Annotated in this window: 54 protein-coding genes and 2 pseudogenes (1 of these 56 only partly in view); 29 read left to right on the top strand and 27 right to left on the bottom strand. The window is 67.3% G+C overall.

Annotation, left to right across the window (positions count from 1 at the left end; all coding sequences use genetic code 11):
- The 3 genes in view from BLR51_RS06840 to BLR51_RS06830 are tightly spaced (at most 31 nt apart) and all read left to right on the top strand, a layout consistent with a single transcriptional unit that may run on beyond the window.
- On the top strand, window positions 1–1,194 hold the 3' portion of the coding sequence (locus tag BLR51_RS06840; RefSeq protein WP_089845309.1) for a dipeptide/oligopeptide/nickel ABC transporter permease/ATP-binding protein. The gene continues 795 nt to the left of window position 1, outside the view; the window shows 1,194 of its 1,989 coding nt (coding positions 796–1,989); its start codon lies beyond the left edge, outside the window; it ends in the stop codon at window positions 1,192–1,194.
- Window positions 1,184–2,323, top strand: a complete 1,140-nt coding sequence (locus tag BLR51_RS06835) for an oligopeptide/dipeptide ABC transporter ATP-binding protein (RefSeq protein ID WP_089845307.1) — start codon at window positions 1,184–1,186, stop codon at window positions 2,321–2,323. Before BLR51_RS06840 ends, BLR51_RS06835 begins: the two co-directional genes overlap by 11 nt.
- 31 nt (window positions 2,324–2,354) lie before the next feature.
- Window positions 2,355–3,734, top strand: coding sequence for an LLM class flavin-dependent oxidoreductase (locus BLR51_RS06830; protein WP_089845305.1), 1,380 nt, complete (start codon window positions 2,355–2,357; stop codon window positions 3,732–3,734).
- A gap of 106 nt (window positions 3,735–3,840) precedes the next feature.
- Here BLR51_RS06830 and BLR51_RS06825 read toward each other — a convergent pair whose 3' ends face one another.
- The 8 genes from BLR51_RS06825 to BLR51_RS06790 all read right to left on the bottom strand — a co-directional run bounded on the left by BLR51_RS06825 (window position 3,841) and on the right by BLR51_RS06790 (window position 13,228).
- Window positions 3,841–5,211, bottom strand: a complete 1,371-nt coding sequence (locus tag BLR51_RS06825) for an LLM class flavin-dependent oxidoreductase (RefSeq protein ID WP_089845652.1) — start codon at window positions 5,209–5,211, stop codon at window positions 3,841–3,843.
- Window positions 5,212–5,285: 74 nt separating this feature from the next.
- Window positions 5,286–7,025 carry an ABC transporter substrate-binding protein gene (locus tag BLR51_RS06820; RefSeq protein ID WP_165616768.1) on the bottom strand — a complete coding sequence of 580 codons (1,740 nt, stop codon included), beginning with the start codon at window positions 7,023–7,025 and terminating at the stop codon, window positions 5,286–5,288.
- A 50-nt stretch (window positions 7,026–7,075) separates the two neighbouring features.
- Window positions 7,076–8,098: an ABC transporter ATP-binding protein gene (locus BLR51_RS06815; protein WP_089845301.1), complete on the bottom strand. Its 1,023-nt coding sequence runs from the start codon at window positions 8,096–8,098 to the stop codon at window positions 7,076–7,078.
- The gene (locus BLR51_RS06810; protein WP_165616757.1) at window positions 8,095–9,132 is read right to left on the bottom strand and encodes an ABC transporter ATP-binding protein; all 1,038 of its coding nucleotides are present in this window, start codon (window positions 9,130–9,132) and stop codon (window positions 8,095–8,097) included. Before BLR51_RS06810 ends, BLR51_RS06815 begins: the two co-directional genes overlap by 4 nt.
- Complete coding sequence (locus BLR51_RS06805) at window positions 9,107–10,042, bottom strand: ABC transporter permease (protein ID WP_089845297.1); 936 nt, start codon at window positions 10,040–10,042, stop codon at window positions 9,107–9,109. The genes BLR51_RS06810 and BLR51_RS06805 overlap by 26 nt, the downstream gene beginning before the upstream one ends.
- A gap of 3 nt (window positions 10,043–10,045) precedes the next feature.
- Window positions 10,046–11,014, bottom strand: coding sequence for an ABC transporter permease (locus BLR51_RS06800; protein ID WP_089845295.1), 969 nt, complete (start codon window positions 11,012–11,014; stop codon window positions 10,046–10,048).
- Window positions 11,015–11,224: 210 nt separating this feature from the next.
- A complete protein-coding gene (locus BLR51_RS06795) occupies window positions 11,225–12,163 on the bottom strand; it encodes a LysR substrate-binding domain-containing protein (RefSeq protein ID WP_165616756.1) in 939 nt (312 codons plus the stop codon).
- A gap of 408 nt (window positions 12,164–12,571) precedes the next feature.
- A complete protein-coding gene (locus BLR51_RS06790) occupies window positions 12,572–13,228 on the bottom strand; it encodes a TetR/AcrR family transcriptional regulator (RefSeq protein WP_089845291.1) in 657 nt (218 codons plus the stop codon).
- Between the two features lie 142 nt (window positions 13,229–13,370).
- On the opposite strand from BLR51_RS06790, the gene BLR51_RS06785 reads away from it, so the two are divergent.
- From BLR51_RS06785 to BLR51_RS06775, 3 genes are read left to right on the top strand one after another with little or no spacing between them, the layout of a single operon-like run.
- The gene (locus tag BLR51_RS06785; protein ID WP_089845289.1) at window positions 13,371–13,835 is read left to right on the top strand and encodes a (2Fe-2S)-binding protein; all 465 of its coding nucleotides are present in this window, start codon (window positions 13,371–13,373) and stop codon (window positions 13,833–13,835) included.
- Window positions 13,836–13,843: 8 nt separating this feature from the next.
- Window positions 13,844–16,162 (top strand): xanthine dehydrogenase family protein molybdopterin-binding subunit, encoded by a 2,319-nt coding sequence (locus BLR51_RS06780; RefSeq protein ID WP_089845287.1) that lies wholly within the window; start codon window positions 13,844–13,846, stop codon window positions 16,160–16,162.
- Window positions 16,163–16,198: 36 nt separating this feature from the next.
- Complete coding sequence (locus BLR51_RS06775; protein ID WP_207543580.1) at window positions 16,199–16,891, top strand: class I SAM-dependent methyltransferase; 693 nt, start codon at window positions 16,199–16,201, stop codon at window positions 16,889–16,891.
- Between the two features lie 73 nt (window positions 16,892–16,964).
- Here the strand turns inward: BLR51_RS06775 and BLR51_RS28000 are convergent, their stop codons facing one another.
- Window positions 16,965–18,065: an aldo/keto reductase gene (locus BLR51_RS28000; RefSeq protein WP_207543579.1), complete on the bottom strand. Its 1,101-nt coding sequence runs from the start codon at window positions 18,063–18,065 to the stop codon at window positions 16,965–16,967.
- A gap of 211 nt (window positions 18,066–18,276) precedes the next feature.
- Here BLR51_RS28000 and BLR51_RS06765 point away from each other — a divergent pair, with 211 nt between their 5' ends.
- Window positions 18,277–19,215, top strand: a complete 939-nt coding sequence (locus BLR51_RS06765; RefSeq protein WP_089845285.1) for an IS110 family RNA-guided transposase — start codon at window positions 18,277–18,279, stop codon at window positions 19,213–19,215.
- A 464-nt stretch (window positions 19,216–19,679) separates the two neighbouring features.
- Here the strand turns inward: BLR51_RS06765 and BLR51_RS06760 are convergent, their stop codons facing one another.
- Window positions 19,680–20,666, bottom strand: a complete 987-nt coding sequence (locus BLR51_RS06760; protein WP_207543578.1) for an MBL fold metallo-hydrolase — start codon at window positions 20,664–20,666, stop codon at window positions 19,680–19,682.
- 130 nt (window positions 20,667–20,796) lie between these two features.
- Here BLR51_RS06760 and BLR51_RS06755 point away from each other — a divergent pair, with 130 nt between their 5' ends.
- Complete coding sequence (locus BLR51_RS06755) at window positions 20,797–21,690, top strand: LysR family transcriptional regulator (protein ID WP_089845281.1); 894 nt, start codon at window positions 20,797–20,799, stop codon at window positions 21,688–21,690.
- Here the strand turns inward: BLR51_RS06755 and BLR51_RS06750 are convergent.
- Together BLR51_RS06750 and BLR51_RS06745 are read right to left on the bottom strand one after the other, a co-directional pair.
- Window positions 21,618–22,268 carry a helix-turn-helix transcriptional regulator gene (locus tag BLR51_RS06750; protein ID WP_089845279.1) on the bottom strand — a complete coding sequence of 217 codons (651 nt, stop codon included), beginning with the start codon at window positions 22,266–22,268 and terminating at the stop codon, window positions 21,618–21,620. The genes BLR51_RS06755 and BLR51_RS06750 overlap by 73 nt on opposite strands.
- 15 nt (window positions 22,269–22,283) lie before the next feature.
- Window positions 22,284–22,562, bottom strand: coding sequence for a cupin domain-containing protein (locus BLR51_RS06745; protein ID WP_089845278.1), 279 nt, complete (start codon window positions 22,560–22,562; stop codon window positions 22,284–22,286).
- Window positions 22,563–22,574: 12 nt separating this feature from the next.
- On the opposite strand from BLR51_RS06745, the gene BLR51_RS06740 reads away from it, so the two are divergent.
- The 3 genes and pseudogenes from BLR51_RS06740 to BLR51_RS06730 all read left to right on the top strand — a co-directional run bounded on the left by BLR51_RS06740 (window position 22,575) and on the right by BLR51_RS06730 (window position 24,200).
- Window positions 22,575–23,111, top strand: coding sequence for an FCD domain-containing protein (locus BLR51_RS06740; protein WP_089845276.1), 537 nt, complete (start codon window positions 22,575–22,577; stop codon window positions 23,109–23,111).
- Window positions 23,112–23,230: 119 nt separating this feature from the next.
- Window positions 23,231–23,452: pseudogene (locus BLR51_RS06735) on the top strand (four-carbon acid sugar kinase family protein); the annotation flags it as partial.
- A 136-nt stretch (window positions 23,453–23,588) separates the two neighbouring features.
- Window positions 23,589–24,200, top strand: a complete 612-nt coding sequence (locus tag BLR51_RS06730; protein WP_207543591.1) for a TRAP transporter large permease subunit — start codon at window positions 23,589–23,591, stop codon at window positions 24,198–24,200.
- Between the two features lie 59 nt (window positions 24,201–24,259).
- On the opposite strand, the gene BLR51_RS06725 is transcribed toward BLR51_RS06730, so the two are convergent.
- The 4 genes from BLR51_RS06725 to BLR51_RS06710 are packed head-to-tail and all read right to left on the bottom strand — an operon-like array spanning window position 24,260 to window position 27,729.
- Window positions 24,260–25,444, bottom strand: a complete 1,185-nt coding sequence (locus tag BLR51_RS06725; protein ID WP_089845274.1) for a pyridoxal-phosphate dependent enzyme — start codon at window positions 25,442–25,444, stop codon at window positions 24,260–24,262.
- A 12-nt stretch (window positions 25,445–25,456) separates the two neighbouring features.
- Window positions 25,457–26,215 (bottom strand): creatininase family protein, encoded by a 759-nt coding sequence (locus tag BLR51_RS06720; RefSeq protein ID WP_089845648.1) that lies wholly within the window; start codon window positions 26,213–26,215, stop codon window positions 25,457–25,459.
- Window positions 26,212–27,348, bottom strand: a complete 1,137-nt coding sequence (locus BLR51_RS06715) for an amidohydrolase/deacetylase family metallohydrolase (RefSeq protein WP_089845272.1) — start codon at window positions 27,346–27,348, stop codon at window positions 26,212–26,214. The genes BLR51_RS06720 and BLR51_RS06715 overlap by 4 nt, the downstream gene beginning before the upstream one ends.
- 9 nt (window positions 27,349–27,357) lie before the next feature.
- Window positions 27,358–27,729 (bottom strand): RidA family protein, encoded by a 372-nt coding sequence (locus tag BLR51_RS06710; RefSeq protein WP_089845270.1) that lies wholly within the window; start codon window positions 27,727–27,729, stop codon window positions 27,358–27,360.
- A gap of 172 nt (window positions 27,730–27,901) precedes the next feature.
- On the opposite strand from BLR51_RS06710, the gene BLR51_RS06705 reads away from it, so the two are divergent.
- From BLR51_RS06705 to BLR51_RS27685, 10 genes are all read left to right on the top strand, one after another.
- Window positions 27,902–28,780 carry a MurR/RpiR family transcriptional regulator gene (locus tag BLR51_RS06705; protein ID WP_089845268.1) on the top strand — a complete coding sequence of 293 codons (879 nt, stop codon included), beginning with the start codon at window positions 27,902–27,904 and terminating at the stop codon, window positions 28,778–28,780.
- A 1-nt stretch (window position 28,781) separates the two neighbouring features.
- Window positions 28,782–29,843: a D-TA family PLP-dependent enzyme gene (locus BLR51_RS06700; protein WP_089845266.1), complete on the top strand. Its 1,062-nt coding sequence runs from the start codon at window positions 28,782–28,784 to the stop codon at window positions 29,841–29,843.
- Complete coding sequence (locus BLR51_RS06695; protein WP_230795550.1) at window positions 29,840–30,361, top strand: TRAP transporter small permease; 522 nt, start codon at window positions 29,840–29,842, stop codon at window positions 30,359–30,361. The genes BLR51_RS06700 and BLR51_RS06695 overlap by 4 nt, the downstream gene beginning before the upstream one ends.
- Window positions 30,362–30,363: 2 nt before the next feature.
- The gene (locus tag BLR51_RS06690) at window positions 30,364–31,644 is read left to right on the top strand and encodes a TRAP transporter large permease (RefSeq protein WP_089845265.1); all 1,281 of its coding nucleotides are present in this window, start codon (window positions 30,364–30,366) and stop codon (window positions 31,642–31,644) included.
- A 50-nt stretch (window positions 31,645–31,694) separates the two neighbouring features.
- Window positions 31,695–32,744, top strand: coding sequence for a TRAP transporter substrate-binding protein (locus BLR51_RS06685; protein ID WP_089845263.1), 1,050 nt, complete (start codon window positions 31,695–31,697; stop codon window positions 32,742–32,744).
- Between the two features lie 283 nt (window positions 32,745–33,027).
- Entirely contained in the window at window positions 33,028–33,783 is a 756-nt protein-coding gene (locus BLR51_RS06680; protein ID WP_165616755.1) for a DeoR/GlpR family DNA-binding transcription regulator, read from the top strand.
- Complete coding sequence (locus BLR51_RS06675) at window positions 33,776–34,963, top strand: MFS transporter (protein ID WP_242656666.1); 1,188 nt, start codon at window positions 33,776–33,778, stop codon at window positions 34,961–34,963. The genes BLR51_RS06680 and BLR51_RS06675 overlap by 8 nt, the downstream gene beginning before the upstream one ends.
- A 109-nt stretch (window positions 34,964–35,072) precedes the next feature.
- On the top strand, window positions 35,073–35,267 hold the full coding sequence (locus tag BLR51_RS27995; RefSeq protein ID WP_089845258.1) for a hypothetical protein: 195 nt from the start codon (window positions 35,073–35,075) through the stop codon (window positions 35,265–35,267).
- A 16-nt stretch (window positions 35,268–35,283) separates the two neighbouring features.
- Window positions 35,284–35,532, top strand: a complete 249-nt coding sequence (locus tag BLR51_RS27990; protein ID WP_089845256.1) for an SDR family oxidoreductase — start codon at window positions 35,284–35,286, stop codon at window positions 35,530–35,532.
- Window positions 35,533–35,637: 105 nt separating this feature from the next.
- On the top strand, window positions 35,638–35,808 hold the full coding sequence (locus tag BLR51_RS27685) for a tautomerase family protein (protein WP_165616754.1): 171 nt from the start codon (window positions 35,638–35,640) through the stop codon (window positions 35,806–35,808).
- Between the two features lie 6 nt (window positions 35,809–35,814).
- Here BLR51_RS27685 and BLR51_RS06660 read toward each other — a convergent pair whose 3' ends face one another.
- Window positions 35,815–36,426, bottom strand: a complete 612-nt coding sequence (locus BLR51_RS06660; protein ID WP_089845254.1) for a LysE/ArgO family amino acid transporter — start codon at window positions 36,424–36,426, stop codon at window positions 35,815–35,817.
- An 89-nt stretch (window positions 36,427–36,515) separates the two neighbouring features.
- Here BLR51_RS06660 and BLR51_RS06655 point away from each other — a divergent pair, with 89 nt between their 5' ends.
- Window positions 36,516–37,409 carry a LysR family transcriptional regulator ArgP gene (locus BLR51_RS06655; protein ID WP_089845253.1) on the top strand — a complete coding sequence of 298 codons (894 nt, stop codon included), beginning with the start codon at window positions 36,516–36,518 and terminating at the stop codon, window positions 37,407–37,409.
- A gap of 188 nt (window positions 37,410–37,597) precedes the next feature.
- Here the strand turns inward: BLR51_RS06655 and BLR51_RS06650 are convergent, their stop codons facing one another.
- The 3 genes from BLR51_RS06650 to BLR51_RS06640 all read right to left on the bottom strand — a co-directional run bounded on the left by BLR51_RS06650 (window position 37,598) and on the right by BLR51_RS06640 (window position 42,478).
- Window positions 37,598–38,113, bottom strand: a complete 516-nt coding sequence (locus BLR51_RS06650) for a ferritin-like domain-containing protein (RefSeq protein ID WP_089845250.1) — start codon at window positions 38,111–38,113, stop codon at window positions 37,598–37,600.
- Window positions 38,114–38,186: 73 nt separating this feature from the next.
- Window positions 38,187–41,303: an efflux RND transporter permease subunit gene (locus BLR51_RS06645; RefSeq protein WP_089845248.1), complete on the bottom strand. Its 3,117-nt coding sequence runs from the start codon at window positions 41,301–41,303 to the stop codon at window positions 38,187–38,189.
- Complete coding sequence (locus BLR51_RS06640) at window positions 41,300–42,478, bottom strand: efflux RND transporter periplasmic adaptor subunit (RefSeq protein ID WP_089845246.1); 1,179 nt, start codon at window positions 42,476–42,478, stop codon at window positions 41,300–41,302. Before BLR51_RS06640 ends, BLR51_RS06645 begins: the two co-directional genes overlap by 4 nt.
- Window positions 42,479–42,605: 127 nt before the next feature.
- Here BLR51_RS06640 and BLR51_RS06635 point away from each other — a divergent pair, with 127 nt between their 5' ends.
- Window positions 42,606–43,280, top strand: a complete 675-nt coding sequence (locus BLR51_RS06635; protein ID WP_089845244.1) for a TetR/AcrR family transcriptional regulator — start codon at window positions 42,606–42,608, stop codon at window positions 43,278–43,280.
- Here BLR51_RS06635 and BLR51_RS06630 read toward each other — a convergent pair.
- From BLR51_RS06630 to BLR51_RS06620, 3 genes are all read right to left on the bottom strand, one after another.
- On the bottom strand, window positions 43,277–44,890 hold the full coding sequence (locus tag BLR51_RS06630) for a saccharopine dehydrogenase family protein (protein WP_089845242.1): 1,614 nt from the start codon (window positions 44,888–44,890) through the stop codon (window positions 43,277–43,279). The genes BLR51_RS06635 and BLR51_RS06630 overlap by 4 nt on opposite strands.
- On the bottom strand, window positions 44,887–45,339 hold the full coding sequence (locus BLR51_RS06625; RefSeq protein ID WP_089845240.1) for a thiol-disulfide oxidoreductase DCC family protein: 453 nt from the start codon (window positions 45,337–45,339) through the stop codon (window positions 44,887–44,889). The genes BLR51_RS06630 and BLR51_RS06625 overlap by 4 nt, the downstream gene beginning before the upstream one ends.
- Window positions 45,340–45,426: 87 nt before the next feature.
- Complete coding sequence (locus BLR51_RS06620; RefSeq protein ID WP_089845238.1) at window positions 45,427–46,446, bottom strand: nucleotidyltransferase family protein; 1,020 nt, start codon at window positions 46,444–46,446, stop codon at window positions 45,427–45,429.
- A gap of 210 nt (window positions 46,447–46,656) precedes the next feature.
- Between BLR51_RS06620 and BLR51_RS06615 the strand changes: the two genes are divergently transcribed.
- The 4 genes from BLR51_RS06615 (at window position 46,657) to BLR51_RS06600 (ending at window position 49,874) form a co-directional block, all read left to right on the top strand.
- The gene (locus BLR51_RS06615) at window positions 46,657–47,184 is read left to right on the top strand and encodes a TetR/AcrR family transcriptional regulator (RefSeq protein WP_089845237.1); all 528 of its coding nucleotides are present in this window, start codon (window positions 46,657–46,659) and stop codon (window positions 47,182–47,184) included.
- Window positions 47,181–48,314 (top strand): MFS transporter, encoded by a 1,134-nt coding sequence (locus BLR51_RS06610; RefSeq protein WP_089845235.1) that lies wholly within the window; start codon window positions 47,181–47,183, stop codon window positions 48,312–48,314. Before BLR51_RS06615 ends, BLR51_RS06610 begins: the two co-directional genes overlap by 4 nt.
- Before the next feature lie 104 nt (window positions 48,315–48,418).
- The gene (locus tag BLR51_RS06605) at window positions 48,419–49,009 is read left to right on the top strand and encodes a TetR/AcrR family transcriptional regulator (protein WP_089845232.1); all 591 of its coding nucleotides are present in this window, start codon (window positions 48,419–48,421) and stop codon (window positions 49,007–49,009) included.
- A gap of 172 nt (window positions 49,010–49,181) precedes the next feature.
- The gene (locus tag BLR51_RS06600; RefSeq protein ID WP_089845230.1) at window positions 49,182–49,874 is read left to right on the top strand and encodes a type 1 glutamine amidotransferase domain-containing protein; all 693 of its coding nucleotides are present in this window, start codon (window positions 49,182–49,184) and stop codon (window positions 49,872–49,874) included.
- 334 nt (window positions 49,875–50,208) lie between these two features.
- Here BLR51_RS06600 and BLR51_RS06595 read toward each other — a convergent pair whose 3' ends face one another.
- From BLR51_RS06595 to BLR51_RS06580, 4 genes are all read right to left on the bottom strand, one after another.
- Window positions 50,209–50,553, bottom strand: coding sequence for a type 2 periplasmic-binding domain-containing protein (locus BLR51_RS06595; protein ID WP_089845228.1), 345 nt, complete (start codon window positions 50,551–50,553; stop codon window positions 50,209–50,211).
- Between the two features lie 143 nt (window positions 50,554–50,696).
- A complete protein-coding gene (locus BLR51_RS06590) occupies window positions 50,697–51,674 on the bottom strand; it encodes a replication initiator protein A (protein WP_089845225.1) in 978 nt (325 codons plus the stop codon).
- Between the two features lie 479 nt (window positions 51,675–52,153).
- Window positions 52,154–52,573, bottom strand: a complete 420-nt coding sequence (locus BLR51_RS06585; RefSeq protein ID WP_089845224.1) for a hypothetical protein — start codon at window positions 52,571–52,573, stop codon at window positions 52,154–52,156.
- A complete protein-coding gene (locus BLR51_RS06580; RefSeq protein ID WP_089845221.1) occupies window positions 52,570–52,836 on the bottom strand; it encodes a hypothetical protein in 267 nt (88 codons plus the stop codon). Before BLR51_RS06580 ends, BLR51_RS06585 begins: the two co-directional genes overlap by 4 nt.
- A 153-nt stretch (window positions 52,837–52,989) precedes the next feature.
- Between BLR51_RS06580 and mobQ the strand changes: the two are divergent.
- Both mobQ and BLR51_RS06570 read left to right on the top strand, forming a co-directional pair.
- A pseudogene (gene mobQ / locus BLR51_RS06575) lies at window positions 52,990–54,053 on the top strand (MobQ family relaxase).
- Between the two features lie 284 nt (window positions 54,054–54,337).
- Window positions 54,338–54,612 (top strand): transposase (locus BLR51_RS06570; RefSeq protein WP_131821796.1); only part of this gene is annotated, 275 nt, incomplete at its 3' end.

The raw sequence follows: 54,612 nt of genomic DNA, 5'->3' as shown, positions 1-54,612 counted from the left end.
TTTCCGGGGCTGTTCCTTGCGCTGTCGGCACTTGGGTTCAACCTGCTGGGCGAGGAACTGCGCAACATCTACGATCCCACCAGCGCGCGGCGGCGGCGGGGGCAGGGGCTGCTGGCCCGGCTGCTGAACGGCGGGCGGGCGCTGCCGGTGCCGCGCGAAACCGCCGCACAGGCGCGGGCCCGGGCCGAAACCGTGGGCGATGCCGCCGCCATCGGGCGCGATCTGGAAATTTCCTATCTCACCGACAAGGGTCCGCTTCCGGCGGTGCGCGGCGTGGATTTTGCGCTGCGGCGCGGGCGCACGCTGGCCGTGGTGGGCGAAAGCGGGTCGGGCAAAAGCACGCTGCTGCGCGCCGTCGCCACGCTGCTGCCCCGCGGTCAGGCCCTGGTGTCGGGCGGCTCGCTGCGGATCGGAACCGAAGAGGTCTCGGCGCTCAGCGGGGCGCAGGTGCAGGCGCTGCGGCGGCAGCATATCGGCGTGGTCTTTCAGGATGCGGCAAGCGCGCTCAACCCGGTGATGACCGTGGGCGCGCAGCTGGCGGAGGCGATCACCTCGGGCCGCCGGATGAGCCCGGCAGAGGTGCGCGACCGCTCCATCGCGCTGCTGAAGGCGGTGCAGATCGCCGATCCCGAAAGCCGTCTGGACGCATGGCCGCACCAGTTCTCCGGCGGGATGAAACAGCGCATCGTCATCGCCATCGCGCTGGCGCAGGAGCCGGAACTGCTGCTTGCGGACGAGCCGACCTCGGCGCTGGACGTGACCATCCAGCAGCAGATCCTGACCCTGCTGCGCCAGATGCAGAAAGAGCGGGACATGGCGATGATGCTGGTGACCCACGATCTGGGCCTTGTGGCGCGGTATGCCGATGACGTGGCGGTGATCTATGCCGGGCGCATCGTCGAGACGGGACCGGTGGAGGAGGTGTTCCGCAGGCCCCGCCACCCCTATACCCGCGCGCTGGCCGCCTCCACGCCCAAGCTGCGCCATGGCGGCGGCACCCGGATGCTGCCCGCCATCGACGGCGAGCCGCCGATGCTGGGCCAGCTGCCGCCGGGCTGCGCCTTTGCGCCGCGCTGCGCGCGGTCCGGGGGCCGGGCGGTCTGCACCACCCGCGCGCCCGAACTGACCCGCTGCGGCAAGGCCGACGTGGCCTGCCATTTTCCCGACGAGACGGAGAGCCTTCATGCCGCGTGACCTGCGCCACCTTCGCCCTGCCCAGCCCGCGCAGGAAAGCCCGGCGCAGCAGGCCCCCGCGACCGTGCCTGCCGCCCGCCATCTGGAGGTGCAGGATCTCTGCGTGTCCTTCCCGGTCGGGCGCTCCTTCTTCCGGACCGGGGTGCAGCGCCATGTGCGCGCGGTCCAGAATGTCAGCTTCAGCGTCCCGCGCGGCAGCTGTTACGCCATTGTCGGCGAAAGCGGGTCGGGCAAAAGCACGCTCGCCCGCGCGCTGGTCGGGCTGGTGCGGATGACCTCTGGCGAGGTCATCGTGGACGGCACCCGCCTGTCGGGGCTGACCGCCCGCGACCGTCGGCGGCTGCGGCGCAGGGTGCAGCTGGTGCTGCAGGATCCGCGCGCCTCCATCGATCCGCGCATGCGGGTGCGCGAGGTGCTGCGCGAGGCGCTGGTGGTGCATGACATCACCCGCGACCGCGCCGAACAGCGCGCCCGGATCGAACGGGTCATCCGTCAGGTGGGGCTGAGCCCCGCGCATCTGGACCGCTACGCCAACGAACTGTCGGGGGGCCAGCGTCAGCGCGTGGCCATCGCCCGCGCGATCATCCTCGAACCGGAGATCCTTGTGCTCGACGAGCCGGTAAGCGCGCTTGACGTGTCGATTCAGGCGCAGATCGTCAACCTGCTGGTGGAATTGCAGGACCGGCTGGGGCTGACCTATGTCATCATCACCCATGATCTGGCGCTGGTCAGCCATTTCGCCGATGACACCGGCGTCATGTATCTGGGCCGCTTTGTCGAACAGGGCCCTGCGCGCGATGTCTGCATGAGCCCGCGCCATCCCTATTCCGAAAGCCTGCTGTCCGTGGTGGCCAGCGACGATCCCGAATTCGAGCGCGGCCGCGAGGTGGCGCTGCTGGAGGGCAGCATCCCCAGCCCGCTCGCGCTGCCCTCGGGCTGCGTCTTTCACACCCGCTGTCCGCAGGCGCGGCGCGTGGCGCCCGGCCTGCCCGCCGCCGCGCGGGTGGCGCAGGGGGACCACGAGCTTCCGCGCCGCTGCGTCGAGGATCTGCCTCTGGCCAGCCATGACGGGGGGCGGGGCTGTGCCTGCCATTTCCCGCTGGGGGCCGCCCCCGCTTCCGACCATTGACCACCCGGCGCCGCCGGAAAAGGAGACGACCATGACCAACCCCCCCCGCCGCATGAAGATCGGCATCAACATGGTGCAGAACGGCGCCCATAATTCGGGCTGGCGCCATCCCGATGCCGATGCCGGGATCGCGAATGACTTCAAAGGCTATGCCCGGATCATCAAGGCCGCCGAGGAGCAGAAGATCGACTTCATGTTCCTGGCCGACGGCGCCGCCGTGCGCATCCCGCACAAGGATGCCGAAGAACTGAGCCGCCACGGCCATATCGACCGGTTCGAGCCGCTGACCCTGCTGGCCGCCGTGGCGGCGGTCACCGACCGGATCGGCCTGATCTGCACCGCCTCGACCACCTATAACGAACCCTATGCGCTGGCCCGCAAGTTCGCCTCTCTGGATCACATCTCTGACGGGCGCGCGGGCTGGAACGTGGTCACCGGCTGGTCCGAGGAAGAGGCGCTGAATTTCAGCCGCGATGCGCTGATGGACCATTCCGAACGCTATGAGCGCGCCAATGAATTCTTCGACGTGGTCACCGGGCTCTGGGATAGCTGGGATGACGACGCCTTCGTGCGCGACAAGGCAGAGGGGCGCTATTTCCGGCCCGAGGGCATGCATCTGCTGAACCACAAGGGGCCGCATTATCAGGTGCGCGGGCCGCTGAACCTTGCACGCTCGCCGCAGGGGCATCCGGTGATCGCGCAGGCAGGCGGTTCGGGGCCGGGGCGCGATCTTGGCGCGCGGATCGCCGACATCATCTATACCGGGCAGAAGGACAAGGGCATCGCGCAGGAGTTCTATGCCGACATGAAGGCGCGCGTGGCCGCCGCCGGGCGTGACCCGGACAAGGTGATGATCATGCCGGGCATCATGCCGATCATCGGCACCACCGAAGCCGAGGCGCAGGCCAAGCTTGACGAGATGAAATCGCTGGTCCATCCGGCGGTGGGGCTGCAGCTGATTTCCAAGATGTTCGGTGATCTCAGCGACCGCGACCCCGAAGAGCTGATGCCGCTGCCGCTGCCGGAATCGAACGGCGTCAAAAGCGCCATCGTGCAGTGGGAACGGCGGCTGGAACGCACCCCGATGACCATCCGGCAGGTCTATGAGGAGATCTCGATCTCGTCCGGGCATAATGTCTGCTGCGGCACCCCGGCGCAGATCGCAGATCTGATGCAGGACTGGTTCGAGGATGGCGCCTGCGACGGCTGGAACCTGATGGCCCCCTACATGCCGGGCGGCGCCGAGGATTTCCTGACGCTGCTGATGCCGGAACTGCGGCGCCGGGGTCTGGCGCAGACCGACTATGCCGGGGACACGCTGCGGTCGCGGCTGGGGCTGGAACTGCGCCCGAACCTGCGCAGTGGCGACGCGCAGTCGGCCTCGGACGAGGCCATCGCCGTGTCGCACTGAGGCCAGAGCATGATGCCGGAGGGCGCTCCCTCTTTCCGGCATCCCTTGGGGCGGACCCGCAGGTCCGCCCTTTTTGCATGCCCCGGTCCGGGGGCCGCACCGGATCTCAGGCGATAGAGGCCTCGCGCACCCGGTCGGCGCCGGTATAGCGGTTGCGATGCGGCGGCAGGCCAAGGTTCTCGCGCAGGGTGCGCCCTTCGTATTCGGTGCGGAACAGCCCCCGGCGCTGCAGTTCGGGCACCAGCAGGTCGGACACATCGGCAGCCCCGCCGGGCAGGTGGGGCACGGTCAGGTTGAAGCCGTCGCAGGCCTCCTTGTGGAACCAGTCCTCCATGATGTCGGCGATGTCGGCGGCGGTGCCGATGTAGTTGCTGGACGCCTGCCCCGCCTGTTCAAGGTAAAGCTCGCGGATGGTCTTGCCATCCTGACGGGACCGCGCGATGAGCCGGTCGGCCCAGCCACTGATCCCTTCCCGGTCGCCTGCGGGTTTGAAATCCGCCGGGATCGGTTCGTCCAGCGGCAGGCCGGACAGATCGCCGAACGTGTCGGCAAGGAAGGACAGCCCCACCACCGGATCGATCAGATCCTGCAGCATCTCGAACTTCTCCTGCGCCTCTTCGCGCGTCCTGCCGATATAGGTGCGGAAACCCGGCATCACCCGCAGCGCATCGGGGGGGCGACCGAACTTCGCCAGCCGCTCGCGCATGTCGGCGTAATAGGTCAGCGCGTCCTCGATGGTGTTGGACGCGGTATAGATCACCTCGGCCAGCTTGGCGCCGATGTCGCGCCCGGCGGGGGAATTGCCCGCCTGCACCACGATGGGCCGCCCCTGCTCCGAAGGCCGGGCGTTCAGCGGACCGCGCACCTTGAAATGTTTGCCCTCGAAATTCAGCCGGTGCATCCGGCTTTCGTCGAAGAAGATCCCCGACTCCTTGTCAAGCACGAAGGCCCCGTCTTCCCAGCTGTCCCAGAGCCCGGTCACCGCCTCGGCGCATTCGGCGGCGCGCTCGTAGCGCTCGCCATAGTCGCGCACCTGTTCAAGGCCGAAATTCTTGGCCTCCTCGTTCGACCATGAGGCCACGATGTTCCACCCGGCGCGGCCATGGCTCATCAGGTCCAGCCCCGCAAAGCGGCGGGCAAGGTTATAGGGTTCGTTATAGGCGGTGGATGCCGTGGTCACGAGCCCCAGATGCGTGGTCACCGCCGAGATCGAGGCCAGCAGCACCGTGGGTTCGATGTCGGTGATGTACTGCCCCAGCCGCGCCAGCGAGCCCTTAGGCGTGTCTTTGGCCCGCACGCCCGCGCCATCGGCGAAAAAGATCATGTCGATCTTGCCGCGTTCGGCATGGCGGGCGACGGTGTGGTAATGCTCGATCTCGCTGGCGCCATTGACCGGCACATCGGGGTGACGCCACGCGGCGGGGTGGTATCCAAGCCCGCGCATCGACAGGCCGAGCCGCATCATCTTTTTGGTCATGGTTCTGCTTTCCATAGGTTCGGACGGTTCTGGAAGGGGGGCCGGACGCGGGCCACGCCGCGTCCGGCGGGCCGTCAGTAGACGTAACCGGCCTTGGTCATGAATTCGCGCGCGATTTCGAGATCGTACTCGATGGGCTTGAGCAGATCCGCCGCGTATTCCGGTGCGGTGAAGGGCATCGGCACCGTGCCGGGCGCGCCAAAGCCGCTGGCGATTTCCTGCACGATCTGTTCGCGCGGCATCGCATGGCTGAAGGCCTGCCGGACATAGGCCGCAGCCTCTGCCGCACGGGACGGATCCTCGCGGCCAAGGGGCGTGTCGACACCGGTGCCAAAAATCGGGTGCCTCAGGTTGTAGCAGACATGCTGCCACTTGTAGCTGTCATAGGTCTGCACCTTGCCCCATGACGGGTCGATCGTGTCGACAAGCGATCCGATGTCATACATGGGATCATGCGCGTCGATCTCTCCCGCGCGCAGTGCCGACAGCACCGCATCCGACCCTTGGATGTTCACCAGATAATAGGTGGTGACATTGCCCGGCGTCTCTTTCCAGTAATCGGGGTTCTTCGTGTAGACGAAGGTGTTGCGCATCTGGTCCTGACCCTCGCTGATCCACGGGCCGGTGCCCACGCCGCCCTTCGCGGAATAGGTCGATCCGTCCGACAGCGTGACATCATAGGTGCCGTTCCATGTGTTGAACGGATGGGCGCGCAGATCTTCGGGGGCGATGCCTTCCAGCACGTGTTTCGGCATCACCTGCATCGCGTTCATCACCCAGTGTTCGAACTGCACCGTAAATTTGGGCAGATCCACGGTGACCTCGTATTTGCCGGTGGCGCTGAACGCCTCGGGCGAGGCGAAGATCTCCTTGAACGGCGCGTTGAAGGGCGAGGCATAGGCCTCGTTCAGGATCATCGCCCATGTGAACACCACATCCTCGGCGGTGAATTCCTCGCCGCTGTGCCAGCGCACGCCTTCACGCAGCGTGATGACCCAGTGCCGCCCGTCCTCGGACACGGTGTGGCCGGTGGCCAGCGCCGGCTGGATCTCTTTGCTGTCCCAGTCCTTGTATTCATAAAGCCGGTTGAACACCGGGCCAAAGACATTGGCGTCGGAATAACCGCCCGTATACATCGGCGTCAGGTTCTGCGGCGGCTGCCACGAGGCGAAGGCCGCGCTGGCCTCGTCGCCCGCATCCGCGATGGTCCAGTTTTCGGGATCGGGGAAGAACACCGGATTGAAGGTGGTGCCCGAAAACCCCGAAAGCTTGGGATTGGTGGCGATCACGTCCTCGGGGTAGAACAGGATGGTCATCGGCTGGATGTCATACCAGCGCTTCTGGAAGCGGGTGATCGCCTCCATGCGGGGGGCTTCCTCGCGGGCGGCGGCGTAATCGGCAAGCGAGGCGTCGATTTCCGGATCATCGACATAGTAGAAATTCTGCCCGTTCGGCGGAAAGGCCGTGGACGAGAACAGGTTGTTCGGCACCGGCGTGATCGAATTGTAGTAATAGCGCTCCAGATAGGCATCCCAGCCGCCGTCGGCATGGGGCTTGCCCTCGCCATTGGTGCGGCGCGGGGTGATCACCGACCACGGCACATAGCTGGACTGCACGTCGATGCCCAGTTTGGAGATTTGCTGCGCCGCCAGCGTGCCCCAGATCATCCGGGCGGGCTGGTTGTTGGGGATCATCATGTACATGCGGAAGAACGGCGCCTGAGCGTGGGCCATGGTTCCGGCGCCGCCCGCCAGCGCGGTTGCCGCAGCACCGGTGGTCTTGAGGAAATTCCGTCGTGTCTGGTTCACTTGCATGGTCTTTTCCCTGTTGTCGGTTTTGTGGGGGTCATCTTTGCCGCGCCTCATCAGGGCGCGGGGGGCTCCAGCGGGTGGTGGCAGGCCAGCGCGCTGCCCTGCGGGCCGGGTTCCATCGGGGGTTCATGCGCCTTGCAGACCGCGCTGGCGCGGGGACAGCGGGTGTGAAAGCGGCAGGCGGCAGGCATGTTCATCGCGCTGGGGATCTCTCCCAGCAGGGTGTTGCGCGCCGAAGGGCGGTCGGGATCGGGCACCGGGATCGCGCTGAGCAGGGCGCGGCTGTAGGGGTGGCGCGGCGCCTCGAACAGACGGTCCACATCGGCGATCTCGACGATCTTGCCCAGATACATCACTGCGACACGGGTGCTGAGGAACCGCACCGAGCTGAGATCATGCGAAATGAACAGGTAGGTCAGCCCCAGTTCCGCCTGCAGCCGCGCCAGCAGGTTCAGGATCTGTGCCCGCACCGACACGTCGAGCGACGACACCGGCTCGTCGAGGATCAGCAGTTCGGGATCCACCGCCAGCGCCCGCGCGATGCCGACGCGCTGCCGCTGGCCGCCCGAAAACTCGTGCGGGTAGCGGTCGGCGTGATGCGGCTCCAGCCCCACAAGGTCGAGCAGTTCGATCACCCTGTCCCGCCACGCGGGCCGGGGCAGCAGGTCATGCACCCGCAGCGGTTCCGACAGGGTCTGCGCGATGGTCCAGCGCGGGTTCAGCGACAGGTAGGGATCCTGAAACACGTATTGCACGCGCCGCCGCATCGCCAGTTCGGCCTTGCGGTCCGGTCCGCGCAGCGTCTGCAGCAGATCCTGCCCGCCCAGCCGGACCTCGCCGCCGCTGGCGTCGATCAGGTGCAGGATCGCCCGGGCCGTGGTCGACTTGCCGCAGCCGCTTTCGCCGACCAGCCCCAGCGTCTGGCCCCGCGCCACGCTGAACGAGATGTCATCCACGGCGCGGATCTCGCCGATGCGGTGGCGGCGGAACATGCCGCGCCGACTGACCGGATAAAGTTTCTGCAGGCCGCGCACCTCCAGCAGGTCGCGGGCGGGGAAGGGCAGGGGGCCGGTCATGCGGCGTTCTCCTCGACCCGGGAGCCACGGCGCAGGCAGCTGACCGCGTGGCCGGGTCCACTGGCGGTCATGCGCGGCAGCAGGGCGCGGCAGTCCTCGCCCGCCTCGGCGCAGCGCGGGTGGAACTGGCAGCCGTCCGGCCGCTGCGCCGGATTGGGGGGGCGTCCGCCGATGGCGGGCAGATCGCGCGCGCCCGGCTCGTAGCGCATGTCGATGCGCGGCGTGCTGTCCAGCAGCGCGCGGGTATAGGGATGCTGCGGATCGCGGAACACCGCGCGCGCCTCGCCACTTTCGCAGATGCGCCCGGCATACATGACAGAGATCCGGTCGGCCATCCGCGCCACCACACCCATGTCATGGGTCACCAGCAGGATGGAGGTGCGGAAGGTCTCCTTGATCTCGTCGAGCAGATCGAGGATCTGCGCCTGAATCGTCACGTCAAGATTGGTGGTCGGCTCGTCGGCAAGGATCAGCGCCGGATCGCAGAGCAGGGCGCGGGCGATGCAGACGCGCTGTTTCATCCCGCCGGACAGCTCGTGCGGGAACTGGTCCAGCCGCCCATGCGCATCGGTGATCCCCACCTGCCGCAGCAGATCGGCGACACGCTCGCGGGTCTCGCGCCGGTTGGCCCGGGTGTGCCATGCATAGATCTCGCCAAGCTGCTTGCCCACGGTCAGGATCGGGTTCAGCGAATGCGCCGGGTTCTGGAACACCATGGCCATCCGCCGCCCGCGCACCTTGCCAAGCGCCGCCGGACCCATCGCGGTCAGATCCTGCCCCTCGAACAGCACCTGCCCGCCGGTGATCTCCGCCCCGCCCGGTGCCAGAGCCATCAGCGCCAGCGAGGTGACGGATTTCCCCGACCCGCTTTCGCCCACAAGGCACAGCGTCTCCTGCCGTCCCACGCGCAGATCGACACCCATCACCACGGGCACGGCGCTGGTGCCGCGCCCGAAGCTGACCGACAGGCCGCGCACGTCCAGCAGCGGTTCGGATTGCGGCGCGGGTTTATTTGACACGGGGGTTGAAAGCATCGGACAGCCCATCTGCAAGAAGGTTGAAGCCCAGAACGGTGATGAAGATCGCCGTGCTTGGCGCGATGGAGGCCCAGGGCGACACCTTGAGCTGCGCATAGTTGAAATAAAGCAGCTGGCCCCAGCTGATCGCCTCGGGGTCGCCGAAGCCCAGAAAGCTGACCATCGCCTCTGACAGGATGGCCGAGCCGATGCCGAGCGCGATCACCACCACCAGCGACGGCATGGCATTGGGCAGGATGTGGCGCAGCAGGATGTCCGACCGGGTGGCGCCGATGCAGCGCGCGGCCTCGACGAATTCCATGCTTTTCAGCCGCATGAATTCCGCCCGGGCGATCCGCGCGATGGGGGGCCAGCCGAACAGCCCCAGCAGCAGCACGATGGTGGTCAGGTTGAGATAGGGGATGTCCTCCAGCGGCGTGCCCACGACGATCACGCCGAAGAGCCGCACCACCGCAAGGATCACCACGAAGACCGGCAGCACCAGAAAGAATTCGGTGAGGCGCATCATCACCTCGTCGGCCCAGCCCCCGACATAGCCGCTGATGCCGCCGATCAGCAGCCCCAGCACCGAGGCGACAAGCATGGTGCCCAGCCCGACCGCCAGCGCCGTGGGGGCGCCATAGACGATCCGGGTCAGCACGTCATACCCCATCCGGTCCGTGCCGAAGGGATGGGCAAGGCTTGGACCGCTGCGCGAGCCGAAATTCATCATCGCCGACTGGTCATTGGCGGCATAGGGCGCGATCAGCGGCGACAGGATCGCCACCAGCACGACGAAGCTGACCAGTCCCAGCCCCAGCATGCCGGTCCGGTTGCGGCGGAAGCGCGCCCAGCCCTGCGCCCACATGCCGCGCGGTTTGTCTGTCCGCGCCGTGCCGGCGGCGGAGATATGGTCGATGGAGGCCATGGATCAGTCCAATCTGATGCGGGGGTCGATGAGGACGTAGGCGATGTCGGTCAGCAGCGTGACGACGACCAGCATCACCGCGATGGCCATGGTGACGCCAAGGATCACCGGATAGTCGAGCTGCTGGATCGCGTTGATATAAAGGTAGCCGACACCGGGCCATGTGAAGACAGTCTCGGTCACCGGCGCCGTGCCCAGCATCAGGCCAAAGAGCAGCGACAGATAGGTCAGCACCGGGATCAGCGCGTTGCGCAGCGCATGGCCGTAGATGATGCGCCGTTCCGGCAGGCCGCTGGCCCGGGCGGCGGTGACAAAATCGTGGCGCAGGATGTCCACGAGGTTGGACCGCATCAGCAGCGTCAGCGCGGCGGTGTTGAAGAAGGTCAGCATCGCCACCGGCAGCACCATGTGCCAGAGCGCGTCCAGCAGATGGCTGCCCCAGAGCGGGGAGCGCATGGAATAGGCGCCGTAAGACGGGAAGATGCCCAGCCAGTAGGAAAAGATCAGGATCAGCAGGATGCCGACGAAGAAGCCCGGCAGCGACTGGCCCAGCATGGCGCTGGCCATCACGCCGAAATCGACGCGGCTGTATTGACGCATCGCCGCCGTCACCGCCATGGCCGTGGCCAGCGCGAGCGCGATCAGGATGCCGGGCACCTGTATCTTGAGGGTTTCCAGCCCCCAGCTTGTCATCATCTGCCAGACCGGCTGGTTGTAGATGATGGAGGTGCCGAAATCGCCCTGCAGCAGGTTTCCCGCCCACATCAGGTAGCGTGTCGTCGCGGGCTGATCGAGCCCGTAATAGGCGGTCATCTGGTCGATGGCCTGCTGGCTGATGCCGGGGCGTTCGGCCAGCAGGATCTCGATCGGATTGCCCACGGCATTGACCAGCGCAAAGACGATGACGCTGACGCCGAACAGCAGGAAGATCGAAAAGACCAGACGGCGGATGATGAATTGGGTGACCAGCAAGCCAAGGCTCTCCCGTTGCCGCGGGGCGCGACTGCGCACCTGCGGAGCGATGATTTCAGGGGGTTCTCATGGTCTCAGGTTGGGATGCGGCGACCTCTTCGGTCAAATTCCAAATAATTGCTATGCGCGAAACTCAGGTTATGGGCGGGCTGGTCCCATGCCGAAAGACCCCGCCGGGCTGGCGGGGCCTTTCCCCTGCGGGCGGCGCGGTCAGGAGGTGGCGGTGACCCGGCCGGTGCCGGGCAGCGGCGTGCCAAGCGCCGGGCTCAGGCTTTCGGCATGGGCCCGGGCCAGATCGATGAACCGCGCCACCTGCGAGGTGCGGGGCCGGTGGCGGGACAGCAGCAGCGACACTTCGGAGCTGACCGTGGGCGTGAAGGGGCGGCAGGTCACCAGTTCGGTGAAGGCGCCAAGGTAAAGCGGGTTGAGCAGCGCCACGCCCGATCCGCGCGCCACCATGGCGCAGATGCTGGGCGCCATGGAGGCTTCTGTCACGATGTCGCGCTGCACCCCGGCAGAGGAGAAGATCTCGTCGATCTGCGCCCGGACATCCGAGGTCGGCGTGAAGTTGATGAAGCGGATCCCGGCCAGATCCTGCGGCGTCAGCGCCGCGCGCGCGGCCAGCGGGTGGCCATGCGGCATGACGCAGACATAGGGGCGGCGGTCGAGCGGGATCAGCTCGATCTCCGGATCGTCGACCGGATGGGAGGACAGGCCGATGTCGAGCCCGCCGGAAATCAGCATGTCGGCGATTTTCATCGTGCTGCGCGCGTGCAGGGCGACCCGCGCGCTGCTGTTCGCGGTCTGGTATTCCACGATCAGATCCTGAATGAACCCGGTCGACAGCGCAGGCATCACGCCGATGGTCAGCATGGTGCCGTTGCTGTTGCGGATGTCGAAGGCCGCCGTTTCCAGCCGCTCCAGCCCGCGATAGAGGCGGCTGATCTCCTCGAACAGCAGCAGCGCATCGCCGGTGGGCCGGATGCGTCCGGGGCTGCGTTCAAAAAGCTCCAGCCCGGTATCCTGCTCCAGATGCTGGATCAGCTTGCTGATCGCGGGCTGGGACACGCAGAGCCGCGCGGCGGCGCGGCTGACCGTGCCGGTTTCGATGACGGCCTTGAAGGCCTCGATCTGTCGGACATTCAGCATGGGCGGTCCATATCCTGCGCGCCTGCCCGGGACGGAGGGCAGAAGGCGCGATGCCCCATTCAAGGCGTAATGGACCTGTCTAACATTTTTTTCTGGCGGCGTGGCGCGTCTTGCCAAGGCTGTGCCCGAAGATCGGGCAGACGGTGCGGGCCCGACCCGAAACTTGGGCAGAGCCTTGGGGCGGGCAGGCAGGCCGAGGAGCCCCGCCCGCCCGCGTTCCGGGTGCAAGGCTTTCCGGGGGTCATGCCTGCAGTCCCTCTTCGACCAGCCCGCAGTTGGCGACGCGGCGGCATTCCACCCCCACCGGCACACCGCAAGAGCTGGGGACATGGGGGATCATCGTCTTCAGTTCCGCGATGCTGGCGGCATTGGTCGGGGCGTCGCGGAAAGGCGGGGGCGGGGCCTTGTTTACCGGGCGTTCCCGTCACCGCCCTGCGACTGGCCTGCGGCAATACCATCAAGAAAGAACTTCACCGCAAGGCGGATCCATGCCTCGTCGCGGTCGAAGCCGGAGACGGAGGGGTGGAGGTGAACGGGCTTTGTCGCCTCCATCAGGGTGGCGAAGCGCTGCGGAGCCGTCGTCATGTTCAGAAGCAGCCGGGCCAGCTGCAGCGCCCGCTCCGCCTCCACGCTGCCGAAGCCGGGGCTGTCCATCAGAAACCGGGCGATCCGGTCCTCCGCGCCGCGGATGACCCGCTCGTGCAGCATTTCGGCGAGATCTGGCAGGCGTTCGGCCTCGCTGATGGCAACGCGCTGCAGACGCACCGGCCCGCGCCATGTGGACAGGTCGCTGAACCGGCTGGTGAAATGCGTGAGCTCCGCCGCCACATCGCCTGCGGGGTCAAGCTCGGGGAGTTCGGCCAGAAACCACTCGACGGCCTGCCCGAAGGACGCGCGGAACAGCGTCTCCTTGTTGGTGAAATGCGCGTAGACCGTGCGCTTCGTGGTCCCGGCGGCCTGCGCCACCTCATCCATCGACGCCTTGTCATAGCCACGCTCACCAAAGGTGATGAAGGCGGCCCTCAGGATACGGGCGGGCAGGGAGAGTTTGTCGTCTTTTTTCATGGCTCGGGCCTCGATCACGATAGCGTATGCACCAATCGGCGCCAGATTGACACCCCGAGTTTGAGTATACTATACCGTATAGTATAATAGGTGCCCGGTCCCACCGACCGGCAGCTCGTCCGATCAGATACGGAGCCGGGACATGGTCGAATTCACCGTCAATGGACGCGCGGTCGCGCTGGAGGGCAGCGCGGACAAACCGCTGTTATGGGCGCTGCGCGAGGATCTGGGCATTCTTGGTCCAAAGTTCGGCTGCGGCGTGGCCGAGTGCGGCGCCTGCCGGGTGCTGATCGACGGGGAGTCCGTGCCCTCCTGTCAGGTCTTTGTCGGCGACCTGTCAGGCGCCCGCGTCGTGACGGTGGAGGGGCTGGCCCAGCCCGATGGCCAGCTTTCGGCGGTGCAGCAGGCCTGGCTGGACGAACAGGTGCCGCAATGCGGCTATTGCCAGCCCGGTTTCCTGATCGCGGTGACAGCGCTTCTGTCGCAGATCCCCAACCCCTCCGATGCGCAGATCGACGAGGCGATCACCAATATCTGCCGCTGCGGCACTTATCCCCGCATCCGCCGCGCCATCCACCGCGCCGCCGCCACGCTGTCTGCCGGATAGGAGCCGCCATGCCCCGCCTGATCACCCGCCGCGGCCTGCTTCTGACTGGCGCCGCCTTGGGCGGCACCGCCCTTGTCGCTGGCATTGCCGGTATCGGCTATCTCTCCACCGTCGATGTCGACGGGCTGGAGGGTCATGTCGATGGCGAAAGTGCTGTCCTGAACGCCTTCGTGGTGCTGCATCCGGATGGCAGCGTCGTCATCAACGTGCCCCGGACCGAAATGGGACAGGGGATCCATACCGGCCTTGCCATGATCGTCGCCGAAGAAATGGACCTGCCCTTTGACGACCGCATCCGGGTCGACTTCCCGACCGAGGCCCATCCCGCCTATTCCACATGGTTCAACGTCCTGCAGGTCCGTCCGGAAGAGGCGAGCGGCCCGGTGGTCTGGCTGGGGCGGCGGGTGCTGGGCGAGATGGGCTTCATCGCCACCGGGGCTTCGGGCTCGACCATGGGGCTGTGGCATCCCATGCGCGTGGCGGGGGCGGCGGCGCGGCAGATGCTGATCGCCGCCGCTGCGATCCGGCTGGGCGTGCCGCCGTCGGAATTGACCACGGCGGCAGGGGTCGTGCGCCATGAGGCGACCGAACGGGTCCTTTCCTATGGGGAACTGGCGCGGGCGGCAGCGGTGCTGCCGCCTCCGGACGATCCTGTGCTGAAAGCCCGGTCGGACTGGCGGCTGATTGGGCGGTCGCAGCCGCGGGTGGATCTGCCTGCCAAGGTCAGGGGTGCGCCGGTTTTTGGCATGGATGTGACCCTGCCCGACATGCTGCATGCCGCGATCCGCCACGCGCCGGTGTTTGGCGCCAGCGTCTCTGGCGTGCGGAACGAGGCGAGGGTGCGGTCCGCACCCGGCGTGGTGGATGTGGTGCTGATCGACGGGCGGCATGTGGCGGTTCTGGCCCGCTCGTGGTGGCAGGCCGAACAGGCGGCATGGCTGCTGCAGATCGACTGGTCGGCAACCGGTGCGGAGGCGGTGGACAGCGCGCAGCTTGCCGCACGCCAGACCGAAGCGCTGGCAACCGGCAGCCCGCATGACCATATCGACGAGGGCGATGCGGCGGCGGCGCTGGCCGCGCCCGGGGCCACGGTCATCGAGGCCGAATACGGCGTGCCCTTCGTCACCCATGCCTGCATGGAGCCGATGAACGCCACCGCGATCCTGCATCCGGATGGCCGCGCCGAGATCTGGGCGCCCTCACAGAACCGCGTCACGATGCGTTCGGGGGCTGCGCGCGGCATGGGCTGGGCGGGGGTCAGCGCCCGCGAGACCACGCTGCACATCACGATGAACGGCGGCGCCTTCGGGCGGCGCAGCGATCACGACGTGATCGCCGAGGCCGCCTATCTCGCCGCGCGCCACCCGGGCCGGGCGGTCAAGGTGATCTGGTCGCGCGAAGAGGATATCGGGCGCGGCCTGTATCGCAGCCACGCCGCCGCCCGCCTGCGCGCCGCACTGGGGCCGGACGGGCTGCCTGTGGCCTATGACGCGCTGGTGGCGGCGCAGTCGATCCTCCATTCCATGGGCGGGCGCAACCTGCCGGTCACGCCCGGTCCGGACGGCGACGTTCTGACGGTCGAGGGGCTGGAGAAGCGTCACTACACCCTGCCCAACCGCCGGATGCGCAGCCAGCATGTGCCCAGCCACATGCCCATCCATTTCTGGCGGTCGAACGGGTTTTCCTTCAACACCTTCTTCACCGAAAGCTTCATCGACGAATGCGCGCAGGCGGCGGGGGCCGATCCGCTGGCCTATCGGCGGGCCCTGCTGCGCGACAGCCCGCGGCATCTGGCCGTGCTGGACCGGGTCGCGCGGATGGCAGGCTGGGGCGCGCCGCTGGCTCCGGGACGCGGGCGGGGCATCGCGATCGAGGAATGTTATCGCAGCGTCGTCGCTCAGGTGGCAGAGGTGACGGTGGCGCCCGACGGGGAGGTGACGGTGGACCGGCTGTTCTGCGCCATTGATGCAGGGCTCGTCATCAACCCCGATCAGGTCGTGGCCCAGATGGAGGGCGGCGCAATCTATGGCGTGACAACCGCGCTGATGAGCGCGATCCGCGTCGAACGCGGCGCCGTTGTGGAAACCAACTTCCACGATTTTCCGGTGCAGCGCCTCGCCAACGCACCCGCCATCGCTGTCGAGATCGTCGAAAGCGGCGAGCCGCCCTGCGGGGCGGGGGAACCCGGCGTGGTTCCGGCAGCGGCAGCGGTCGCCAATGCCCTGTTTGCCGCCACCGGGCGCCGCCTGCGCCACCTGCCGCTGACCGTCACCGAAACCATCGGCGCGCGCCGGATCCGCAGCATGCTGCCGCCCGATCAGGCGTGACCCGCCGCTTGCCCTGTCAGACATCCGAGGATGCTCATGTCCCTTTCCGCCAAAGCTGACACGCCCCAGCGCCCCGCCCTGTCCGCAGAGCGCGACAGGGCACAGACCGATCACCGCGCGCCCCCGATGTCGACGCGCTGCGGATCCGACAGCCTGCGCTTTCTGCGGTCCTGGGCGTCGGATCCGCTGCGCGTCGCGGCGATCGCCCCCTCTGGCGTGCGGCTGGCAGAGCTGATCACCCGTGAGATCACGCCCGACCACGGCCCGGTGCTGGAGCTGGGCGCGGGAACGGGCGTGTTCACGCGCGCGCTGCTGGCCCGTGGCCTTGCGGAAGGCCAGCTGACGCTGGTCGAGATGGGTCCCGACTTTGCCGCGCTGCTGCGCATGCGCTTCCCTCAGGCGCGGGTGCTGCAGCGCGATGCCGCCCGGCTGTCTGCGTCCGTTCTTTTTCCGCAAGACAGGGCAGGGGCGGTGGTCAGCGGGCTTGGGCTTCTGTCGATGAAGCCGCGCAGGGTGCTGGCGATCCTGAAGACCGCCTTCGCCTGCCTTCGCCCCGATGGCAGCCTCTATCAGTTCACCTATGGCCCGCGCTGCCCGGTGCCGCCTTCGATCCTGACCCGGCTTGGCCTGCAGGCGCAGCGCATCGGGGGCACTTGGGCCAATCTGCCGCCCGCCTCGGTCTACCGCATCAGCCGCAGCGCGCCCTCGCCCTTGCCTGACCGGTCATGACCGATGCTGGCTCGTCCTATACGGTAAAATATACGCAGGTGGCGCGTGGTGTAGCGGCGGTCTTGGCCCAGCCTCACCTCCGGTGCGTCCCATGCACAACGCGCCCGATGTGCATGTCGCGCTCCTTGACAGCGACGCGCCGCCGGGGGGAGCGGGAGAGCCCGGCGTGATCCCGGTCGCGCCCGCGCTTGCCAATGCGATCTTTGCGGCAACCGGACGGCGGCTGCGCCGCCTCCCGCTTGCGGTGACACAGCCCGTGGGTGTGCGGCGGACCCGGTCGATCCTGCCCGCCGCAGAGGAGGCCTGAGCGCCGCGCGCTGCGGCGTGACCCGGCGCCGCCATGACCGGCGCCCGGTGCAGCTGCATCCCGGCCCCGCGCCTGACCGAGGCCGGGGCCAGCGCAGCCTGACCCGAAACGGCAGGCTCGCATGGGGCCAACGGCGCGGCTGGCAGAGGAAAGGGCGGCGGTTCCGTCACCCGCCGTCCTGCCTGATGTCTCCTCGCGCCGCGGTGCCTTCAGCCGGATGTGACCCGATCGCCCGCGTCTGCGGAATTTGGCTGTGCGCGCCGCCGCCTGCGCGCTGCGGATCTGGGCACGATAAAGCGCGTCCTTGTCCGGATACCATGGCAGGGTTCCAATCGTGCTGAAGCCCGGGATCGTTTCCATGTGGCGCAGCATCCGGCGGCGCATCGGCTCGTCCGGAAGCGGGCCGCGCATCGTCATCTGGGTGTCGCTCATATGGTCCGGGTTCGACGTGCCGCAGAGCACACAGGTCGCGGCGGGATGGGCGATGACCCATTTCAAAAGGAACTGCGCCCAGCTTCTGGCGCCGAAATCCTGCTCGAAATCCGGCAGGGGTTCTTCTGCCACGACATGCATCAGCCGCGCCTTTTCCAGCGGAAGGTTGACGAAGACCCCGATGCCCCGGTCGGCGGCGGCGGGCAGCAGCCTGTGCTCTGCCGCGCGGTTGAGGATCGAATGGCTGGTCTGCACGACATCCCCCGCCCCCCGCTCTATGAAACCGGTCAGCTCCGCCTGATAGGAGGACTCGTGATGGGTGACCCCGACATGGCCGATCTGGCCCTCGGACTTCCACGCCTGCATCAGCGGCAGGACAACCCCGGCATTTGTCATGCTGTGGCACTGCATCAGGTCGATCACCGGGCACCACATGCGGAGCTTGTCTTATGGAATTTTTGGCTCCTGAGGCAAAAGGGAGCCGCTGCCCGGCACCGCAAACTGCGGGGCAGCGGCGGGGGCTGCGTCGTGCGGAGCTTGGTCTTTCAGGACCGCGGTCGAGTTTGACGAGCCCCCGTCTTTTCTAACGACCTGAACGGATACGTGGGCTTCGGGCCCGAACGACAAGCAAAGGTGGAAAGAAAAGATGGCTAAGGATACCATCGGCATCGACGTCTCGAAAGACCGTCTCGACGCATTCTGGCATTCCCGATCCGAAGCGCGCCGCCTGCCGAACACGGAGGAAGGGTTCGGCCAGTTGTGCGACTGGCTTGGAGAGGAGGAGGGCGTGCTGATCGTCTTCGAGGCGACCGGCGCCTATCATCGTGGCCTGGAGCGGCATCTCAGCCGGGCGGGGCGGCCCTTCATCAAAGTCAATCCAAAGCAGGCGCGCCGATTTGCACAGGCCATTGGTCGACTGGCAAAGACCGACAGCGTCGATGCTAGGATGCTGGCGCGCATGGGGGTGGTGCTCGATCTGGCCCCTCAAGATGTCGAGGGCGAAGATGTTCATGATCTCAGGGAGTTGCTGACAGCGCGGCGGGCCCTCGTCAAGGATCAGGTCACTGCTAAGACCAGACTTGCCACGGCGATCAATCCGCTCGTGCGAGAACAGATTTGTCGCCGCATCGATGACATTGCCGCCGATATCCACGCGCTGGATGAAGTAATCGCGCAGATCGCCAAGCAGCGAGGCACCCTCGAAGGGCGCATTCGTCGATTGATGACCATCCCGGGGATCGGCCGTCTGACCGCCACGACCATGCTGATCGATATGCCGGAACTGGGGTATCTCGACAGCAAAAAGATAACTGCTCTGGCCGGGCTCGCTCCAATGACGCAGCAGTCTGGCAAGTGGCAGGGCAAGGAACGAATTACCGGCGGCCGGTCATCAATTCGGCGGGCAATCTACATGCCGGCGCTGGTTGCTATCCGTTTCAATCGCGATCTTCGCGACAAGTACCAGCAGCTCGTGAGCGCCGGCAAGGCGAAGAAGGTTGCCATCACCGCCGTCATGCGTCGCATGCTGGTTCTCGCGAACACGCTGCTGCGCGACGCCCGCGATTGGCAGCCGGAACGCCCTTGACCAAGACGGATACTCGACTGATCAAGGCTGGCCGTGGCCTGGCTGGTATCGCCCAGATAGTCGCCGGTCGACCAGATCTTGTTGGCCACGAAGATGTTCCGTGCCTCTGGCATCTCGGACATGATCGCGCCAAGGCTGACCTTGGCTGAGCCATGAAGCGGCGAGGTGTCGACCACGCCGCCGCCACCGGCGGCAACCCGGGCGACGACCTCGCGCAGGGGCGCGCGCGGCGCGCCGGTCAGCAGGTCGAAGGTCAGGAAGGGGCCCAGACCCAGCGCCGTCACCGCTTGGCCGGGCTGGCCGATCTGGCGCGTGATCGGCGCATCTTCCGCGCTGTCGGCGGACCCGGCCTGCTGCGTTTGCGCGCTGCCCGCTCCGGTCGAGGCCGGACCGAGCGCGGCGGCCCCCGCAGCGCCCGGCAGGCTGCGCCGGTCGATGGTCGTGATGTCGTGGGACTTTCAAGCTCAGAACTGCCAGCCCGCAGGCACCCACGCGTAGCCGCTGTCGGTCCGCAGGATGTGGCCAAGCCCGGGGAAGGGAAAATGAAAGCCCAGCACGGGGATGCGGTCAGCCGCTGCCCGATCGAAGATGCGCTGCCGGGTCGCGGCGGCGCCCTCCTGATCGCGGTCGGGTCCGGGGCGCCAGGGCTGATTGATGTTGATGACGGGGTGATAGGCCAGATCGGCGGTCAGCAGCACCTGCGCGTCGCCCGAATGCACAAGGAACGTCGCCATGCCCGGGGTGTGGCCCGGGGCGGCAATCGTGGTGAGGCCGGGCAGGATCTCTGTGCCGGGGTCGTAAAGCGCGACGTCCTGAAGATAGGGCTGCACGCTCTGCTTGATGTTGGCGGCGAAGCGCTGCCGGAACTCCTCTGGCACCGGCATGTAGGACAGATCCGGCTCTGCCTCCACGAAAAAGGCCCAGTCGGGGCGGGGGGCCATCACGGTGGCGCGGGGAAAGGCGCGGCCCCCCTCTGCGCTGCGCAGGTTGCCGACATGATCGGGATGGGTGTGCGAGATGACCACCATGTCGATGTCGTCTGCCGCAAGGCCGATGGCGCGCAGGTTGTCGAACAGCCGACCGCCATTCGGCCCCATGGTCGCCCCGGCCCCGGCCTCCAGCAGCACGCGCTGGCCGCCGATCTCCAGCAGCAGGGTGTTGAGGTTGAGGGCAAGAAACTCCGTCGGCAGCATGGCGCGGCGCAGAACCTCCGCCAGATCCGCCTCCGGGGCATCCCCGGCATAGATCGCGGGCGGGCCGCCGATCATGCCATCGCTCAGCACGGTCGCGGCAATGTCTCCGATGTGGAAGCGGTAATGCCCCGCATTCCCGACCGGCGACACGGGGGCGGGCTGTGCAGACAGCCGTCCGGATGCGCCGGAACCGACCAGCAGGCCGGATGCCCCGGCCATGGCGGACAGCATGACCTTGCGACGGTTGAGTGTAAGCATTCTTGGTCCTTTCAAACGGGGAATGGCCTGCCGGCCCCCAGATGGCGCCGCGGTCGCTCCGAAGATGACACCCCGCCAACCGCATGATAAGCCGAGCAAAGAAGAGCACACTGATCTGCTGGAGCGAGCAATGCCGCCTGTACGGCTCGATCATCTGGAAACCTTCGCGCTGATCGTGCGATCCGGCGGCTTTCGCGCGGCGGCGACGGAACGCGGCGTCTCTTCCTCGGTGATGAGCCAGACGATGACCACGCTTGAACAGGCGCTTGGCCTGCGGCTGCTGAACCGCACCACGCGCAGCATCGCCCCGACCGAGGCGGGGGCGCGGCTGCTGGACCGGCTTGGCCCGGCGCTTGACGACATCCGCCTCGCGCTTGTCGAGCTTGACCAGCTGCGCGAAACTCCGTCCGGCACCCTGCGCATCAACGCGCCGGGGCCTGCGGTGGACCATGTGCTCTGTCCGCTCGCCTTCGCCTTCATGGAGACCTATCCCGAAGTGCGGGTCGAGATCGTCAGCGATGCGGCCATCGTCGACATCGTCAGTCAGGGTTTCGACGCGGGTGTCAGGTTCGGGCGGCAGCTGGCAGAGGACATGATCGCGGTGCCGCTTGGTCCGCCGCTGCGCTATGCGATCGTGGCGAGCCCGGACTATCTGAGGGACCGGGGGCGCCCCGAAACCCCCGGCGATCTGATCGGCCATAACTGCATCCGGCGCCGCTATCCGGGGGGCGCGCTGGCGGCGTGGGCCTTTGCCAAGGAGGGCGACACGGTCGAGCTGGTGCCGGAGGGCCGCCTGACCCTGAGTTCGGCGCATCAGGAGCTTCAGGCCGCCCTTGCCGGGCAGGGGATCGCGCATGTGCTGGAGGATTATGCCCGCGCGCCGATCGCGGAGGGCAGGCTTGTCGATCTTCTCACCGACTGGAGCCCGACCCTGCCCAGCTGGTTCCTTTATTACCCCAACAGGCGCCACAGCAGCGCCGCCATGCGCGCCTTTCTGGACTTCGTGCGCCGCTCAGCGCGCTGAGCGCTGCCGCGCCCCTGCATGGGCTCGGACACGCGGCGGGCTGATCCGTGCCAGTGGGTGCGGGCGACCTGTCCCGGCGGCGATCCGGTGACGCGGTTGAACCCAGCGAGGACCGCATGCTGCCCTTCCGCCAGCAGGGCGGCGGCGGACATCCTCCGCCAGCGGGCCAGAAACCCCATCGGCGTCTCGCCGACCCGGCTGCGGAACTGCTGTGCGATGCAGGTGCGGGACATCCCGGCGATGCGCCCCAGCGCCTCCGGCGTCCATGCTCGGCCCGGATCGTCCTGCATGACGCGCTGGACGGTGCCGGGGTTCGGATCGGCCAGCGCCGAGACCCAGCCGACATCCTCCTTCGTCACATCGGCAAGGGAAGGCCGCAGCGCCTCTGCGAGGATCATCTGGGACAGGTTCTGCGCCACAAGCGCGGATCCGGGGGCACCCTCCCGCATCTCCGCCGTCATCAGAACCAGATAAAGCCGGAGCCGCGCCTGCTCTGCCGCGTTTTTGATGCGGAGGGTCTGCTGCATCATCGCCGCCTGCCCTGCGGTGATCTCGAACCGGTTGCCGACCAGAACCACGTCGCCGCCGCCAGTTTAGGTCACCACCTGACCGCTGCGGTCGGGATGTCCGGGGCTGCTGGACTTGGTCGCGAACCGGCCACTGGGCCGGACGAGGCAGTCGCCGGTGCGCAGATGGACCGGTGCCGCATCCGCCATGGCCAGCCAGCAGTCGCCCCTGATCGCCGCGTCGCATTTGATGCGACCGGCCAGATCATCAAGGCCCAGCCCCCGGTCGCCCCCGGCGGTGATGCAGCTGCGCGGCTTGAGCAGCGCCAGCAGATGAGACAGCGGATCCACGGCGTGACAGAGCATGAGCCATCGTGAATGCCGCCGGTGTTCAGTCCTTCGGCCATCCCCTGTCGAGCAGGGCTTCGCGACCCCGAAGCCGGGGCGGCCGAGGCCGTCCTCACCGTCGGGGCCGCAGCCATCAGCCCCATTCTCCGCCTGCGTCGCGAACGGCTGCCGGGCCAGATCACCAAGGACATCGAGGCGCGGGGGCGGTCGGGCGTATTTGCGAACCGCGACCGCCTGCCGTCAGAGCGCGATCTGGCGGAGCCTCTGGCCCAGAACGGGGACATCGCGCTTTTTCCCCGGACCGATGACACCCTTCACCACCGGATTGCCAGCATCGCGCAGGATCCGCTCACTCATGTCGTGCCGGAACTGCCGGAGGACCAGCGGCGCATGTCGCGGAGCCCTCCCGAGGCCCTGTCCAGGGCCATGGCCGCGCACCGGCAGATGGTCGAGTCGATCCGGGACCGCGACGCGGACCGCGCCGAGGCTGCGATGCGCGCCCACCTGACGGTGGTGGTCCAGACCTACTCGGACATCCGCGAAGAGGCCGCCGATCCGGCGGACTGACACAGACGGCACAGGGCGGTGCTGCGATGCGCGCGGACGGGGCAGGGGCGTTTGCCCGCCCGGGCTGCGGCAGCGACTAGCGCGCCGGTGGCGACCGAACTTTCTGCAACGGCTCCACGATGCTTCCTGGCTGTATTGGTTATGATTTCACCGGCTCCAAGCAATCCATGCAGGTCACCCAGTATTCCGGCGTTCCGGATCAGCCGCCTGATCCGGTGATCGAGGCCGGGGTCGTTGCGCTGAAATCGCGCAGCGGTCTGGCGGAACAGGCGGTTGCGCAGTCGCTGGCGGCACTGGACTGGCTGCGGGCGCAGGGCTACCAGCAGATCCTGTTCAAATACTGCCCGACCTTCGACAGCACCCCGCAGGGCAGTATCGGCCCCGTCGCCATGGTTTTGGCCTTGGCCAAGACCCACCGAAGGCAGGGTCAGCGGCGCCGAAAAATGGCGGCGGCTGAAGGAGGCAAGCTGGGCGCTGATGATGCCGGTCATCATCATCGGCGGGATCCGCATGGGTGTCTTCACCCCGACCGAGGGCGGGGCGGTGGTGGCCGTCTATGCCTTTCTGGTGGGCATCTTTGTCTACAAGGAAATCACGCTGCAGAAGATCCCCGCGATCTGCATGGAGGCCGCCATCGGCACCGCAGTCATCGCGGCGATCATTGCTGCCACCTCGCTGTTCGGCTGGCTGCTGACCAATGCGCAGCTGCCGCAGACCATCGCCGGGGTCATCCTAGGGCTGACCGAAAACCGTATCCTGCTGCTGCTGCTCATCAACCTGATGCTGCTGGTGGTGGGCATGTTCCTTGACAGCGGTCCTGCCATCCTGCTGCTGACGCCGATCCTTGCGCCGGTGGCGGGGCATCTGGGAGTCGATCCGGTGCAGTTCGGGCTGATCATGGTCATCAACCTGACCATCGGGCTGCTGACGCCGCCGGTGGGCACGGCGATGTATCTTGCCAGCAGCATCTCGGGCGTGTCCATCCTGCGGCTGTCGCGCGCCATGCTGCCGTTCTGGGGGATCATGCTGGCGGTGCTGATGCTGGTGACCTATGTCCCCGGCTTCACCAGCTGGGCCCTGTCGAACTGATCCTGCCGACCTGACCCGGCGCGCCGCCTTGCCCTGCGGGGCAGGCGGCGCGGACGGGCTCAGATCTCGCGCAGCAGATCCTGCGGGGAGGTGGCGCCCGAGGCGGTGTCGAGGCTGACCGCCGACAGATCCTTCAGCCCATGGCCGGTGCCTACCGCCACGACGCGCTCATCGGGCGTGATCAGCCCGGCGGCCAGCAGCGGCGCAATGGCGCCGATGGTGATGGCGGCGCTTGGTTCCAGCAGGATGCCCTCGGCCGAGGCAAGCTCGCGCTGGCTGTGCAGAATCTGCGCCTCGGCGATGGCAATGGCGGCCCCGCCATGGCGCCGGATCTTGGCAAGCGTGTAATCGCCGTTGTTCTCATAGCCTTCCAGCGTGTCGTTCAGGGCCGAGGCGATGGTGGGCTGATGCGCCCATGGCCCCACATCGCCGCCTGCGTCAAAGGCGCGGGCGATCGGGGCGCAGGCGGTCGGCTGCACCGCAACCGGGCGCGGCACGCGGTCGATGGCACCGATGGCGTGCAGATGTTCGAACCCCTTCATCAGCCCCACCAGCAGCGGTCCGCTGGAAATCGGCAGAAGCAGCACATCCGGCTTCAGCGGCGCCAGTTCATAGGCGATGGTCGCGTAGCCGTCGACACCGAAGGGATTGTGAAACGTCGTCGTCAGGTTCACCCAGCCCCGTTCGCGTGACAGCTCTTCGGCGAGCCTGCAGCATTCGCTGGTCGGGCCATCGACGGTGACCAGCCTTGCGCCAGTGATGGCGATCTGGCGCAGCTTTGCCGGGGGCGCCGTGCGCGGCACAAGAATGACGATGGGTCGGCCTGCCCGCGCGGCATAGGCCGCCCCCGAGGCCCCGGCATTGCCGCTGGAGGACAGCACCATGCCGGGGCGGTCGTATTCGCAGGCAAGTGCTGTCGCAACCGCGATGGCCCGGTCCTTGAACGACCCGGTGGGCATCAGGGAATCCGTCTTGATCCACAGATCCGACAGGCCCTTCTGCCGGGCCAGCCTGCTGGCCTGCAGCACCGGGGTCGCGCCCTCGCCCAAGGTGATGCGGTTCTGCGGGCGCACGGCGGGCAGACGGCTCGCCCAGGCCCAGACCCCCGGTCCCGCCACGCGCGAAGGCGCATCGGATCCCAGCACCAGATCAAGGATGCCGCCGCAGGCCGGGCAGGTGGAGGGCACCTTGGCAATATCCTCGCTGCTCCCGCAGCTGATGCAGATCAGATGGTCCTCGGTCATGGCGGGTCTCCTTTACGACAGGCTGCGGATGACGTGGGCCAGCTGTGCCACGACGGCGGATTCGATGGCGCCGCCCTTGGCCGCCGTGGCCAGATGCGGGGCGCCCACCACCCCGTCGCCGCCGGATTTTACCCGCATCGTGCGGTGCAGCACGCCGCGCCCGGCCTCCAGCATGTCTTCCTGTGCCCAGTGCGGCGCAGGATCGCGCCCGTCGTCGTGATGCGGGATCAGATCCGCGCGCAGGGTTCCGGGGGCTGCCGACATCATCAGCGAGGTTTCGAATTCGCAGGCATGGCCAAGACCGCCGCGCGCGCTGCTGCGGATCCCGGCAAGTTCGGGGGCCGCCAGCCGCCACCATGTCAGAAAGGCAAGGCTGCGGCCGGGATGGGCGGCGCCCAGATCCTCCAGCATAACCTGCCCGATGGCCTGATTGCCGCCATGGGAATTGAGCACGATGACCGACCGGAACCCGTGACGCAGCACGGACCGCAGGATGTCGCCGACATAAAGCGCAAAGCTGCGATGGCTGACCGACAGGCTGCCGGCAAAATCCATGTGATGCTCGGAACAGCCGACAGCGACCTGCGGCAGGATCAGCACCTCGTCCGGCATCTGCGCCTCGATCAGGGACAGAAAGCGCTGGCCGATCACCGCATCGGTGGACAGCGGCAGGTGCGGCCCGTGCTGTTCGATGGCGGCGACCGACAGCAGGACCGGCACGGACCGGTCCATGGTCTCCAGCTCTGCCGAGGTCAGGTCGGCCCAGATCATGCCGGATCCCACCACGCGCCGCCGATGACGACGCCGCCACTGGTCAGCCGCTGCGATCCGGTGACGGTCTCGCCCTTCACATCCGCGAAGGCAAAGCTGCCCTCGGCCAGCGTCAGGACAGAGGCGTCACCCGCAGCCCCCGGCTGCAGCGTGCCAAGATCGGGGCGCGACAGCACCGCCGCCGGACGGCTGGTCGAGGCGGCGATGACCTCGTCAAGCGGCATCCCGAGCGCCAGAAACTTCGACAGGGTCGTGACCTGATCATAGGCGGGCCCGTCGATGCAGAAGGCGTGCACATCCGAAGAGATGACATCGGGCGGAAACCCTGCGGCCAGCATGGCCCGCGCCGTCTTCCACGAAAACGATCCCATGCCATGGCCGACATCGAAGATCACGCCGCGGTCGCGGGCGGCCAGAACCTGGTCCTTGACCGTGCCGTCGCCGCGCACCGGCGCATTGGGGAAGGGCCGGTAGCAATGGGTCAGCACGTCGCCCCGGCGCAGCCGCGCCACCACCGCCTCGTAGCTGGGGGGCGGCTCGTCGATATGGCACATCACATGCAGGCCGGTCTCTTCGGCCAGATCCAGCGCCACATCCAGCGGGGCGATCCCCTGCGGGCCGCTGGCATGGCGTCCGATTCTGACCTTGATGCCCACGATGACATCCCGGTTGGCCTCGATGACCGGGATCGCTTCCTGCGGGGCCATCAGCCGGAAATCATGGCTTTCCCCCATCATGATGCGCGGCGAAAAGCCGTAAATCCCCGCAAAAGAGACATGCAGATAGGCAAGGATGCGCGAGCGGCAGGGGTCGATGACATGTTTGCGGAAGCCCGCAAAATTCCCCGGCCCCGCGCTGCCCGTGTCCACGGCGGTGGTGACCGCGCTGCTGCGGGCAAAGGCCTCGGCGTCGATGCCCAGAGAGGTGCCGCCCCAGTAGACATGGGTGTGCAGGTCGATCAGCCCGGGCGTCACCACCTTTCCCGAAACGTCGCGGCTCTGTGTGGCGCCGGTGGCCAGATCCTGTCCGATCTGCGCCACCTTGCCGCCGGCAAAGGCCACGTCGCAGACCTGATCAAGGTTCTGGGACGGGTCGACCACGCGACCGCCGGTCAGGACAAGGTCAAATGCCATCTTGGATCCTCAGTCTTGCTGCGGGCAATAGGCGATTGCCTCGATTTCCAGCGCGATGTCGACCATCAGGCGGGATTCCACGGTCGTGCGGGCAGGCGGGTTCGTGGCGAAGTGACGGGCATAGACCGCGTTCATTTCGGCAAAATCCGCAGCATCGCGCAGCCAGACGGTGGTCTTGACGACATCGTCCATGCCCGCGCCCGCCAGTTCCAGCGCCGTCTTCACATTGGCAAGCACCTGCTCTGCCTCGGCGGCGACGCCGCCGCCGACAAGCGCGCCGTCCGGCCCGACCGGCACCTGCCCGGAAATGAAAACGAAATCGCCCGCGCGCACCGCCGGAGAAAGCGGCACGTGCGAGGTGCCGAAAGTCTGCTTTGCCATGAGCTGTCCCTTATTCGCTGAATCATGTAACTTTCTTACATTCTTTTAGGCATGTTCATAAATCAACAGTTTTATCGGCGAAGTTACGAAAATGATATGTTGCTTTATTACATGAGACTGCGCAGCATGATCTCCGGATGAGGCATCGAATCCTCCGGGATCAGGGCGGGACATGACCAATATCGACATCGTCAACATGCTGCGGGAGATCAGCGGCAGCGACACAGGGGCGAACAGCCGACTGGCGCGGATCATTCTGGAAGACGTCGATTTTGCGTCCCGCGCCGCGATCGCCGATCTTGCCGCGCGCGCCGAGGTGAGCGAGCCCACCGTGACCCGGTTCTGCCGGTCGCTCGGGTTCGACGGCATGCGCGATTTCAAGCACAAGCTGGCGCAGATCATGGTTCTGGGCGGGCCCTATCTTTACCCCCGCCCGGTCGAGACGGATGACAGCAGCGACCGCGTGGCGGAGGCGATCACCGCCGGGATCGAGCGCGCCATCGCGCTGGTGCGCAGCCATCTGACGCGCGACGACATCACCCGCATCCTGCCCGCGCTTGTGGCGGCAAAGCAGGTCACGGTGTTCGGCTCGGGCGGCGTGTCCTCTCTGGGCGCGATCGAGATGCAGACCCGGCTGTTCCGGCTGGGCATTCCCATCGTCGCCCAGACCGACGGGCAGCTTCAGCGCATGATCGCGGCCATCAGCGGACCCGAACATGTCATCGTGGCGATTTCCGTCTCCGGTCAGGTGCAGTCGATCGTGGAATCCATCGAACTGGCCCGGCAATATGGCGTGACGACCATCGCGATCACCAAGCCGGGGTCGCGTCTGGCGGCCAGCGCGCAGATCGTCCTGCCCTTCCTCGTGCCGCCGGACGATTACCTCTACAAGCCGACGCCCGCGCGCTACGCGCTGCTGTTCATCATCGACCTGATCGCGACAGCGGTCGCCGAACATATCGGCCCCGACGTGCTGGAAAAGCTGCGCCGCGTCCGCGTCGCCCTGTCCGGCATCAATTCCGACGATCCAATCTGGCCCATCGGAGACTGACATGGACACCCTCCACAGCCTAGAGACACCCGCGGTGGTGATCGATCTTGACAAGCTCCGCCGCAATCTGGCGCGGGCGCAGTCCGCCGCCGATGCCGCAGGGCTGGCCCTGCGCCCGCATATCAAGACCCACAAGTCGCTTCGCCTTGCCCAAGAGCAGATCGCGCGGGGGGCCGTGGGCGTCACCTGCCAGAAGCTGGCCGAGGCCGAGGTGATGGCCGATGGCGGCATCGACGACATCCTGCTGACCTACAACATCCTTGGCGCGGCAAAGCTGGCCCGGCTGCGGGCGCTCGCCGACCGGTGCCGCCTTGCCGTGACCTGCGACAGCGCCGCCGTCGCCGAAGGTTACCGGCAGGTGATGGCGGGTGCGGACAGGCCGCTGAGCGTTCTGGTGGAATGCGATACAGGCATGGGGCGCTGCGGCGTTCAGACCCCCGAGGCCGCGCTGGATCTGGCGCGCGTTCTTGAGGCGGCGCCCGGGCTGCGGTTTGGCGGGCTGATGACCTATCCCGCCGCCGGGGGCGTTCAGGCCTCGCGCGACTGGCTGGCGCGGGCGGTGGCGCTGCTGTCGGACCACGGCCTGCCGCCACGGATCGTCACCACGGGCGGCACCCCGGATATCTGGGACGCGATGCAGCCGGGCATCGTCACGGAGTATCGCCCCGGCACCTATATCTACATGGACCGCAGCCAGATCGCGGCAGGGGCCTGCACCAGCGAGGAGTGCGCGCTGCAGGTGCTGGCGACGGTGGTCTCGACTCCGGCGCCGGGTCGCGCGGTGATCGATGCGGGGTCAAAAACGCTGACCTCCGACGCGATGGGCCTCGAAGGGTTCGGGTTTCTGCCGGACCACCCCGAGGCACGGATCGTGACGCTGAGCGAGGAGCATGGCGTCATGGATGTGTCGCGCTGTGCGGTGCCGCCGGAACTGGGCGCGCGCGTGCGGATCATCCCGAACCATGCCTGCCCGGTCTCCAACCTCTTCGACACGGTCTGGCTGCTGGATCCAGAGGGCGGCGCCACGCCGCTGCGCGTCGATGCACGGGGATGCGTGACATGACGGATCTGTCGCGGCTGAGCCATGTGGCGGGCAAGGCCAGCCACGCGCTGTCCCGCCTTGTCGAGGTGGTGCTGATCGTGCTGATGGCGGCGCTGGTCCTTGACGTCTGGATCGGCGTTCTGGACCGCTACCTGTTCAGATGGCAGCTGAACTGGCCCGAGGTGCTGGCCCGCTACCTGATGATCTGGACCGTGCTGCTGGCCATTTCGGTGGGGATCGCGCGGCGCGAGCATATCGGCCTGACCATGTTCATCGACCTGCTGCCGCAGGGGCTGCGGCGCGGCCTGCTGCTGCTCAGCGACATTCTGGCGCTGGCGCTGTTCGCCTATCTGTTCTGGTTCGGCGTAGGCTTTGCCCAAGGCGGCGCCACCCGGCAGGCGATGATCTTCGGCATGACGCTTGGGCCCGCCTATGCGGCCATTCCGGTCTCGGCGGGGCTCGCCTTCGTTCAACTTCTCCTCGTGGCCCTCAGGGATCGCGGCACTCACGATCTGCGGGATCGCGCTGAAAGGAACTAGGCATGCTGATCGGGATACTTTTTGTCGGTCTTCTGATGATCGGATCGCCCATCGGCTTTGCCATCGGCATCGCGGGGCTCGCCGGAATTGCCGAGATGGGCAATGAGCGCATGCTGGCCATGGGCCCCAGCCGGATGTTCAACAGCCTCGACATCTTTCCGTTTCTGGCCATGCCGTTCTTCATTCTGGCGGGCGAGATCATGAACCATATCGGCATCACGTCGCGCCTGATGCGGTTCGCGCATATCCTTGTCGGGCATTTCCGCGGCGGGCTGGCCCATGCCAACATGGTCGCCTCGGTGATGTTCGCGGGGCTGACGGGCGCCGCCACGGCGGATGCCGCCGCCTTCGGGCGCACGCTGGTGCCGGAAATGGTGGCGCAGGGCTACCGGCGCGACTATGCCTGCGCCGTCACGGCGGCGGGGTCGATCATCGGCCCGACCATCCCGCCTTCGGGCATCATGGTCGTCTATGGCTCGCTGATGGGGGTCTCGATCGGCGGGCTCTTTGCGGCGGGCATCCTGCCCGGGCTCGCCATCTGCGTGGTCTGCATGCTCATCATCGCGCTCGGCGCCAGACGCAACGGGCTTCCCGTCGCGGCCCGCCGCGCCAGCTTCCGCGAGGTGCTCCGCGCGTTTCTGGATGCCACCACCGCGCTGCTGATGCCGGTCATCATTCTGGGCGGGATCCTTGGCGGCATCGTCACCCCGACCGAAGCCGCCTCCATCGCGGTGGCCTATGCGCTGTTCGTGGGCTTCGTGATCTACCGCAACCTTGACCTTGGGGCGCTGGGGCGGATGCTTCTGCAGACCGCCGTCATCAGCGGCGTCATCTTCGTCATCATCGGCTTTGCGGGCATTCTGGGCTGGTGGATGAGCTTCAACCGCATCCCGCAGGACATCGCGAGCGGCCTGCTTGGCATCTCGGAAAACCCGCAGATCCTGCTGCTGCTCATCATCGGCCTGCTGCTGGCGATCGGCATGGTGATGGATGTCACCGCCATCCTCATCATCCTTGCCCCGGTGCTGGCGCCGATTGCCGCGCAGATCGGCCTGCAGCCGATCCATGCCGGGATCATCTTCGTGGTGGCGCTCAACATCTCGCTGATGACACCGCCCGTGGGCGCCTGCCTGTTCGTCCTTTCCTCGGTCACGGGCGAGCGGCTTGAACGGATCGCGGCCAAGCTCTGGCCCTTCCTGCTCGCCCAGATCGGCGTGCTGCTGGTCTTCGCCTTCTGGGAAGACGCGGCGCTGCTGATCCCCCGGCTGTTCGGCTTCGTCTGAGCGGTCGACCCTACCAACAAGAAACCAGAAACCAACAAGGAGAGAGACTGATGAAACGCACCCCGATCTATGGACTGGCCCTGACGGCGCTGCTGGCCCCCGGCATGGCCGCCGCACAGGATCTTGTGATCCAGCTTGCCCATGACAACAACCCCGACCCGTTCGACAATCCCGGCCATGCCTGCGCCGCGGTCTTCGGCAACATCGTCCGGTCCGAGACGAACGGCGCCGTCGATGTCGAATTCTTCCCCAACGATCAGGTCGGCACCAATACCGAACAGGTGCAGATGACCCGCGACGGGGTGGTGCAGGCGACCATCTCCTCCACCGGGGCCATCGCCTCCTATTATCCGAAGATCGACGTGCTGAACCTGCCCTTCGCCTTCAGCGGCAATGCCGCCACCTACGAGGTCTTCGATGGCCGCTTCGGCGAGATGCTGAAAGCCGATATCGAGGAGGAGCTGGGCGACGTGGTGGTGCTGGGCTTTCCCGATACCGGCGGTTTCTTTGCGGTGACAAATTCCTCCAAGCCGATCACCGATCTGGCCGATTTCGAAGGGGTGCGGGTGCGGACCATGACCCTGCCGTCGCATCAGGTCATCATGAACGCCATGGGGGCGGAATCCTATCCGCTGGCTTGGGGCGAGCTGTATTCGGCCCTGCAGACCGGGGTGATCGACGGTCAGATGAACCCGGTCCCGATCATCTCCTTTGCGAATCTGGGCGAGGTGCAGGGTTACATGACCCTGACCAACCATCTGTTTTCGCCCTATATCTTCATGATGAACCGCGCGGTCTGGGAGGATCTGAGTGCCGAGCACCAGAAGATCGTCACCAGTGCCGCGCAGTCCTGCGTGACCGCCTCGCGCGGGCTGGCCCGGATCATCGAAGCCTCGGATCGCGGCGTGACCGGCCTGTCGGACCTGATGGAGATCTCCGCCCTTGATCAGGCGCAGCGCGACGAGATGCGCGACGTGACCCAGCCCGCCTTCGAGGCCCATATCGCCGACCAGCTGGGCGAAGACGCCGTGGCCCTGCTCGACGTGCTGAAGGAAGAGGCTCAGGCGGCGAACGACGCCAGCTACCTCGTGTCGAACTGACCTCTCCCCTGTCTCCGGCGCCCGGTCGGGCAACCGGGGACAGGATCGCCGCGCCCAGTCTGGTCTGGCTGCCGGTCGCGCCCGCCGCGTCACAGGCCGTCTGCAAGAACGAGGATTTGGCCGGAGGGCGTCCTGCTGGCCTGCATCCTGCGCAGGCGGAGCGGAGAGTTGTCATAAGCGGAAGCTGCAAGGCGGCGCTGGTCTGACCGGCGCCGCCATTTTCCGTGTTGCAGGTTTATGCGTTAATATGCATGATTGTGCAGAATCATGCGGAGTCATGCAGGTGAGCCTGAACATTCCTGAAATGCGGCTGAAGGTGCTGCGCAGGCGCCTGCTGGACGGCGAGCCGCTGGTTGCTGCCCGCATCGCCGAAGAATTCGACGTCTCTCTCGACACCGTGCGGCGGGATCTGATCGCGCTTGAAGCCTCGGGCGAGGCGCGGCGGGTCCGGGGCGGCGCGCTGCGCCCGGCGGTGCCTGCCGAACCGATGGAGGCGCGGATGCTGAAAACCCAGCCCGCGCTGCCGGGGATCGCGCGCAAGGCGCATGCGCTCTGCCAAGGGCGCAAGACGCTGCTGCTGGATGGCGGCACCACGGTGCTTGCGCTGGCCCATGTGCTGGAGCCGGAGCGTGGTCTGCTGGTGGTCACGTCCTCGCCTTGGGTGGCCGTGGCCTGCCAGACAAAGGGCATCGAGGTGCTGATGCTGGGCGGAAAGCTCAGCGCGGGCGGCGGGATCAGCGTGGGCCTCGACACCGAAGCCCAGCTTCACGATCTGGCAGCGGACATGGCCATTCTGGGCGCCTGCGGGCTTGAGGCCGCCTTCGGGATGAGTTCCGACGACGCGCTTGAAGCTGGCGTCAAGCGGGCGATGGCGCGCGCCGCCGCCGCCACGGTTGTGCTTGCCGACAGATCGAAACTCGGCCAGAGGGCGCGTCACCGGACGCTGCCCGCCGCCGCGATTGACCATCTGGTGACGGATGCGGACCCGGCGGAGGTGGAGGATCTGCGCGCGGCGGGGCTGGAGGTGCATCATGCCTAAACTTGTAACGCCGGTGGGGGCCGTCTGCGCGATGTTCGCCCTCAATGGCGGGCTGTTCGGGGTCTGGGCCTCGCGGATCCCGGCCTTCACCGCAGAATTCGCGCTGACGCCCGGCACGCTGGGCCTGCTGCTGCTCTGCCTTGCGGGCGGCGCCATCCTGTCCTTTCCGGTGGCGGGGCGGCTGTCCGACCGCATGGGCGCCGCCGCACTGACCAAAGGGCTTGCGCCGCTATATGTCACGGCCCTCTGCCTGCTGGCCGTCGCGCCCAACGTGCCGCTGCTGGCGGCGGCGCTGGCGCTGTACGGCGCATTGTACGGCGCATTGTACGGCGCGATGGATGTCGCGATGAATTCCTGGGGCGCCGAGGTGGAACAGGCCCGGCAGCGCCACCTGATGTCGCGGTTTCATGCGCTTTACAGTCTGGGTGCGGGGCTTGGGGCGGCAACCGGCTATGCGGCGGTGTCGCTGGGGATCGCGCCGGGGCTGCATTTCCTTGGCGTCGGCGGGGCCGCCACAGCACTGGCTTGGGTCTTTGCGCGGGTGCCATGGGCATCGGCCCGCGCCGCCGCAGACGAGGGGCCGCGCTTTGCCATTCCGCGCGGGCCACTGCTGATCGTGGGGCTTGTGGCGCTGGCGGCGGCGGTGGGCGAAGGCGCCATGGCGGACTGGAGCGCGGTGTTTCTGGCGGATGTCACCGGCACGTCGGACGCTTTGGCAGCCTTGGGCTATGCCTGTTTTTCGGTGGCCATGGTGGTCACCCGGCTGTCAGGCCCGGCGCTGATTGCCACGCTCGGGCCTGCGCGCACAGCACAGCTCAGCGGCGGGTTCGCCGCAGCGGGTGCCGCGCTGATCGTCTGGTCCGAAGGGCTGCCCGTGGCGCTTCTGGGCTTTGGTCTGCTGGGGGCGGGATATGCCACTATCATGCCGCTGGCCTTTTCCCGCGCCGCAGCGGGGGCGGGGCGTGCGCAGGGCCGGGCCATCGCCAGCGTCGCCACCCTTGGCTATGGCGGGATGCTGCTGGGTCCGCCCCTGATCGGCGCGCTGGCAGAGCTGGTGGGGCTGCGCCACGCCTTTCTGCTGTTGGCGGGCCTGTCGCTGCTGATCGTGCTGCTGTCCAACTCCCTGCAGCCGGACAGGTCCGCAGGGCCGGACCCCGCGCCGGGCCGGAACGCCAGCTGAGGGCGGTGGCGCGGGAGCATCGCGCGGCAGCGGCTGTTCGGCGGGATCAAGTGGGGGGCGGTTTCTGCGCAAGAACCGCCCGCCCCTGGCCCAGGACCGGAGGCCCCCCATGACCCATAAACCCCTTTCCGTCCTCACCGGCGCCTCCTCCGGCATCGGGCTGGAGCGTGCCCGGCTCTGCGCGAAGGGGCGCATCCTTGTCACCGGCTCCATCGCGGGGCTGATGCCGGGCCGCTGTCAGGCCGTCTGCAACGTCACCAAGCCTATCTCGACAGTTTCAGCTTTGCGCTGCGTGACAAGGTGAAGGGCAGCGGTGCCTGATGCCGGGGCCCACGGCGACCGAGTTCTTCGACCGCGCCCAGATGGGGGACACGCCAGTGGGCAGAAACGACACCAAGGACGATCCCGCCCATGTGGCCCGGATGGGCTATGACGCGATGAGGCGCGGCGACAGCGGCGTGGTCAGCGGCTTCATGAACAAGGGGCAGGCCGCCTTTGCCGGGCTGATCCCCGACACGGTGCTGGCGCAGATGCACCGCCGCATGGCGGAGCCGGACAGGAACGGCTGACCGGCGGGATGGTCAAGCGGCGGGCTGTCGCGCTAGGAATACGGCGCCGCGACGCTGCGGTTCCATATCGGCACCGACACCGAGGGGCGGAAGGGCTTTGTCACCATGCTGATCCGGACCCGGCCCGGGCGGGACGATGCGGTGCTGCTGCAGATCTCCGAAGCGGCGCGCGATGCGGTGACCGCGCAGGTCACGCCTGTGGCGGGAAAGGCGCTGTCCGTCTCTGTGGAGATCCAGATGATGGATCCCGTCGCGGTGGTGCGGGCCAAGGTCTGAGCCGCTTCAGGCGCCAAGCAGCAGCTTCAGCGCGATGGCCCACATGACCAGCGCGATCCCGCCTTCCAGCAGGCGCCATGCGGCGGGGCGGGCAAAGACCGGTCGCAGCGCCGCCGCGCCAAAGCCAAGCGCGAAGAAGAACAGGAAAGACCCGGTCATCGCCCCGGCGGCAAAGCTCGCCTTCTGCGCGCCGAACTGAGTGGACAGGGTGCCAAGCAGCACGACCGTATCCAGATAGACATGCGGGTTGAGCCATGTCAGCGCAAGGCAGGTCAGCAGCGCACCCGCCAGCCCCGATGGCTCCTGCGCCGGGGCGGCGGTCAGCACCTCGCGCGAGCGGAGGGCAGAGCGCAGGCTGCGGGCGCCATACCAGATCAGGAAGGCAGCGCCGCCATAGCGCATCAGCGGATCCACCCATGGCAGCCATGCCGCGATCCTGCCGAAGCTGGTGACGCCGAGCGCGATCAGCAGGGCGTCTGACAGCGCGCAGGTCAGGCAGATCCAGACCACATGCTCGCCCTTCAGCCCCTGTCGCAGCACGAAGGCGTTCTGCGCCCCGATGGCCATGATCAGGCTGAGCCCCATCGTGAGCCCGGTGAAGTAGACTGTCAGATCCATGCACGCCCCTGCCGTCTGTTTCCGCTGGCCATAGACCAGCGCGCCGGGTTAGCCAAATTAAACAGCCTAACCCCGGATTAGGAGATCTTATGCTCGACTACCCCGCTGCCAGAGCCGTGCTGCTTGTCGTGCAGAGCGGCAGCTTCGAAAGCGCGGCGCGAAGCCTTGGCATCACGCCTTCCGCCGTGTCGCAGCGGGTGCGGGGGCTTGAAGATCGGCTGGGCGTCATTCTGGTGGCACGCGGCACCCCCTGCACGGCCACGGAAGAGGGCGCATGGCTCTGCCGCCACATGGAACAGGTGGGCCTGCTTGAGGGGGAACTGGCCGGGCGCTTTCCGCAGCTGCAGCTTGGCGGGGCGGCGGCGCCGGTGACGCTGCACATCGCCACCAATGCCGACAGCCTTGCGACATGGCTGCTGCCCGCGCTGGCGCCCTTTACGAGGGAGAGTGGTCATCTGGTCGACATCGCCGTGGATGACGAGGAGCATACGGCGGAGTGGCTGCGCCGGGGCCGGGTCATGGCGGCCGTTACGGTGCTTGGCAAGCCGGTGCAGGGCTGTCAGGTGAAGCCGCTTGGCAGCCTGCGCTACCACGCCACCGCCAGCCCGGAGTTTGTGCGCCATTTCTTTCCACAGGGGGTGACGGCGCAGGCCCTGTCCGCGGCACCTGCCCTGACCTTCAACCAGAAAGACCGCCTGCAGCAGAGTTGGGTGCAGCGGCAGCTTGGCCATGCGGTGACGCTGCCCACCCACTGGCTGCCCTCGTCGCAGGGCTTTGTGGATGCGGGTTTGGCGGGGATGGGCTGGGGGCTGAACCCGATCCACCTTGTGCGCGGGCATCTTGCCTCGGGCCGGCTGGTGGAGCTTGTGCCGGGGGCGCCGCTGGATGTGCCGCTGTCATGGCAGATCGGCCATCAGGCGGCGGGCAGCATCGCTTCGCTCACCAGTGCCATCGTGGCAGAGGCGAAGCGGGCGCTGGTCTGAATTGGCTGCAGCGCCTGCGCCACCGGCCTGTGAGTTATCCCCGCAGGCGGGGGATGGATCTGTGGATGAATGGGGGCTTTTCCCTTGCCCCCTTGGCCTGCGGCTGACCTGCCTAGAAAAGAGGCACTTCTGCGCGCGTGCCCCGGGGCCGGTCGGAAACTGGCCCCGGGCATGGCCGGGACGGGCGCTCAGATATCCGCCCGCTCGTCCGAACCGCCAAGCTCGACATAGCGGCGGGTGACCGCTTCGATGCTGTCATGCAGGGCGGCGGCCATGCGGCGTTCCTCGTCCAGATTCTGCTGCAGAAGCAGCGTGGCCGAACTGGCACCGCAAAGATCGGCGGTGGTGATCAGCGAGACATAGGCCGCGATCTCGAAATTCTCGAAGGCGTGATTGGCGAAGGTGTTCTTGAGGATCTCGTCATCGGCCATGGTGTGACCCAGCGCCGCCAAGGTGCCGCTGAGCGCGGTGGCCGTGTCCTTGAACCCCGAGGCGGAGGCATCGACCTGCTCCAGAACCTCGTCGAGGCGGCGCAGCTGGCCTTCGGTTTCCTCGATATGGCGCTGCAGCAGCGCCGAAACCTCGGGGTAATGCTGCAGCCGGTTCACCTGCGGCTGCATGATAGCAAGCGCCTGCTTTTCCATGGCATGGGCGTTCCGCAACCCGCTGAGAAACACGTCCTTTGCGCTGATCGTCTTGGCCATATCGTCCTCCGGCATGGGTTTGAGGTCCATGAACCGGCCCGGGGCGGCGTTGTTCCAGCGTGCGGATCCCGCCTCAGGAAACGGGGGTGGGCAGGGCCCGCGCCTCCGGCTTTTCGCGCAGCATCAGCATGGCGGGGGTCACCACCAGCGTCAGCACCGTCGCGATGATCAGCCCGCCCGCAATCGCGCTGGAAAGTTCGGTCCAGTACTGGGTCGAGGGCGCGCCGAACAGGATCTCCCGCCCGATGAAGTCGATGTTCATGCCCAGCACCATGGGCATGAGCCCCAGCGCCGTGGTGACGGAGGTCAGCACCACGGGCCGCAGGCGCTGTGCCCCGGTCCGCACCGCCGCCTCCATCGGCGACAGGCCCGTCTTGCGCAGGTCGTTATAGGCGTCGATCAGCACGATGTTGTTGTTCACCACGATCCCCGCCAGCGCGATGACGCCCACGCCCCCCATCACCACCCCGAAGGGCCGCCCGGTGACGATGAGCCCCAGCAGCACGCCGCCGATGGAAAAGATGATCGCGCTCATCACCACGAAGGACTGGTAGAAGCTGTTGAACTGCACCACGAGGATCAGGAACATCAGCCCGATGGCGGCCACGAAGGCTGCGGCGAGGAAGATCATCGATTCCTGCTGGTCCTCCGCCTCGCCCGCGAATTCGTAGCTGGCGCTGTCGGGCAGGTCGGCCTGATCCAGCGCGCTGCGCAGCGCCGTGACCTGATCGTTGACCAGCAGCCCGGAGGCGACATTCGCCTCGATCGTGGTGACACGGCGTTCGTCGATGCGCCGGATCACCCCGACCCGCTCCACCGGTTCGAAGGTCACGAAGTTGGAGATGGGGACCAGCCCCGCCGAGGTGGGCACGCGCAGGTTGGTCAGTTCCGCCAGCGAGCGCGAGTCATTGGGAAACCGCACCCGCACGTCAAGCTCGCCATCGGCATCCGGCGGGCGGTAATCGGTCACGGTCACGCCCTGCGTCAGCAGCTGCACCGCCTGACCCAGAAGGCTGACATCGGCGCCAAAGCGCGCCGCCTCGGCGCGGTCGACATTGATCGCGACCTCGACGCCGGGCAGGGGGCGGGTGTCGGTGACATCGGTAAAGCCGCCGATCCGCTCCATCGTGGCCAGCACCGTGTCCACCGCAGCGCCCTGCTGGGTAAAATCCTGCGTCGAGACGCGCAGGTTCACCGGCTTGCCGCTGGAGGGGCCGCCGCTTTCGGTTTCCACCTGCACGTCGATGCCCGCGATATCGGCCATCTTGTTGCGGATTTCCGCGCCGATCTCTGCGGCGGGGCGGCGGGTCTGCCAGTCGACCAGATCAAGCTGGATCGTGCCGATCACATCCTCGTCGCCGCCGCCCGCGCTCATGGTGGAACGGGCATAGATGCTCTGGATGCCGCCGGTGCCGATCAGCCGGTCCTCGACCTGCCGCACCAGATCGTCGCGTTCATAGATCGACAGGTTGTCGCGGGCGCGCACCTGCACCTGCATGAATTCCGGTTCGATCGACGGGAAGAACGAGATGCCGCGCCCGAACTGGCCGTAAAGCGCAAAGCCCCCCAAGAGCAGCGCCAGCGCCAAGACGACGGTTGTCCATGGCCGCAGCAGCGCGCGTTCCAGCAGCCGCACATAGGCGCCGGTCAGCCCGCCGATGGTCCGCGGATCGCCGCGTTCTGCGGCCTGCAGCGCGGATTTGGCAGCAGCGGTGCGCGGCTGGTTGCGCCCGATCATGCCGCCGATCACCGGAATGAAGATCAGCGCCATAAAAAGCGAGGCCCCCAACGTCAGGATCACGGTGATGGGCAGGTATTTCATGAACTGGCCGATGAGCCCGGTCCAGAACAGCAGCGGAAAGAACACCGACAGCGTGGTGGCGGTGGAGGCGATGATCGGCCATGCCATGCGCTTGGCGGCATGGGCATAGGCGTCGCGCGGGCTGTCGCCTTCCTGCAGGCGCCGGTCGGCCAGTTCCACCGTGACGATGGCACCGTCCACCAGCATGCCGACCACAAGGATCAGCGCAAAGAGCACGACGATGTTCATGGTGAATCCCATCGCCCAGATCACCGCCACCCCGGCAAGGAAGGCGCCGGGGATCGACAGGCCCACCAGCACCGCCGACCGCAGGCCAAGCGCAAAGACGATCACGACCATCACCAGCATGATCGCCGCCATCACATTGGCCTCCAGATCCGACAGCAGCGTCTTCACCTGTTCGGACTGGTCCTGCAGATAGGTCACGCGCAGGCTGTCCGGCCAGTCGCCGCTCATCTCGTCGATGACCTGCTTGGTCTGGGCCACCGTGTCGATGATGTTGGCGCCCGACCGCTTGGTGACCTCCAGCGCCAGCGACGGCTGGCCGTCGATGCGGGCATAGCCGGTCGGATCCTCGAAGGTGCGGCGCACGGTGGCGACATCGCCAAAGGTGACGACGGTGGTGCCGTCCACCTTCACCGGCATCGCCATCACATCGGCCAGATCCTCGATCAGGCCCGGCACCTTCAGCACGATGCGCCCGCCGCCGGTCTCGATGGCGCCCGCCGCGATCAGCTGGTTGTTGCGCTGCAGCTGGCTGGTCAGGCTTTCGAAGCTGAGATTGTAGGTCTGGAACACCGTGGGGTCGATCAGCACCTCAAGGAATTCCTCGCGGGCGCCGCCGATATCCACCTCCAGCACGCCGGGCAGCGCTTCAAGCCGGTCCTGCACCTCTTCGGCGATGTCGTTGAGCGTGCGTTCGGGCAGCGGCCCGGACAGGACCGCCGTGATGATCGGGAAAAGGGCGGTGTTGATTTCGGTGACGTTGAGCGTGGTCGCATCGGCGGGCAGATCGGGCTGCACCGTGTCCGCCGCCTCGCGCACCTTGTCGAGCGCCTCGTCAATGTCGCCGCCTGCGGCAAATTCCAGCTGCACGCTGGCAAAGCCCTCGGTCGCCTCGGCGGACATCTGCTCCAGCCCTTCGATGGCGCCGAATTCGGCCTCCATCGGCTCGATCAGCAGCCGTTCGGCATCGGAGGGGCTGATGCCGTCCAGCGTGGTGCTGACATAGACCAAGGGCAGCGGCACCTCGGGATTGGCCTCTTTGGGGATGGCGATATAGGCGACGGCGCCGACGGTCAGGATGATCGCCAGCAGGATCATCACCGCGCGGCCCCGGGAAAAGGCGGCGTCGATCAGCGCGTTCACGGCTGATCCTCCGCCAGCGCCTGCGGGATCGCGCTGCTTTCGGTGTCTTCCGGCGTCTCGCCTTCGGCGTGCTGGCTGCGCACCTCTTCGCCATCGCGCACGAAGCCCTGCCCGACGGTGATGATCTCGGCCTGTTCCACCAGCCCGGTGACCCAGACGCTGTCGATCTCGGTCTTCACGATCTCGATGGGGTAAAAGGCGACATGCCCGTCCTCCACGGTCTTGACGCCAAGCTGCCCGCTTTCGTCCAGCGAGATGATCGAGGGCGTGACCCGATGCGCCGTGGCGTCGCCGGTGGGGATGGTGACCTGCGCCGAAATGCCCGCCGGGATCTCGCCGCCGGGATTGGTGACCTCGATCTCGGTCAGAAAGGTCCGCGTTTCAGAGGCGGCGGCGGCACCGACAAAGCTGACGCGGCCCTCGCGGGTCTGGCCGGTGATGAAACTGACCTGCGCGGTCTGGCCTTCGCTGATCCGGCTCAGCGCCTGCTGCGGCACCTGAATGGCGACGGTCAGCGGATCATTGTCGACGATGCGGGCAATGGTGGAGCCTGACTGCACATATTCACCCTGACTGGCGGGCAGGGTTTCGATCCGCCCCGCAAAAGGCGCCTCGACCACAAGGTTCTCCATCGCCTCCTCGGCGCTGGCCACATCGGCCTCGGCGGTGGCAAGGGCGGCGCGGGCCTCTGACAGACGGTCCCGCGTGGCAACGCCCCGGTCAAACAGCTGGGTGGCATTGTCGAATTCGCGCTGCGCGTTCAGCCGCTGCGCCCGGGCCTGCGCCAGCGCCGCCTCGGCGCGGGAGGAGTTCAGCCGGGCCAGCAGGTCGCCCGGCGCCACCCGGTCGCCCTTGGCGAAGGGCATCTCGATCACCGTTCCGGCGGTCTCGGCGATGACATCGGTATCACGGTCGGGCAGCGCCTGACCCTCGGCCCGGAAGCTGAGCGTCACGGGTTCGGCAGCAGAGCGGGTGACCATGACCGAAGGCGGCGGCGGATCCTCGGCGGCGGTTTCCGCGGCAGGCGCCTCGCCGGGAAAGATGATGCCGCTGCCCATCCAGCCGACCAGCGCCACCACCAGCGCAACCGCGATCCAGATCGACCGGGACGCGCCGCGATCGGTCTCAAAGCGCAGCGGCTCGGTCGGTGCCGCGGGGGCGGGATGGTCGGTCATGCTGGTTCCCCTTGCTCATGGAGGTGTGATCGCGCCCTCTGGCCTGCGCCTTTACATACCGACGGTCGGTCGGTAATCAAGGCCACCGGTCAGGGAGAACGGAAACGTGACTGCGAAGCGTTCCAGAATGTCCGCCAAGGACCGCAAGACCGTCATCCTTGACGTGGCAACCGGCCTGATCGCCACCCATCCGTGGGAAGACGTGACGGTGGCGCAGATCCACGAGGCGGCGGGCATCTCCAAGGGCGGCTTCTATCATCACTTCACCTCCAAGGAGGATGTGCTGACGGCGGTGCTGATGCGGCTGGCCGATGCCAGCACCGCCGCCGGGCAGGCGGTCTATGAGCGCAGCGAGGGCGGGCCGGTGGCACGGTTCACCACCTTTCTGGCCGCCACCGCGCGGTGGGAACTGGCCCATGCCGACCAGATCATGGGGGTCATCCGCATCGCGCTGCGCGAAGGCAACGAACCCATCCTGCTGAAGCTGGAACAGGAGGCGCAGCGCCGCGCCACGCCCCTGATGCGCACCCTCGTGCGCGCCGGGGTGGAGCAGGGGGTCTTTGACGTGGTCGATGTGGAGATGACGGTCGATCTGCTGCAGCGCGCGTGGCGCCTGCGCTGGGTGGTGCTGGCCGAGGCGCGCCAGCGCTGCGCGGCGGGGGATCTGTCCGGCGGGCGTGCGCTGCTGGAACAGCGCCTGCAGCTGGAGGAACGGATGACCAGCCGCCTGCTTGGCTGCACCAACACCCCGGTCCGGATGCCGGACCCGGAGGAGTTTGCGGACTTCCTCTGCTCCGCCTAGCTCGGCGGGCGCGACGGATCGCCGGGCGGCTTGGCGCGAAGCCAGCCGCGATACCGGACCATGCAGCGTTTGGTAAGAGGCGCCAGAAGCTCCACGTCGAACCGGAAGCGCCCGTCAGAGACATGTTCGCGGGCGACCGACACCGGCAGCATCCAGCGCGGCAGCGGCACCGGCCCCAGCCGCCCGGCGGTCACGGGATAATGGAGCGCGCCATCCCGCACCTGCAGCCCGATCGTGAAGGTAAAGGGGCCGAAGCGTTCCTGCAGCCGCCCCGATGTGGCGGAAAGATGCGAGCGGAAGCACCGGTCGTCAAAGCGCCGCTGCCAGATCTCTCCGCGCGGCGTGACGGTCTTGGTGACCTCGACCGCGACATCGGCGCTGGCGGGCGGAAAGCGGAACAGCGCGCAGAGGAGCCGCGACCAGAGACCTGTGCCGCGCTGCACCTCGCACCGTCCCGTCCAGCGGCTGCGGTCAAGCGTCAGGTGGGTCTGCCGGATCTGTTCCGGCAGCAGGGCAAAGCTGTCGCCCAGAACCCGGGGAAACAGCGGATCATTGGCCGTGACGCTGCGGTCGCTGCGCACCCGAAGATCGGACATCGCGGCCTCGGCCTCGGCCAGCGTCACCGCCTCCACCGCCGGTCCGGCCCCGGCGGGCAGGGTGGGGCGGCGCAGCAGCGCGCGGGCGGCGATGGCGGGGATATAGGGGCCATCGCCGTCTTCAGCCAGCAGGGTCCAGCGGCGCGTCTCGTGATCGGTGATGACCGTCACCGACATGCCGCCGCGCCCGCTGCCGAAGGGGGCCAGCGCATCGGCCAGCAGCTTGACCCCCCGCACCATGGGCCGGGTCACCGGAACCGGCACACGTCGCCGCAGCAGGGCAAATGCGGCAAGCCCGTAGCGCATCACCGCCAGTTCCAGCCCGGCCCGGAAGCGCACGGTGTCGGCCCCGAAATGCGCCGGAAACAGCCGCTGGTCCGGCACCGCGATCTGCCAGCCCTGCCGGATCAGCCCGCCGGGCAGGGCATAATCCGCAGGCCCCGACCAGCCCTGCACGCGGTCCCACTGCTGGCCGCGCCAGACCGGCATCGGGCGCCCGGCCCCGGACAGGATGGACTGCATCACCGACAGGCCACGCGGCGCGCGGTTGCCGGGCAGGATCGCCACATCGATCACCCGCGGGACCTCGGCCCCAGCCAACGCCCGCACCGCCGCCGAGGACAGGGCCGGGACCGTGGACAGGCCGGAAAGCACGCAGCACCCGGCGCGGCGCGCCTCACCGTCCAGCGCAGAGATGCCAAGGCAGAAGGCGGCATCGTCGGAGAGGTCAAGGTAATGCGCCCCCGCCGCAAGCGCCGCCCGCGCCAGCCGGTAGGGATCCGCGCCATAGGCATGGAACGGACCCGCCGCGTCGATGACCACCTGATGATCCGCAACCGCGTCAAGCGGGCCCGCGCGGTCCAGCCCCATCGCCCGGCAGCCAAGATCGCGCGCGCAGGCCTGCGCCCGGTCAAGGCTGCGGCCCGCGATGCAGACATCATGCCCGTCGGCGACCAGCAGCCGCGCCAGCCGGACGCCAAACACGCCATATCCGCCAAGCAGCAGGATCCTCATCGCATCAGGCGCGCCTGAAAGGCAGGATCCGGCAGGGCGCAAAGATCGCCCCGTCCAAACAGCGCATATCGGTTGCGTGCGATGCGGCGGTAAAGCCAGCCCCGCGCCGGTCGCGGCAGCACCCGCAGCAGGCTGGCCAGCCGTCCCCAGCCGCCGAAGCGCCGCGCGGCATGCAGGGCGGCTTCAAGATCGACATGCGCCACCCCGGCATCAAGGAACAGCCAGCTTGACGGATCGTCGGGCCGCAGCCCGTAATGGCGCAGCAGCGCCGCGCCAAGCGGGGTCTGGACCGGGCAGATCCGCACGGTCCCGCTGTGGTCAAGCCGGTGGATCAGGCGCGCGCCCCAGCTGCAGAGCGCGCAGTCGGCATCCATCACCGCCACGGGCGCCGCATCGTCAAAAGCGGGAACCTGCGGATCCTGTCGATAAGAGAAGGGCGGGGCTGTCATGCCGCGACTTTCCTCCGGATCCGGGGCTGGCGCAAGCGCGCCGTGCGTCCTCGGGCGCGCAGGGCCTGCGCCACGTGGTCGCGGGGATCAGGTGAGCCCGCGCAGCAGGTCTGCGGTGTCGGGCATGCGGGCAAGGCTCGCCTCCAGCCGCTGCTGCCAGCGCGGTCCGCGCGACCGGGCCTCCTCCACGGCGTCGGCAAGATCGTCGGGGCGGTCCTCGGCCAGCACCGCGATCAGAAAGGCGGCCTGTGCGCGGTCCTTGCGGGATTTGGCCTGATCGGGGCCGCCGTGACGGCGGTCCGCCACGATCAGCTTGTGGATGGCAAAGCGTTCGGGGCGGGGGATCTGCACAAGGATGCCGGAGCGATAGAGCGCGACCGCCGGAATGGGCTCCGCGATCAGGTAGTTCAGGTAATTCAGCGCCTGCGCGCTGACGCCAAGTGCGGGCAGCGGCTTGACCCGTTCATCGCCGAACGCGGGCGTCAGGAATTCGACCATGGCCGTGCCATGGCTCTGCCGCCATTTCCAGATCTGGCGGTCCTGCACGCCCGGCACCGGATCGAAGCGCAGCGCCTGCAGGATGTCGCCGGGATTTTCCTCGACCCGGTCGCCAAGCGCGACCGACAGCCGTTCGAAACTGGCAAAATCGATGTCCCCGGTCTGCGCCAGCTCGTCAGAGCCGAACCTCACGCCAAGCTCGCCCTGATAAAGCGCATAGGCGGCGGTGCCCACCAGCGTGCCGCCCAGCCGGAAGACCCCGGCGCGCGCAAAGGCCAGCAGCAGCGATCCGGTGTCGCGGTCGGTGGCGACCAGCCCTTCGGCGCGCAGCACCCGCGCCAGCCGCGCCATGGTCTTGCGGCGCGCCTCGCCCTGCGCCTTCAGCTCGGCCGCCCGGGCCAGCCGCGCGCGCAGCTCCGGCGTGCCCTCGCCCAGATAGCGGCTCTTCATCTCGGTGCCGAGGCGGAACCTGTCGTAAAGATAGCTGCGCCCGTTGCGGTGGCGCTCCTCGATGCTGCCGACGAGCTCTGACGCGCTGTCCTCCAGATGCAGGCGCAGCAGATCCTGATAGGCGACATGGGCGGCGCGGGAATGGGACTGGACGGGCATCACTCACCTCGGATCATGTGCATCAAACTTATCTCCGCTGCAGACAAACACAAGTGCGCAGCAATGATAAGTCTGATGCACATTCCCGGCGGAAAACCTTCCCCGGCCAGATGGTCGCGGCCCTTTAGGCGCCGCTGGTCCGCGGTGCCGGGTTGCAATGTAAAACGAGCGTTTTACATATGCACCGAAGGATGCCGAAGGAGCCTTGTGATGAACCTGACCCTCAGACTGGTGGACGCGGCGGAGCGGCTCTTCGACCGGCATGGCTACATGGCCACGGGCATGGACCAGCTGACCCGCGCGGCGGGCATGTCGAGCCGCACGCTTTACAAACATGCAGGCAGCAAGGCGCAGCTTATGGCGGCGGTGCTGGCCGAACGCGACCGGCGGTTTCTCAGGCAGATCGAGGTTTCCAGCGTGGAGGCGCTGTTTGCGGCGCTTGCTGGCTGGATCCGGGACGAGGGGGCGCGGGGCTGCCTGTTCCTGCGCAGCCGGGCCGAAACCGGTGGCGACATCCCCGAGATTGCCGATGCGGTCGCGGCGCACAAGACCGCGCTCCGGCAGCGCGTGGCCGGGATCGTCGCGGCGGATCTGGGCGCGGCGCCCGATCCGCTGCTTGTCGATCAGGTGCTGGTTCTGGTCGAGGGCGCGACCCATGCGGCGGTCACGCTGGGCCCCGAGGCGGTGGAGGCCGCGCGGAGCGCGGCGGCGGTGCTGGTCGCGCAGGCCCGGGCATGAGCCCCGCCCTGCGCCTTGGCGCGACCGGCTTCGCCCTGATCGCGGTCTGCTACGGGTTTGCCCGCTTCGCCTTCGGGATGTTCCTGCCGCAGATCGATGGCGACCTTGGCCTTGGCCCGGAACTGGGCGGCGTGATCTCGGGCGCGTCCTTTGCGGCCTATTGCGCGGCCATCCTTGCCTCCGCCGCGCTGACCGAACGGCTGGGGCCCCGCGCCGTGGCGACGGTGGCGGCGCTTGTGGCGGCCTGCGGCATGGCGGGGATCGCGCTGGCCCCGTCGCCCGCGCTGCTGGCCGCCGCCGTGATCGTGGCAGGCTCCAGCACCGGCCTTGCCTCGCCGCCCATGGCCGCCGCCGTGGCAGCGGCGGTCCGCGCGCCGCACCGCGATGCGACCAACACCACGATCAATGCGGGCACAAGCGCGGGGGTGGCCCTGTCCGGCCCCATCGCGCTGGCCATGGCCGGGCACTGGCGCATGGCCTTTGCGGCCTTCGCCGTCGTGGCGGGGATGGTCGCGGTCGCCACCGTCCTTGCGCTGCCCGCGTCGCGGGGCGGCGGCCCGGCCCGGGGCCTGCCGGCGCTAAGCGCGGGGATCCGCCGCCTGATCGCCGCCTCCTTCCTGATGGGCGCGGCCAGCACCGCGCTCTGGTCCTTCGGCGGCGATCTCGGGGCACGGCATTTTGGCTGGGGACCAACCGGCACCGCGATGCTGTGGAGCGCCATCGGCGCGGGCGGGCTCGCCGGGGCAGGGGCGGGCCGTCTTGTCACCCGGTTCGGGCTTGACCGCATCCACCGCGCCTTTCTTGTGCTGATGGCGACGGGCATCCTTGCGGTCGGGTCCGGCGGTGCGCCGCCTGCGATGGCGCTGGCCGGGGGTGCGCTGTTCGGTGCGGCCTATGTCATGCTGACCGGGGTCTACCTGATCTGGGGCCTGCGCGCGCTGCCGGACCGGCCCGCGACCGGGCTGATGATCGGGTTCCTGACCATCGCCATTGGCCAGACGATGGGCGCGCCGCTCTTCGGCGTCCTTCTTGGCGCCTTTGGCGCCGGGGCCGCCGTCCCGGCTTTTGCCGTTCTGGCGCTGCTGGCGGGTCTGGTCCCCGCGCGCGGCAGAGCCTTGGCGGCGGCCTAGCGCCGCTGCCTGCGGGCCATCGCCAAGACAGCGCAGGGCGGGTGGGGAAAAATTTCTGGACGGAGCCCTAGACGACTGGTCTAATTCACCCTATCTCTCCGGTCATGAAAGACGATACTGCCCCCACCGACATGCGCACGCATATCCTTGCCACCGCTCAGAAGATCATGAGCGGCAAAGGCTTCTCCGGTGTCGGCCTGAACGAGGTGCTGACGGCGGCGGAGGTTCCCAAGGGGTCGTTCTACCACTATTTCGGCTCGAAGGAGGCCTTTGGTCAGGCGCTGCTTGAACGCTATTTCGAGCTGTATCTGGCGGCCATGGACGAGCTGCTGTCGCGGCCCGGCCTGACCGGGGCGCAGCGGCTGGCGGCCTACTGGGCGCATTGGCTAGAGACGCAGACGGCGGATGATCCGCAGAGCAAATGCCTTGTTGTCAAGCTGGCGGCAGAGGTGTCGGATCTGTCAGAGCCGATGCGCCGCGTCCTGCTGGAGGGCACCGGGCAGATCACCGCCCGGCTGGCCGAGATGATCGAGGCGGGCATCGTCGACGGATCGCTGGCGGTGCAGGGCGCGCCGCAGGAGATTGCCGCGCAGCTTTACCAGTCGTGGCTTGGCGCCAGCCTGCTGGCCAAGATCACGCGGGATGACGCGCCGCTGCGGGCGGCGATGGCGGCCACCCGGTCCAGACTGGGCTGAGCAGGGCCCGCTCCGGCGCGGGCGGCTTGGCGTCTTTCAGCTACACGACTGGTCTACTGCAAGCATGAAATCCGGGTGGGGCAGCAGCATGCCCCGCCCCCCAGCCCGCCGCGCGGGCCTCCTCCGGGGCGCCATGCCCCGCCCATGACATGACGGAAAAAGGAAGACAGACATGAAAGTCCTGATGGTTCTGACCTCGCACGACACGCTTGGCGATACCGGTCGCAAGACCGGCTTCTGGCTCGAAGAGCTGGCCGCGCCCTATTACATCTTCAAGGATGCGGGGGCTCAGATCACGCTGGCCTCGCCCAAGGGCGGCCAGCCGCCGCTTGATCCGGTCAGCAATGCACCCGAGTCCCAGACCGAAGACACCCGCCGCTTCGAGGCGGATGCCGAGGCGACAGAAGCCTTGGCGCAGACGCGCAAGCTGTCGGATCTGGACGAGGCCGACTACGACACCGTCTTTTATCCCGGTGGCCACGGCCCGCTCTGGGATCTCACCGAAGACGCCCATTCGGTTGCGCTGATCGAGGCGTTTTACGCGGCGGGCAAGCCTGTCGGTCTGGTCTGCCACGCGCCGGGCGTGCTGCGCGACGTGAAAGGCACGGACGGAGAGCCGCTGGTGCGGGGCCGCAAGGTCACCGGCTTCACCAATTCCGAGGAAGAGGGCGTCGGCCTGACCCAGATCGTGCCCTATCTGGTCGAGGACATGCTCAGGTCCAAGGGCGGCAGCTTCGTCCACGGGCCCGACTGGGCGCCGTTCACGGTGCAGGACGGTCGGCTGATCACCGGCCAGAACCCCGCCTCCTCGGCGCAGACGGCAACGCGGCTGATTGCCGCCCTTGGGACGCAGAACGCGGCCTGACCGCCACGCGTCTCATCGCGACGCTTCCTGATCGCGGCAGGGCTTCGGCGCTGTCGCGGCCAGAGGCGGCGGCCCGCCACGGCCAGGCTCCGGTCCGCGTGACGGTCCCCTCCGGCAGCGAACCCTCCGCCTCTGCGGCGTCGCCACCGATCGGGCCCCCGTGGGGGATCCCGGTGGCGGTGTTCGCAGGCGGCAGCCGCGTCGCGGGAAAGGCTGCCCCGCGCCCCGTTGCGCCGGGGCTGCACGGCTGCGGCGCATGGCGGATCCGGAGCGGGAGAGACCCCTCGCGAGAGGGTCGAAAAGCCGGTGATGCCGACCCAGTCCGGAAACATCTTTACCCGGGGTGAAAGCTGCCGGTCGCGGGTATATAGCGCCCTCCACCCGGCGCGGGCGGTGTCGCGGCCAGAAGCGCGACCAGACGCCCGGCGGCGATATCCTCGGCGCAGCGGTATCTTGATGCCTGGCTCAGGCCGATGCCAAGGCGCATGGCAGCGGCGCACGTCTCTGCTGCGGGGTCCGCCAGCGCCACGGGCGGCAGGCGCGTGATGACGCTGCCCTCCAGCTGAAGCTCCATCCGCAGCGGCGCGCCGGTCACCAAGGAGCGGAAGGCGATCATGCGGTTGCCGTCCAGATCATTGGAAGAAGACGCCGCGCCAAAGCGCCGTACATGGTCCGCCAAAGCCAGCGGCACCTCGGGCCGCCCGCCACGCCTGCGGGCAAACAGACCGCTGTCGGGGGGAACCTGTGTCAGCAGTGGGATCCGGAGCGCAGGCCACGGCGCCGCGCCCCCATGTGATCCGCGCCAGCGCATCCCGCCGGGTATCACCGCCAGAGGCGGCCAGCCAGCGGCGCCCGGCGTCCTCGCCAGCCGGACCGCCGCAGATCTGTCCCCGCCCGCATGACGGCTTCCGACGCGATGGCGGGGCCGAAGCGGGCGACCTCGCGGGCTTTCTCCTCGGACCATTCCGGCAGTCGGATATCAGGTGCCAGCGCGGTAGAGGCGGACCGTGGCCGGAAGATTGCCAGGTCGTCAGCCATCAGCTCGATCTTGTAGAACGGCGTGCAGTCATCTTCGATGATCTGCCGCAGATTCAGCCGGAACTTCTTGAGGGGGGCGTTGCTGCCCGTCTTATTTTGAAGGTTGGCCAGCCCGATCTGCCACTTTGGCTGCGCGCCGCAGTGCTTGCGGGCAATCTCATAGAGGCGGCGTTCCAAGGGGCGGCGCAGGCGGAAGTAGTCTTCCGATATGCTGATCACCTCGTTGGCCTCGATCGCGCGCATCAGCCAGTCAGACAGGACAACTTCGCAGTAGTCGAGGCGCCATTTTCCCTCTTCCCGCATGACGAAGCCGCCTTCGTCGATCAGTCCGAAGATGCGGACCTCTTTCCGGTTCCCAGTTCTGATGTTGGTCTTGAACTGGGTGCCCTGAAGGCGCTGGAAGGCGTGCTCGAGGCGCTTGTATTCCCGGCCATCGGTGTTGCGGTTCGTTCCGATCATCAGCTCGCGTGCGCTGAACCTGACCCGCTTGCCGATAGGTTCTCCTCGGTTCTTTCTGTCCATCAGCTGGCTGATGCAGAAGATCAGGATATCTTTGTCCTTGATGGTCGGCAGTCCAAGCCCGGACGGGATAATTTCCAGGCTGTTCTCCCCGCTCCGGTAGACCAGGTGGCGCATGTCGGGCTGCGTTGCGAGCGAGAACAGCGGGTGTTCCATCGACGCCATGTCATCCTTCGGCACGACATCGGCGATGTCGAGGATGAAGAAGTCTTTCTGTGGGTGTCGATCTGGAAGAAGGGCCATGGATGATTCTTAGCTCATGTTCGTGCTATCGGGAACCAAAGTTCGTGCTTTCGAGAACCGCTGCCCGAGGCGGGGTGCTGAGTGCTTCTGTTCGTGCTTTCGGGAACCCGCTCTCGTACCAAAATCGTTCGTGCCTTTCGGAACCAAAATTCGTGCCTTTCGGAACTATCCACAGGGTTAAGGCTGTGGTTTTGAAAGCATTCTGGCATCCGTAACACTACTCCGTAGGTAACACTAATAACACTAGGGCCTGTCGCCCGTATCGCACCCAGAAGCCCACCGCCTGCGCTTGTGGCAAGCGGTAGATTTGCCATGAAGAAGGCAAGGGCTGCGAGGTCAGCCTCCAGACTGAGACGGGCGGTCGATCCAGATGGCGCAGAACCTACGACCCTCCGGATTTGTAACGACCTGGCCCCCTGCGGTGGTGCAGTAGACTTGGGGATATTGGCCGAACTCGCGCGCATCACCCCGGCCCATGATCAGAAACGCCGCCAGAAGCCCCAGAACGGCCCCGCCAGCGCCGACCGATGCCAACCCACCCAGAACCCGCCGAAGTAGCGCCAAGCCTCTCTACGGGCCTCTCCTGCGGCTTTGGCGTAGTCTCTGGCGGCGGAGCTGGTTTCCGCATGGCTTTTCTCGATGGCCCTGCTTGCGGCATCGGTAGCGGCGAGGATGGTTTCCATCGCCAGCTTTTCCATCCGCATGTCCATACGCTCGGAAATAGCCTCATAGAGGGCTTGCCCGGTCTGGGCCATCGAAGCCACGCCCTGGACAAGTTGCTTGTTCAGGGCTTCGGCCTCGGTCTTGTTGAGGCTGGTTCGTTGGAGGTGCGCAATTTGCTGCCCCATGCGGGCCAGCTCGTCGGCCAGAATTTCAAAGGAATCTTTGCCTTCGCTCATGCTTCACCTACCCCGGCGCTCTGCGCCTTGGCATCGAGGTCAGCCAGAAGCCCCGCCAGTTCCTTCTGATCGACTTCCCTTGTCGCATTCTTGCGGAGGGTCGATGCCAGCCACTTGGCAATCTTGGGGTCTTTCAGGGCTTCGGTTGTGACGATGGCCCCGACAATGATCTTGCGGCGGGTGTCCTGTGCCTTTGCCCGTGTTTTGAGGCGGGCCAGTTTTGCCTGAGCCTCAGCTACCTGTTGTTCAATCGTCCGCACCATTTCGTCGCTCTGTTGCTCGTTCCGGTTGCGTTTCTTCCCGGAATGCGGATAGGGTGCAAGGCACGAAGTGCCCATTTATTCAAACGTTTCACGTTTGTGTGGGCAAGGGGGAACAGCCTTCCCCTTTGAACCCCTTGAGAGTGCGGCGCGGAAATGGCGATCTACCACCTTCGGGCCACGATGATTTCCCGCTCGGCTGGCCGCAGCGCCACGGCGGCGGCGGCCTATCGCAGCGCGTCCCACATCGAGGACCACCGCACCGGGCTTTCGTTCGATTATCGCGCCCGGGGTGGCGTCGATCACGTCGAAATTCTCGCCCCTGCCCATGCGCCGGAATGGGCGCAGGATCGGGCGGCGCTGTGGAACGCGGTCGAGGCGGCCGAGACCCGGAAGAATTCGCAGGTGGCCCGCGAATCCGGGTGGCCTTGCCCGCTGAGCTGGACCACGGGCAGCGCGCCCTGCTGGTGCGCGACTTCTGCCAGCGGCAGTTTGTGGATCGCGGCATGGTGGCCGACATCGCCCTTCATGCGCCAGGGCGCGAAGGCGATGACCGCAACCACCACGCCCATATCCTGCTGACCACCCGCGAGATCGCCGCCGAGGGCTTCACCGCCAAGAACTGCGACTGGAACGCCGTCGAGGTTCTGGAGGGGTGGCGCGAGGCATGGGCGCAGGATGCCAACCTTGCCCTGGAGCTGGCCGGCCACGCCGAGCGGATCGACCACCGCACCCTTGAGGCGCAGCGCATCGAGGCGCTGGAGCTGGCCCTCGTCGCCCAGGAGCAGGGCCACGAGGCCGAGGCGCTGGAACACATCGTCCGGGCCGTTGCGCTGGACCGTCCGCCCCTGCCCCAGTTGTCGGCGGGTGCACGGCAGCTGAAGGAGCGCGGGCAGGAGGTTGCCGCCGTCCGTGTCTGGCATGAGGTCAAGGCTCATGCCGCCGAGGTGGCGCGCGTTGCCCAAGAGCTGGCTGGGCACGTCCGGAGCTGGCTTGAACGGACAGCGGATCACGTCCTGGACAGGTTGCAACCGACCGAGGCCGGGCTTGCCTATGAAAGCGGCGGGCATGACCGCGACCGCCCGCAGGATCTTGCCGCCCGAATGCGCGAGGCTTGGGCATTGCGCGATACGCGATCAGATATCGGGGATCAACGTTCAGCGATCAGCGATCAGCGAAAAGACATCAGACAAACCCATCGCCCCGCAGAGCCTGGCTGATCGCCTGCGCGCCGGGTCGAAGGCGTTGGACCACGACGAAATCGCCGCCCGCCTGGCAGCGATCAGGCAGGGCCGGGAGGTGGAGAAGGAACACGTGGACCGGGAAGCCAAGCGTCTGCGTGCCAAAGAGTTGGAGCAGGAACGCGAGGCGGAAGTTTGGCGCGACCGGGGGCCGGGGCACGAGTTATAGATCCATCAGATCAGGATGAAGCGAAACATCCTAGGCCGTGTTGACAAAAGGGATTCACATCGTGCTACAGGCATGATTCAAGCTGGTGTCTACGATGGAGACCAGCTTGGCACGAAATCTTATGTCGGACGAAGAATGGGCGTTCTTTGAACGGTTCATTCTGGCAGTCCGTGCGCCTAACGGGCGCAAACCGACCAATCACCGCCTTGTTCTTGATGGGATTTTCTGGATCGCCCGCACGGGAGCGCCGTGGCGCGATCTTCCCGAAGAGTTCGGTAAATGGTCCAGCGTCTACCGGCAGTTCCGGCGCTGGACACTGGCAGGGCTGTGGGAGGACATCATGGAAACCCTGAACCAGAGCGGGGCCGT

Source organism: Salipiger marinus (assembly GCF_900100085.1).
Taxonomy (GTDB): domain Bacteria; phylum Pseudomonadota; class Alphaproteobacteria; order Rhodobacterales; family Rhodobacteraceae; genus Salipiger; species Salipiger marinus.
Note: the sequence above shows the minus strand (reverse complement) of the source record. Positions and strands in the feature narration are given on the sequence as shown.

What these genes read in the sequence shown, in the direction of transcription:
- BLR51_RS06835 (WP_089845307.1), top strand. Translation starts at nt 1,184, where the DNA reads ATGCCGCGTGACCTGCGCCACCTTCGCCCTGCCCAGCCCGCGCAGGAA.
- BLR51_RS06830 (WP_089845305.1), top strand. Translation starts at nt 2,355, where the DNA reads ATGACCAACCCCCCCCGCCGCATGAAGATCGGCATCAACATGGTGCAG.
- BLR51_RS06825 (WP_089845652.1), bottom strand. Translation starts at nt 5,211, where the DNA reads ATGACCAAAAAGATGATGCGGCTCGGCCTGTCGATGCGCGGGCTTGGA.
- BLR51_RS06820 (WP_165616768.1), bottom strand. Translation starts at nt 7,025, where the DNA reads ATGCAAGTGAACCAGACACGACGGAATTTCCTCAAGACCACCGGTGCT.
- BLR51_RS06815 (WP_089845301.1), bottom strand. Translation starts at nt 8,098, where the DNA reads ATGACCGGCCCCCTGCCCTTCCCCGCCCGCGACCTGCTGGAGGTGCGC.
- BLR51_RS06810 (WP_165616757.1), bottom strand. Translation starts at nt 9,132, where the DNA reads ATGCTTTCAACCCCCGTGTCAAATAAACCCGCGCCGCAATCCGAACCG.
- BLR51_RS06805 (WP_089845297.1), bottom strand. Translation starts at nt 10,042, where the DNA reads ATGGCCTCCATCGACCATATCTCCGCCGCCGGCACGGCGCGGACAGAC.
- BLR51_RS06795 (WP_165616756.1), bottom strand. Translation starts at nt 12,163, where the DNA reads ATGCTGAATGTCCGACAGATCGAGGCCTTCAAGGCCGTCATCGAAACC.
- BLR51_RS06790 (WP_089845291.1), bottom strand. Translation starts at nt 13,228, where the DNA reads ATGAAAAAAGACGACAAACTCTCCCTGCCCGCCCGTATCCTGAGGGCC.
- BLR51_RS06785 (WP_089845289.1), top strand. Translation starts at nt 13,371, where the DNA reads ATGGTCGAATTCACCGTCAATGGACGCGCGGTCGCGCTGGAGGGCAGC.
- BLR51_RS06780 (WP_089845287.1), top strand. Translation starts at nt 13,844, where the DNA reads ATGCCCCGCCTGATCACCCGCCGCGGCCTGCTTCTGACTGGCGCCGCC.
- BLR51_RS06775 (WP_207543580.1), top strand. Translation starts at nt 16,199, where the DNA reads ATGTCCCTTTCCGCCAAAGCTGACACGCCCCAGCGCCCCGCCCTGTCC.
- BLR51_RS28000 (WP_207543579.1), bottom strand. Translation starts at nt 18,065, where the DNA reads ATGTGGTGCCCGGTGATCGACCTGATGCAGTGCCACAGCATGACAAAT.
- BLR51_RS06765 (WP_089845285.1), top strand. Translation starts at nt 18,277, where the DNA reads ATGGCTAAGGATACCATCGGCATCGACGTCTCGAAAGACCGTCTCGAC.
- BLR51_RS06760 (WP_207543578.1), bottom strand. Translation starts at nt 20,666, where the DNA reads ATGCTTACACTCAACCGTCGCAAGGTCATGCTGTCCGCCATGGCCGGG.
- BLR51_RS06755 (WP_089845281.1), top strand. Translation starts at nt 20,797, where the DNA reads ATGCCGCCTGTACGGCTCGATCATCTGGAAACCTTCGCGCTGATCGTG.
- BLR51_RS06745 (WP_089845278.1), bottom strand. Translation starts at nt 22,562, where the DNA reads ATGCTCTGTCACGCCGTGGATCCGCTGTCTCATCTGCTGGCGCTGCTC.
- BLR51_RS06740 (WP_089845276.1), top strand. Translation starts at nt 22,575, where the DNA reads ATGCCGCCGGTGTTCAGTCCTTCGGCCATCCCCTGTCGAGCAGGGCTT.
- BLR51_RS06730 (WP_207543591.1), top strand. Translation starts at nt 23,589, where the DNA reads ATGATGCCGGTCATCATCATCGGCGGGATCCGCATGGGTGTCTTCACC.
- BLR51_RS06725 (WP_089845274.1), bottom strand. Translation starts at nt 25,444, where the DNA reads ATGACCGAGGACCATCTGATCTGCATCAGCTGCGGGAGCAGCGAGGAT.
- BLR51_RS06720 (WP_089845648.1), bottom strand. Translation starts at nt 26,215, where the DNA reads ATGATCTGGGCCGACCTGACCTCGGCAGAGCTGGAGACCATGGACCGG.
- BLR51_RS06715 (WP_089845272.1), bottom strand. Translation starts at nt 27,348, where the DNA reads ATGGCATTTGACCTTGTCCTGACCGGCGGTCGCGTGGTCGACCCGTCC.
- BLR51_RS06710 (WP_089845270.1), bottom strand. Translation starts at nt 27,729, where the DNA reads ATGGCAAAGCAGACTTTCGGCACCTCGCACGTGCCGCTTTCTCCGGCG.
- BLR51_RS06705 (WP_089845268.1), top strand. Translation starts at nt 27,902, where the DNA reads ATGACCAATATCGACATCGTCAACATGCTGCGGGAGATCAGCGGCAGC.
- BLR51_RS06700 (WP_089845266.1), top strand. Translation starts at nt 28,782, where the DNA reads ATGGACACCCTCCACAGCCTAGAGACACCCGCGGTGGTGATCGATCTT.
- BLR51_RS06695 (WP_230795550.1), top strand. Translation starts at nt 29,840, where the DNA reads ATGACGGATCTGTCGCGGCTGAGCCATGTGGCGGGCAAGGCCAGCCAC.
- BLR51_RS06690 (WP_089845265.1), top strand. Translation starts at nt 30,364, where the DNA reads ATGCTGATCGGGATACTTTTTGTCGGTCTTCTGATGATCGGATCGCCC.
- BLR51_RS06685 (WP_089845263.1), top strand. Translation starts at nt 31,695, where the DNA reads ATGAAACGCACCCCGATCTATGGACTGGCCCTGACGGCGCTGCTGGCC.
- BLR51_RS06675 (WP_242656666.1), top strand. Translation starts at nt 33,776, where the DNA reads ATGCCTAAACTTGTAACGCCGGTGGGGGCCGTCTGCGCGATGTTCGCC.
- BLR51_RS27995 (WP_089845258.1), top strand. Translation starts at nt 35,073, where the DNA reads ATGACCCATAAACCCCTTTCCGTCCTCACCGGCGCCTCCTCCGGCATC.
- BLR51_RS27990 (WP_089845256.1), top strand. Translation starts at nt 35,284, where the DNA reads ATGCCGGGGCCCACGGCGACCGAGTTCTTCGACCGCGCCCAGATGGGG.
- BLR51_RS27685 (WP_165616754.1), top strand. Translation starts at nt 35,638, where the DNA reads ATGCTGATCCGGACCCGGCCCGGGCGGGACGATGCGGTGCTGCTGCAG.
- BLR51_RS06660 (WP_089845254.1), bottom strand. Translation starts at nt 36,426, where the DNA reads ATGGATCTGACAGTCTACTTCACCGGGCTCACGATGGGGCTCAGCCTG.
- BLR51_RS06655 (WP_089845253.1), top strand. Translation starts at nt 36,516, where the DNA reads ATGCTCGACTACCCCGCTGCCAGAGCCGTGCTGCTTGTCGTGCAGAGC.
- BLR51_RS06650 (WP_089845250.1), bottom strand. Translation starts at nt 38,113, where the DNA reads ATGGCCAAGACGATCAGCGCAAAGGACGTGTTTCTCAGCGGGTTGCGG.
- BLR51_RS06640 (WP_089845246.1), bottom strand. Translation starts at nt 42,478, where the DNA reads ATGACCGACCATCCCGCCCCCGCGGCACCGACCGAGCCGCTGCGCTTT.
- BLR51_RS06635 (WP_089845244.1), top strand. Translation starts at nt 42,606, where the DNA reads ATGTCCGCCAAGGACCGCAAGACCGTCATCCTTGACGTGGCAACCGGC.
- BLR51_RS06630 (WP_089845242.1), bottom strand. Translation starts at nt 44,890, where the DNA reads ATGAGGATCCTGCTGCTTGGCGGATATGGCGTGTTTGGCGTCCGGCTG.
- BLR51_RS06625 (WP_089845240.1), bottom strand. Translation starts at nt 45,339, where the DNA reads ATGACAGCCCCGCCCTTCTCTTATCGACAGGATCCGCAGGTTCCCGCT.
- BLR51_RS06620 (WP_089845238.1), bottom strand. Translation starts at nt 46,446, where the DNA reads ATGCCCGTCCAGTCCCATTCCCGCGCCGCCCATGTCGCCTATCAGGAT.
- BLR51_RS06615 (WP_089845237.1), top strand. Translation starts at nt 46,657, where the DNA reads ATGAACCTGACCCTCAGACTGGTGGACGCGGCGGAGCGGCTCTTCGAC.
- BLR51_RS06610 (WP_089845235.1), top strand. Translation starts at nt 47,181, where the DNA reads ATGAGCCCCGCCCTGCGCCTTGGCGCGACCGGCTTCGCCCTGATCGCG.
- BLR51_RS06605 (WP_089845232.1), top strand. Translation starts at nt 48,419, where the DNA reads ATGAAAGACGATACTGCCCCCACCGACATGCGCACGCATATCCTTGCC.
- BLR51_RS06600 (WP_089845230.1), top strand. Translation starts at nt 49,182, where the DNA reads ATGAAAGTCCTGATGGTTCTGACCTCGCACGACACGCTTGGCGATACC.
- BLR51_RS06590 (WP_089845225.1), bottom strand. Translation starts at nt 51,674, where the DNA reads ATGGCCCTTCTTCCAGATCGACACCCACAGAAAGACTTCTTCATCCTC.
- BLR51_RS06585 (WP_089845224.1), bottom strand. Translation starts at nt 52,573, where the DNA reads ATGAGCGAAGGCAAAGATTCCTTTGAAATTCTGGCCGACGAGCTGGCC.
- BLR51_RS06580 (WP_089845221.1), bottom strand. Translation starts at nt 52,836, where the DNA reads ATGGTGCGGACGATTGAACAACAGGTAGCTGAGGCTCAGGCAAAACTG.